Source organism: Sphingomonas hankookensis, from assembly GCF_028551275.1.
Classification (GTDB): domain Bacteria; phylum Pseudomonadota; class Alphaproteobacteria; order Sphingomonadales; family Sphingomonadaceae; genus Sphingomonas; species Sphingomonas hankookensis_A.
Window position 1 is genome coordinate 789,475 of sequence record NZ_CP117025.1, and the last position, 57,671, is coordinate 847,145.

Genomic DNA, 57,671 nt, shown 5'->3' on the forward strand with positions numbered 1-57,671 from the left:
GCTTCACCGAGCTGCGGCGCGGGCAGCGATGGCGTTTCGATTTGGTCGAGCGTCCCAAGGGAGGTTTCGAAGCCGACAACCTGGAAATCCTGTTAGACGACCCGCTACCGCCGGGACGATAGCCCACCGGCAAAGCCGGTAGCTCATCGATCGCCGTCTTGATGCTTCTTCCAATTCACGGGGATACGCAGGTAGGTGACGCCGTTCGCCTCGGCCTCGTCAAAATGGCCCGCGCGGATGTTGACTTGGATCGAGGGCAACAGGAGCTTGGGCACGGACAGTCCGGCGTCGCGCTTCTCGCGCATGGCGACGAACGCGTCTTCGCTTACGCCGTCATGGACGTGAACGTTCGACCAGCGCTGCTCGCCCACGGTCGTCTCCCAGCGATAGTCGTCGCGACCCGGCGCCTTGTAGTCGTGGCAGAGGAACAGCCGCGTCGCGTCGGGCAGCGCCAGCAACCGCCGGATCGAACGATAGAGCGTACGCGCGTGGCCACCGGGAAAGTCGGCACGGGCAGTGCCATAGTCGGGCATGAACAGCGTATCGCCGACGAACGCCGCATCACCGATCCGATAGGCGACATCGGCGGGGGTGTGGCCGGGGACGTGCAGCACCTCGACCTCCAGCGCGCCGATCGTGAACCGATCGCCGTCCTCGAACAGGCGGTCGAAGTCCGATCCGTCCGCCTTCAGGCCATCCATCGCGAACACGGGGCGGAAGATTTTTTGCACGTCGCGGATATGCGTGCCGATCCCGATCCATGCGCTGGTATGCGCCTTGATGAAGGGGGCGGCCGACAAATGATCGGCATGGGCGTGGGTCTCCAGCACCATAGCGATCCGCCAGTCCTGCTCGCGGGCGAAGGCGACGATGCGCTCGGCCGAGCGCGTATCGGCGACGCCACTCGCCATGTCGAAGTCGAGCACTGGATCGATCACTGCCGCTGTTCGCGTCGCAGGATCGCCGACAAGGTAGCTGATCGTGTTCGTCGGCTCGTCGAAAAATGCCTCGATGAAGGGCCGGGTCATGATTTCCTCCGTTAGCTCTTGCTAATATATTAGAGGGATCTACATAAGCAACACCTAATGGAGTGGCGGTGATGCTCAAACCCCCGATGGATCTGGCAACGTTCGAGGCGAAGGCCGGCCAGGTCGCCGACACGCTGAAGGCGATCGGTAATGCGCGACGGTTGATGCTGCTGTGCAAGCTGGTCGAGCATGGCGAGGTGACGGTCGGCGATCTGGCGCGCGATGTGGGGCTGTCGCAATCGGCCTGCTCGCAGCATCTGGCCAAGATGCGTGACGAAGGCCTCGTCACCTATCGGCGCGAGAGCCAGACGCTCTGGTACGCCATTGCCGACCCGCGCGTCGAAACGCTGCTCGCCACCCTCTATCAGCTCTATTGCAAGGATTGATGCGATGACGCTTGCGACCCTTTCCCCCGCCGACACTCGCACCGCGATCGATGCCGGTGCGCGCCTGATCGACATTCGCGGTGCCGACGAACATGCGCGGGAGCGCATCCCCGGTGCGATCAACGTGCCGCTCGATCGGATCGGCGATCTGCCGCGCGACGGCCGTCCGGTCGTCTTCCACTGCAAGTCGGGGATGCGCACCGCCGCTAATGCCGCGAAACTCGGCGCGGCAATGGGTAGCGCACCGGCCTATATCCTCGAAGGCGGCATCGATGCGTGGCGGCAGGCGGGACAGCCTACGCTTGCCGATCGATCGCAACCGCTGGAGATCATGCGGCAGGTGCAGATCACTGCCGGCGCGCTGGTGCTGACCGGCGTGCTGCTCGGCACGTTCGTCGCCCCCGGCTTCTTCGGGCTGTCGGCGTTCGTGGGGGGCAGGGCTGATGTTCGCCGGCGTGACGGGATGGTGCGGCATGGCAAACCTGCTGCGCGTTATGCCGTGGAACCGGCGCGCGGCCGCCTGAGGCAATCATGGACACCGCCACCATCCTTGCCGCGCTCGCATCGGGCGGCGTGATTGGCTTGATCCTCGGTCTTGTCGGCGGGGGCGGGTCGATCCTCGCCGTGCCGCTGCTGATCTATGTCGTCGGCGTGGGATCGCCGCATGCCGCGATCGGGACGGCCGCTGTCGCCGTCACGGTGAATGCGCTCGCCAGCCTGATCGGCCATGCGCGGGCGGGCCGGGTGAAGTGGCGGTGCGCCGGTGTCTTCGCCATCTCGGGGATGATAGGCGCGGCGCTGGGTGCCGAACTGGGCAAGGCGTTCGACGGCAAGCGGCTGCTCGTCCTGTTCGGGCTGGTGATGATCGGGGTCGGCCTGTCGATGCTGCGCAAGCGCCGCACGGCGGACGCGCCTGCCGTGCGCCTGACCCGCGACAGTGCGGCGACGTTGCTACCGCGTCTGGTGCCGATCGGGCTGGGCGTCGGGCTTGCCGCCGGCTTCTTCGGGATCGGGGGAGGGTTCCTGATCGTGCCAGGGCTGATCCTGGCGACGGCGATGCCGCTGCCCTTCGCCATCGGCACGTCGCTGGTCGTCGTCAGCGCGCTGGGGCTGACCACCGCCACCTCCTACGCCCTGTCGGGTTTGGTCGACTGGGGCGTGACGGCATTGCTGGTCATGGGTGGCGTCGTTGGAACGGTCGGCGGCATCGCGACGGGTCGCTTGCTCGCCGCGCGCAAGGGCCTGCTCGAGCGGTCGTTCGGCATCGTCGTGGCCAGCATCGGTTTCTACGTGACCGCTTCGCCGATCTGAACGCCGCCGGCTGCCCCGCCACGTATCAGTAATGGGCAACATATCCACGCCTTCTGCGGTCGCGGATTTCCAGCGGCGGCCAGGGTGGATTTCCCAAGGCGTCCGCTATGCCCCCGCCGTTTCATTGCCGGATGGACATGCACTAACGTATGAAAGCCCGAGCGTGCGATGGAACAGGCAGTGACCCGTCTCATTTTGTGAGGATGATCTCTTCGCTAGCGTCCGTCCGCAGTCTGCTGTTTGCGATTTTCGTTCTGATGCTCGGCTCTGGATTCCTGACCACCTTGATAAGCATACGCTTGCAGGTGAATGGAACGGTCCCGATTGTTATCGGCTTGATCGCAACAAGCTACTTTGCAGGCTTGGCCACCGGGGCGATGCACGTTGGCAAATTGGTGGAGCGGGTCGGGCATATCCGGACGTTCGCGGTCGTAGTGGCGGTGTTGTCCGCCAGTACTTTGTCGTACACATTCTCAGAACATGCTTTGCTATGGATGCTGCTGCGTTTTATCGACGGCTTCTGTGTCGCCGGTGTTTATGTCTGCCTCGAGAGCTGGCTCAACGATCGGGCCGAAGGTCCGTCACGCGGAGGCGTTCTCGCCGGATACATGATTGCCTTGTATTTAGGCCAAGGCATCGGCCAGCAGATACTGAATGTGACCGGATCTACGCCGACAACACCATTCATACTGGCTTCTCTTCTCATCTCGCTTGCCGTTCTTCCGGTGGCTTTGACCCGAATGAACGGCCCGACCTTGCCCAGCACGGTATCACTGTCGATCTGGCGCCTGTACGCCACCTCGCCGCTGGCGATCGTCGGGGTTGCGGCCACTGGCGTCATACTTGGTGCATTTTACGGCCTTGGTCCGGTGTATGCAGGGGCGTCGGGCCTGTCCGTATCGGATACCGCCGGATTCATGACCGCGGTGATCCTGGGAGGCGTTGCCTTGCAGTGGCCGCTGGGACGCCTGTCCGACCGCTTCGATCGACGTACGGTGATTGTTGCGACCACGGCGGGAGCTGCCATCAGCGCCCTTGTTTTATCCCTGACAGTCCCGACAGGCCTCGGCCTTGCGTTGGGCACATTGTTCGGTGGTGCAAGCTTTGCACTATATCCGCTCTGTGTAGCGCATGCCAACGATCAGCTTGCGCCAGCAGAGCGCGTCAGCGCCACTGGCGGACTGGTCTTGGTCTATTCCCTTGGCGCGGCGGTTGGCCCGCTGGTGGTGTCGGCCGCGATGACTGTTCTCGGGCCGCAGGGGTTGTTTCAGGTCGTCGCCATTCTGGCGGTAAGCGTATTCGGCTTCGGCATGTGGCGCCGCTGGGTGGGAGACGCGGTGCCTGCTGAGATGCAGCAAGCTTATCAACCACTGCCCCGAACCACAGCAGTTGCGACGAAGTTGGTAACAATCGTCCCTGCTGAAGACGATACCGGCCAAGACTGACGATCCCCTTGCTCATAGCCGCAAGGATTTTGTCGGTGCGGCGGTGCCATTTGCCCCTGCCATAAGTTATTAGTGACATGTCTCCTCCGGTTTCCACCGCCACTTCGGCGTGTCCCATAGCTCGCTTCGCTAACGATGGAGCCGTGGCGTAATGCGGGGATGGCAATGGGCCGTTCGTCTCCTCACGCGTCAGATGTGGTTTCGTGCCGGACTGTTCTGCGTTTTCGCGGTGCTGCTCGCGCTGGCCAGCGCATTCCTCGGTCATACCATTTCGTACGACTTTGCCGCCAAGGTGGGGTCGAAGTCGGTCGACGGCATCCTGAATCTGCTCGCGTCCTCGATGCTCGCGGTAACCACCTTTTCATTGACCGCGATGGTTCAGGCCTATGCGGGAGCGACCAGCAGCATCACACCGCGCGCCGTCCAACTGTTGATCGATGACAGCACGTCGCAGAACGCGCTGGCGACCTTCCTCGGCAGTTTCCTGTTCGCGATCGTCGGCATCATCGCGCTGTCGACCGGCATCTACGGCAATACCGGGCGCGTCATTCTCTACGCCGGCACAATTCTGGTCATCCTGTTCATCGTCGTGACGTTCCTGCGCTGGATTCAGCACATCGCCCGCTTCGGCCGGGTGTCCGATACGATCGACCGGGTCGAGCGCGCGGCAACCGATGCCGTACGCATGATGATGCAGCCGCCCCGCTTCGGCGCTGAGGACAACGCCTCGGTCCCGAGCGACGCCCATGTCGTCCATCATGAAAAGATCGGGCGGATCACGCACGTTGACCTTGCCCAGATCGGTGAGGTCGCCGATGCGATCGGCGCGGATATCCACCTCGTCAGCATTCCCGGTCATCTGGTGGACCCGGCCAAACCGCTCGCCTGGGTCAGGGCGACGATCGACGACGATCAGGCCTGCCTGATCCGGGATGCATTCACGATCGAACATCATCGGACGTTCGATCATGACCCGCGCTTCGGTCTGGTCGTGTTGGGGGAGATCGCGGCGCGCGCCTTATCGCCCGCCGTCAACGATCCCGGAACCGCCATCGCCGTGGTCGAGGCGGCAACGCGCGTCCTGGCAGCGGCCCTGCGCCATCGGCCAGACGAGGAGCGGTCGCCGCCCGCGCGCGTGACGGTGCCGCCCTTTGCCTTTTCCGATATGCTCGAAGACGTGTTTCGCCCCATTGCCCGGGATGGGGCGGGGACGATCGAAGTCGGATTGCGCCTTCAAAAGGCCCTGGCGGCCTTGGTCGTAATCGACGACCGCTCCACGATCGATTGTCGGAACGAAGCGCAGGATGCCGTTGATAGAGGACGGACTCGGCTGTCCAGTGATCGAGATATCGCCGAACTGTCGCGCCTTCATCACACGCTGTGGGGCAACCACGGCGTTGCGGCATCATAGCATGGAAACCAGAGCAACCCGTCCGCTCAGCAGATTCCTAGTCCAACCGTTTTTCAACAATCCATCCCAACCGGTGCTACCCTGCTAATATGATCAAGAGTGAAATCAATTCCCGGGTTTTCTGGGGCGCATCCGCGATCATCGCCCTGTTGTTGGTGACGACGCTCGCCATGCCGGGGACGGCCGACGCCGCGTTCAAGGCGGCGCAGAACTGGGCGATCGACACGTTCGGCTGGTTCTATATCTCGGCGGTCGCAGTATTTCTGGTGGTGGTATTGACGCTCGGTTTCGGACCTGCGGGCAAGCTGAAGCTCGGTCCCGACGATGCGGAACCCGACTTTCCCTATTTATCGTGGCTGGCGATGCTGTTCGCTGCGGGCATGGGGATCGGGCTGATGTATTTCGCTGTCGCCGAGCCGATCCAGCATTACATCTCGCCGCCCGAGGCACCGAGCGGCACGATCCTCGCCGCGCGGGAGGCGATGGCGATCACCTTCCACCATTACGGCGTCCACGCTTGGGCGATCTATGCGCTGGTTGGCCTGAGTCTCGCCTATTTCACCTATCGCAAAGACATGCCGCTAACATTGCGGTCCGGCCTTTCGCCGATCCTAGGCAAACGGATCGACGGACCGCTGGGCGACGCGATCGACATCTTCGCGGTGTGCGGAACCGTGTTCGGCGTATCGACCTCGCTGGGCTTCGGCGTGTCGCAGATGACGGCGGGGTTGGCCTATGAATATGGCGTGCCGGACACGACGACGATGAAGATCGCGGTGATCGTGGTGGTCATGGGGGCGGCCACCCTATCGGTGTTGAGTGGAGCGGACCGCGGCATCCGCCGATTGTCGGAACTGAACCTGACCGTCGCCGTGCTGCTGATGCTGTTCGTGATGGCGGTCGGGCCGACGCTGTTCCTGCTGCGGGCGTTGGTGCAGAATTTTGGGCTGTATCTCGATCATTTCGTGATGCGGACCTTTACCCTCTATGCCTATGAACCGCGGGCGTGGATGGCGGACTGGACGTTGTTTTATTGGGCGTGGTGGATCGCCTGGTCGCCGTTCGTCGGCATGTTCATCGCCCGCATCTCGCGCGGGCGGACGATCCGCGAGTTCGTCATCGGCGTGTTGTTCGTGCCGACCGCCTTTACGTTCCTGTGGATGACGGTGTTCGGGAACACGGCGATCTCGCTCGACCTGGGGGTCGCGCAGGGTGGCATCGCCGATGCGGTGCAGGCGAACCTGTCCACGGCGCTGTTCAAGTTCCTCGAATATCTTCCCGCCGCCGGCGTCACGTCGACTTTGGCGATCGCGCTGGTCGCTATCTTCTTCGTCACGTCCGCCGATTCCGGCGCGCTGGTGATCGATACGCTGGCGTCCGGCGGGGCAGAGGAAACGCCCCGTTGGCAGCGCATGTACTGGTGCGTGCTGCTGGGGGTCACCGCCACCCTGCTGCTGATCGCTGGCGGTCTTGGCGCGTTGCAGTCGGCGACCCTGCTGGCGGCCTTGCCGTTTTGCTTCATCATGCTGCTGCTGGCGGTCGGCCTAATTCGCCAGACCAACGCCGATCTGTCGGGCGTAATACTGCCGGGCGATACGCCGTCGATCAGCGAGCGGATCAAGCGCCTGCTGGTCCCGGCACGCCGTGCCGACATCCTGCGACAAATGGCAGACAGCGGCGAACCCGCGCTTCGATCGGTGCAGGAGGCGATAGAGAAGGAAGGCTGGAACGCGAGTGAAGTGGAACAGCACGCGGACTCGGTCGAACTCACCATCACCGCAGCGGATGGTCGTCCGTTCGTCTATCGCCTGACGCCACGATCGCGTCCGCTTGCCGCCTATACTGCGCTGGATGCACCTGAAAGTCGTCGCAGCCTGACGTGGATACTTGCCGCACAGACCAATGGTGAAACCGGCTTTCGCGATCTGTCCGGATTTACGGCCGACCAGATCGCGAGCGACGTCCTGACGCAGATGGAGCGGTGGCGCCTTGCCGATACCAAGGTCCAGCGGACTTGAGCGGTCCCCGACGATCGAGTGGGTTGTGAATCGTTTGCCCATCGTGCAATATCGACCCAGGGTGTTCGCCGATCGCTGGTGCGGGCAGGTTCTAACGTTGGTCGGGCCGCCAACGCGGAACCTTTGCGCCCGGAGTATCGGCTTGCCCGAACGAACCTTCCTGCCTGCCGCCTTGCACATCGTCACATAGCGGGGAATTGCAGGTGGCTTTGCTGACCCTCATTTCCATGCCGTTCCTCGCGGTCATTCTGTTGATGGTGACCCGGCGAGCATCGCGGCAGGTCCATATGCTAATCGCTGGGACCGCCAGCGCGGGCGGATTGGCCATTCTGTTGTCGCAAGCGAACGCGGTGCTTTCCGGCCGGACGCCGATGGCAGGCATGGCGTGGCTACTGACGCTCGGTCTCGATTTCCGCCTGTGGCTTGACCCGCTGGCGTTGCTGTTCGCGGGGTTGATCCTCGGCATCGGGCTGCTGGTGATCGTGTATGCGCAAGGGTATCTGGCAAAGAACGAGCCGACGGCGCGGTTCCTGTCGTTCCTGATGTTGTTCCAGGGTGCGATGGTCGGGATCGCCCTGTCCGGCAATGTGCTGCTGATGCTGGTGTTCTGGGAGCTGACCAGCCTGGCGTCCTTCCTCTTGATCGGTTTCTGGCGCGACCGTGCCGACGCGCGACAGGGCGCACGGATGGCGCTGACCATCACCGGCGGGGGCGGTCTCGCCTTGATCGCGGGCATGATGCTGCTGGGCAAGGCGGCGGGCAGCTATGATCTGGCGACGATCCTGGCACGCGCCGATCTGGTGCAGGCCTCGCCGCTCTATCCCGCGATCCTGGTCCTGATCCTGGCGGGGGCGTTCACCAAGTCGGCGCAGTTTCCGTTCCACTTTTGGCTGCCGCACGCGATGGCCGCGCCCACCCCGGTCAGCGCCTATCTCCATTCCGCGACGATGGTGAAGGCGGGGGTGTTCCTGCTCGCGCGGCTGTGGCCGGTACTGGCAGGAACCGATCTGTGGTTCGGTATCGTCGCGTCGATCGGCCTGGTCACCATGGTGTTCGGCGCGGGCGTCGCACTGTTTCGCCACGATCTGAAGGCCATCCTCGCCTATTCGACGATCAGCCAATTGGGGCTGATGGTGATGCTGCTCGGCTTCGGGACGGGCGCGGCGGTGACGGCGGCGGTCTTTCACATCCTCAACCATGCGGCCTTCAAGGCGACGCTGTTCATGCATGCGGGTATCGTGGACCATGAGACGGGCACGCGCGACATGCGGCGGCTGGGCGGCCTGGCGGCGGTCATGCCGCTGACCGCGACGCTGGGCGTGCTGGCCGCCGCCGCGATGGCGGGTCTGCCGCCGCTCGGCGGGTTCATTTCCAAGGAGATGATGCTGGAGCAGAGTGCCCATACCGCGTGGGCGGGACAGGCCTTGCTGGTGCCCGTGCTGGCGACCATCGCGGCGATGCTGTCGGCGGCCTATTCGCTGCGCTATGCGGTGGCGCTGCATTTCGGCGCGCGGCGTACCGGCGATGTCGCTGCGCCGCACGATCCGGGGGCCATGCTGCTGGGGCCGCCCGCGATATTGGGAGCCGCCGCGCTGGCGCTCGGACTGTTGCCGATGACGCTGGCGGGGCCGTTGGTGGCCGCTGCCAGTGCCGCGGTGACGGGCGGCGCAGCGCCCGAACTGCATCTCGCGCTATGGCATGGCGTCAATCCGGCGCTGCTGATGAGCGTGGGCGCGGTCGCGATCGCGATCCTGGTCCTGTGGTGGTATCCGGCCGTGGCCAGAACCGTTGCCCGCATCCCGTCACCCGACGCCAAGCATCTGTTCGACCGAAGCCTGACGGCGATCGTCGAGGGGCTGCGTCGCGTGTCGGGCATGATCCATGTCGCGTCGCTGCAACGCTATCTGGTGATCTTGTTCGTCGTCGCGCTCGCGCTTGGCAGCGACGCCGCCTTCCGGTCCGGCATCGCCGCCGGGGATCGGCCGACCACGCCTGCGTCGCTGGCGGCCATCGTCGCCTGGGCCGCGCTCGTCGTCGCGACGGTCGCCGTGGTGGCGGTCGACCGGCGGCGGTATCTCGCGCTGATATTCATCAGCGTCATCGGCCTCGTCATGGCGCTGGCGTTGATCCACCTCTCCGCCCCCGATCTCGCGCTCACCCAGATTTCGGTCGAGGTGGTGACGATCCTGCTGATGCTGCTGGCGCTGCACCTGTTGCCGGGCAACCCGCCTCGCCTGTCGAAGATGCCGCGAAGGGTGCGTGACGGCGTGATTGCCATGGCGGGCGGGCTGGGCACCGGCTGGCTTGCCTGGGCCATCATGACGCGGCCGGTGCGCGCGGGGGTTTCGCGCTTTCACTGGGACAACAGCTATTCCGGCGGGGGCGGGACCAACGTCGTCAACGTCACGCTGGTCGACTTTCGCGCGTTCGACACCCTGGGGGAGATCACGGTGCTGGGCATTGCGGGCCTGGCCATCTTCGCCCTGCTCGAACCCGCGGTGCACGGTGTTGCCGGTCGACGACTGCGCGAATGGCGGTCGGGGGATCGTTTCTCGCCCGAGCGCCACCCGATGATGTTCGTCATGGCGACCCGGCTGCTGCTGCCGCTGGCATTGCTGGTCGGCATCTACATCTTCCTGCGCGGGCACAATCAACCGGGCGGCGGCTTTATCGCGGCGCTGATCTTCTCCATCGCGATCCTGCTGCAATATCTCGCGTCCGGCTTCGACTGGACCAATGTCCGGCGACGGATCGGTGAGCATCAGCTGATCGGGTTCGGCGTGCTGATCGCGGTCGCGACGGGGCTGGGCTCGCTGGTGTTCGGCGCGCCGTTCCTGACGAGCAGCTTCGGGTATTTCCACCTTCCGTTGATCGGCGAGTTCGAACTGGCGACGGCGATGCTGTTCGATCTGGGCGTCGCCTGCGTCGTCGTGGGTGCGGTGATGATGGCGCTGGAACAGCTCGCCCATGTCGCGCAGCGCGCGGCAAGCCAGGACGGCGAGGACGCGGCATGAGCCTGGAGTTTCTGGTCGCGTCCGCCATCGGCGTGCTGGTCGCCGGCGGCATCTACCTCGCCCTGCGCGGACGGACGTTTCAGGTCGTGCTGGGGCTGACGTTGCTGTCCTATGCGGTCAACCTGTTCCTGTTCGCGATCGGGCGGCTGATCGTCGATCGCCCGCCGCTTTATGCCAAGGGGGTGGCCGACCATGCCGATCCCCTGCCGCAGGCGCTGGTCCTGACCGCGATCGTCATCACCTTCGGCATGACCGCGCTGACCGTCATCCTGTCGCTGCGCAGCTTCCTGGAAAGCGGATCGGATCAGGTCGACGGCTTGACCGAACCGGACAAGGAGGGGGAGGCATGATGCTTGCCGACCATCTGCTCGTGGCCCCGGTCCTCCTGCCGGCGGTGACTGCGCCGGTCGCCATGCTGCTGATGCGGCGTCATCGCTCACTCGCGCTGGCCGTGTCGCTGGGCGGGGGCATCGCGATGCTGGTCGCAAGCATCGCGCTGTTCGTGATGGCGCAGGACGATGCGATCCGCAGCTATGCGCTGGGTGCATGGCCTGCGCCGTTCGGCATCGTCCTGATGCTCGACCGGCTGGCCGCGACGATGCTGGTGCTGGCGGCGGTGCTGGGGATCGTCGTGCTGGTCCATGCCGTCGTCACCGGCGCAGACCAGCGGGGCTGGCATTTCCATCCGCTGTTCCATTTCCAGCTAATGGGACTGAACGGCGCGTTCCTGACCGGCGACCTGTTCAACCTGTTCGTCTTCTTCGAAGTGCTGCTGATCGCGTCCTATGGCTTGATGTTGCACGGGCAGGGCGCGCTGCGGCTGAAGGCGGGCGTGGCCTATGTCGTGGTCAATATCGTCGGGTCGGCGCTGTTCCTGATCGCGCTCGGGCTGCTCTACGGCCTGACGGGCACGCTCAACATGGCGGACCTGGCAGTGAAGGTCGCGGCACTGGGGGCGGGGGATCAGGGGCTGCTGCGCGTTGCCGGGCTGTTGTTGCTGACGGTGTTCGCGCTGAAGGCGGCGGTGGTGCCCATCCATCTCTGGCTGCCACGCACCTATGCCGCGACGATGCCGGTGGTCGCGGCGCTGTTCGCGATCATGACCAAGGTCGGCGTCTATGCGATGATCCGTACCGTGCCGCTGATCTTCGGGGCCAAGGCTGGTGCGGCGGCGTGGGTGCCCGCGCCCTATCTGCTCCCGGCGGCGCTGCTCGGGGCGATCCTTGGCTTTGTCGGGGTGTTGGTGGCGCGCGGCATGCGCGAACAGGCGGCGTTCGCGGTGCTCGCGTCGACCGGCACGCTGTTGATGGCGGTATCCTTCTGGCAGGAGGCGACATTGGCCGCCGCGCTCTATTATCTCGTGCAGGCGACGCTGGCCGGGGCAGCCCTGTTTCTCGTCGCCGATGTCACGATGCGGCGGCGCGGCCAATATGCCGATGCGATCGTCCCCAGCCCGCGCTTCGCCGGGCAGGATGGCGCGGGGCTGCTATACCTGATCGCGGCGATCGCGGCGGTCGGGCTGCCGCCGCTGGCGGGCTTTGTCGGCAAGCTGCTGATCCTCGATGCCAGCTTTGCCCTGCCGGGTTGGCAATCGGTTTGGACGACGATCCTTGTGACGACCCTGGTCGGCGTCATCGGTTTTTCGCGCAGCGGGTCGACCCTGTTCTGGAAGGAAGCTCCACCGGCCACCGCCGCCATTGCAGGCGCAAGCCGGTCGCGCGCCGAGTTCGTGGCCCCGGTTGTTCTTCTTGCCCTGCTGGCGGTGCTGACTGTCACGGCCGGTTGGGTGACCGCGCAGACGCGTGCGACGGCGGCGCAGGTCATGGCGCCCGAACGCTATGTCGCGGCGATATTGGGGGCGACGCGATGAAGCGGCTGCTGCCCCATCCCGCGCTGTCGGCGATGCTGCTGATCGTCTGGCTGCTGATGGCGAACACCATCACCATGGGCGGCATCGTGCTGGGCGGAATCTTCGCGCTGATCCTGCCGAAATTCACCCAGCCCTTCTGGCCCGACCGCCCCCGGATGCGTTTCGGTCGCGCCTTTCTGGCCTATCTGGCGATCGTGGTGTTCGACATCGTCGTCGCCAATTTCCAGGTCGCGCGGCTGATCCTGTTCCGGCGCAATCGCGATCTTCGCGCCCGCTGGTTGATCGTGCCGATCGAGCTGACCACGCCGGAGGCGATCACGATGCTGGCAGGCACGATCAGCCTGACGCCGGGCACCGTGTCATCCGACGTGTCGGCAGATGGCCGTTACCTGCTGGTCCACGCGCTTGACGTCGCCGACGATGCTGCGGAGGTGGCCCGGATCAAGACGCGCTATCAGGCGCGCTTGCAACGGATTTTCGTATGATCGCCATCGCGCTCCACATCGCCGCGGGCTGCATCGCACTGGCGCTGTTGCTGAACCTCTGGCGGCTGCTGCGCGGGCCCGCGCTCGGCGACCGGATCGTCGCGCTCGACACGATGGTCATCAACGCCATCGCCCTGATTGTGCTGATCGGCATGATCGGCGGCAACGACACCTATTTCGAGGCTGCGCTGCTGCTCGCCATGGTCGGGTTCGTCAGCACCATCGCCTATTGCAAATTCATCCTGCGCGGGGACATCGTGGAATGAGCCTCATCGCCGATATCGTCATCGTCACCCTTCTGCTGTTGGGGGCGGGGTTCGCGCTGATCGGCAGTTGGGGGCTGGTCCGCCTGCCTACGACCATGGAGCGGCTGCACGGGCCGACCAAGGCGACAACCCTGGGCCTCGGTGCGCTGCTGATCGCTTCCGTGGTCTATTTCCAGACGCGGCTCGGCATCTGGACCGCGCACGAATTGCTGATCTCGCTGTTCCTCTTCATCACCGCGCCGATCTCGGCCAACATGATCGCCAAGGTCCATCTCCATCGGGCGCGAACGGGTGCCGCCAACGAACCGATCGGTATCGCCGGTCCGCCACCGCGGCCAGGTGAGGAGGGCGACTGGGCGACGTTCGAAGCGCCGAAGCGGGAAACCCCCGCATCGACCGCGAACAGCTGACGCTCGCCCCGTGGAAATCGGCCATCAGACACCGGATTACCACCTGTACCGCCGCAGCCGTACGCCGGTCTGGTTGGCGCTGTCGTGGCGGGCGCTGCTGGCGCTGGCGCTGATCGGCGTCGCACTGGCCGTCCACTGGTTCGACCGTGAAGGACTGCGTCAATCGTCCGGTGAGCCGGTCACCTTCGCGGACATTCTCTACTTCACCATGATCACGGTCACGACCGTCGGTTACGGCGATATCGTGCCGGTCACCCAGCAGTCGCGGATGTTCGACACTTTTGTCGTTACGCCGATCCGGTTGTTCGTGTGGCTCATCTTCCTGGGGACCGCCTATGACTTTCTGCTCAAGCGCGTGTGGGGACGATGGCGCATGTCGGTGATCCAGCGCCAGTTGCGTGACCATGTCGTGATCGCCGGCTTCGGCAACAGCGGATCGGAAGCGGCCAGCGAACTGATCCGTCGGGGCGCACACCCGGACACGATCGTCGTCATCGACGAAAGCCCCGCCGCCCTGCGCCTGGCTGAAGCGCTCGACGTCGCTGTCATGGAAGGCAATGCCACGCGCGACGCCGCGTTACAGGCGGTTCGGGTCGGTACGGCCCGCGCGCTGATCGTGGCCGCTGGGCGCGACGACACGTCGATCCTGATCGTCCTGACGGCGCGTCGCATCGCGCCGACCTTGCCGATCAGCGTGGTGATCCGGTCGCTCGATAACGAGGCCATCGCCCGGCAGGCCGGCGCCGATACCGTCATCAACCCTGCTAGCTTTGCTGGATTGCTCCTCGCCGGATCGACGCACGGCGTCCACCTCGCTGATTACATGGCTGATCTGGCGGCGACCGATGGCCGCGTCGCACTGCGTGAGCGGTGCGTCACGGCGGAGGAGATCGGAATCCCCCTGCGGGCGATCACGTCAGGGCTTGGCCATCGAATCTATCGGGGCGGAACGATGATCGGTTTCTGGGAACCGGGGGCGAACCGTCTCGTAGCGGGCGACGTGATCCTTGAGGTCGTGCCTGCAGCGGGCCAGGACTCGGATGGCCCGGCATGACCGACTGGTTGGTGGCCATCGACGCCCATCGCGCCGTGTTGGGGCTGGTATTCGTCGTCGCCCTGTTCGTCGCCTTTGCGCTCGAACGCTTTCCGCCTGTCACGATTGCGGTGGCGGGGGCCGCGATCATGATCGCGCTGGGTTGGCTGACGCCGCCCCTTGTCACCGCCGCGTTCGCCAATTCGGCACCGATCACCATCGCGGCGTTCTTCATCCTGTCGGGCGCATTGGTGCGGACCGGCACGATCGAGGCTCTGGCCAGCCTGATCGTTCGGCGAGCAGGCCGCGCGCCCCGGCGAACCGTGGCCGAAATGTTGACCGGTGCGGCCATCGCGCCGGCCTTCATCAACAATACGCCGGTCGTCATGGTGCTGATCCCGCTGGTCCGGCGGCTAGGCCGAACCGTCGGTATTCCGGCCACCCGGCTGCTGATCCCGCTCTCGTATCTCTCGATCCTGGGGGGCACACTGACCTTGGTCGGCACCTCGACCAACCTGCTGGTCGACGGCGTGGCACAGGCGAACGGACAGCCGGGGTTCGGCATTTTCGAGATCACCACGGTTGGGCTGGTGACCATGGCGGCGGGGGTGGCGACGATGCTGATTCTCGGTCCCCGATTGCTGCCCGCCCGACCCGACAATGCCATCGCCGACCGGCACCAGCTCCCCTATCTCACTGAGATCGCCCTGCTGCCGGAGGCGTCATCCCAAAGCCCGCGCATCGCCGACCTGTCGTTCCTGCGGCGTGATGCAGTACGTCTGATCGCCGTCCGGCGCGGATCGCGGGTTGATCGCAACCCGGATCCCGACATGGTGCTGCTGCCCAGCGACCGGTTGATCGTCAGCGCCACGGCCGACGAACTCGACGATCTGGCGCGAAGCGAAACGTATATGGTCGGTCTTCAGAATGTGGGGCGTCCGATCCGCCTGTCCGATGGGGCGCGTTCGGACGATGTGCAACTCATCGGCCTGACGATCAGCCCGACGCATCCGGCACTGGGCCGCGAGTTGCGCGATATTCCCTTTCTGTCGAACCTGCCGGCACGCGTTCTAGGAATCGGTCGGGCGCGGCATTTGCCGGGACCCGACCTCGCTAGCGTAAGGCTGCGGGCCGCCGACAGTCTGCTGGTCGCGGCGGATGCTACCGCCATGGCCGAACTGCGCGCCAACACCAATTTGATCGCGGAGGATACCAGCCATATCCGCCGCTTCCGTCGGCAGCGCGCACCGATCGCGATCGGTGTGCTGGTCGGCGTGATCGCGCTGGCTGCGCTCGGCATCCTGCCTACCGCGCTGCTGGGCATGATCGGCGTCGGTATCGTCCTCGTGACCCGGTGCGTCGATGCCGAAGAAGCATGGCGATCGATCGACGGCAGCGTGTTGGTACTTATCTTCGCCATGCTCGGCATCGGCAGCGCGCTGGAGGCAATCGGGACCGTCGACCTGATTGTCGGTGCAATCTCTCCATGGCTGGCGACCCTGTCGCCGCTAGGAGTAATCCTCGTCCTGTATTTCTTGACCTCCGCCCTGACCGAAACCGTCACGAACAACGCGGTTGCCGTCATTATGACGCCGGTCGCCATCGGGCTGGCACAGGCGACCGGGCAAGATCCCCGCGCGCTCATCATCGCCGTGATGTTTGCGGCGTCGGCTAGTTTCGCGACGCCCGTCGGGTATCAGACCAATACGATGGTCTATGCGGCAGCCGATTACCGCTTTTCCGATTTTGTCAGGATCGGATTGCCGATGAACGTCTTTGTTGGCCTGTCCACCTGCCTGGCTATCAGTTGGCTTGTATAGCTTCGGTGGGTCCGAACTGGCTTTGCAAGCTGCTCGACTGATAAGAATAGGCCGTTTGCCGCACCATCATCGTTTATCAGAACGAACTGCCATGGCTGAACCACGTAAAGGATGTGGTAACGGCTCGGGAAAAATGAAAAGATGGCGCATATCTCCGCACAATGGCATTGTTATCAATCGACTTGAGGCATTCTACCTTAGCCGATGAAGAAGCGGTGCTCAGGGATGACGTCGAGCAAATATAACGATTGGTTAGGTGCAGTGGCATTGCCATGATGATCATTCAATTCGCGACTTCTTCGTTCGGTAAGGAAATCGAGCGATGCCTTGGCGGCTTTCCATGGCCGGCTTGACGCGTCCGGCTTGCCCCCCGCGTAATCGAAAATCGCCTCACGATAGAATGCGAGTAATCCTTCCAGTCGGCTGACGTATCCGTGATATTGCTGGCAGTGTTCATACGGCGCCAACGGCGTCGCGAGCACTTTGCCCGCAATCAGGGCGTCGACCATTACCGGCAATTGTTGCTCTGCCTGCATGAGACGGCGGATGGCCACGGCCAAGGCCGCGAGCGGCGGCAACCCGTACCACTCGGTTGCGAACACCCTGGCCCCAACGCCGCGCGTCTGCGGCGTCGCGGTTCGCGCCATCAGCGCATCGTCTTCGCGAAGGCGTCCTGCGACGTGCTGCATCAGGCGGGGCAGATCGAGTTGTTTGCCGCCATGTTCCAGCATATCGGGATGCTTGCGAATCCGCTTTGCGATCATGCGGATGAGTGGATCGGCATGCTTCGTCAGCGGCAGGTTCACGCCGCTCGGCACGCATGCGCTTTCGCCAAAGCGCCAGTCGCCCGAGCCGAAGTACAAGTCGAGCGCGGTCTCTAGCGCGGTACGACGCGCCCGCATCTGGTTGAGCGCCCGTTCTGGTGCAATCGATTGGCTGGACCCGGGTACCAAGTAACCGAACGACGGGGTCTTCGTCAGCCTCGCTCCAACCATTTGCACGTCATGTGCGCACCAGATCAATGCCTGTGCGACGAGCAGATTGCGCAGCTTCGACATGGAGGTAGGATCGTTGCTTGCCAAGTTCCGCAAGCGACGGATTACCAGCCCGAACCTTCCGCCGACCAAGGCTGTATAAAGTTCCTGGTCGCAATCGCGCAGCGTTACCAAGGCGTGAATATGGAAGTCGAACGCCGTTTTCGGTGCAAGCTTTCCTGCCCAGCCACCGACGATGACGTCGATATTGTTGTCCGCACCATTGCGCATCATCAGCCCGCGCAGGAATGTCTCAAGCGCCCCGCGATCGGTCGGGATCAGATCGAGCGGGGGCAGTTCTTCCTTGGCGTCAAGGATCGCTGCGGGCAATGACCGGATGTCGCCGAGGGTGGGCGAGAAGAGACGTCGGCCGTAATCTGCCTCAGCGATGCCTTCGGCATAGATACGGCCATGCATGTCGCTGACCAGCGTGGTGAAGTCCCCACCACTGGCGATCGCACCTGCGAGCAGTGTATCGATGTCGGTCTTGCGCCCGGAGGTGTCGAGAAATTGATGATAGCTGCCTTCGTAACGCTGCTGGCCGAAGGCCGCCTGCTGCTTGCGCCGCTCCTTGCGGCTGACCCGGACCTGCGTCACAGCTTGCCGACTATGTCGTCGATCCGCGCCTGCAGCGCCCCGGCGCTTTCCGCCAGTCGCCTGCACAGTCCCTCGGCGTGACGATAGGCGTCATGGCCGGTCCGCTTTGCGGCGATCTCCGCATCGAACGCGGCCATCGCGTCCTTGAATCGTCGTTCGAGGCGCAGGTGGGCAGCATATGCCTCATCTATCGATGGGTGGTCATCATTCATCGTCTTCCTCCAGATGGGGCGGGAGCGAAGGCTCACGCCAGAAAGCGGGATTGCCGCCGCGCGCGCGGAGCCATTCGAAGGCAGCGCCACGGGTTGCGAGATCGGGGGCGGGTTCGCCGAGCAGGCCGACCAGCGCATCGATGAGCGCGGCCTGCCCGATGGTGATCGGCTTGCGCCGCCACGACGCGCGCGGGTCGAGTGGCCCGGTCTCGATAAAGCGCCGCACTTCCTGTTCGTAGAGCGCGGTGCGCCTGCGCCATTGCAGGATCACGCCCCACTGTTGGCACCAGGTCAGGCGTGCGGGATCGCTGAAGATCCAGCGGACGATATCGCCGAACAATGGCCCGGCGCTGGCCGCCGTGGCGGACTGCATCCAGCGCGCCATCCGTTCCGGATGCGCCATCAGCCCGAGCAAGGCGGTGTCGTCGCTGCCGTCGATCCCGACCAGCACGAGGGCCGAGCCGAGCGCGTACTTCCGGGCATCGGTCGATCCCGGTCCGCCACGCCGCTTGTCAGCCGCGCGGTACTGGCGCCGCAGTTCGGCAGCGCTGGTGGCCGCGATCGCGACTTTGCTCGCAACGCGATCTTCGCTCGCGGCAAGATTGGTAGCCAGATCGCGAAGGCGATCAGCAGTGATTTGGGCGGTGCTCATGCCCATCGCGGTACCCACGACCGTCGCCGCCAAGCGTCAACCTAGTGGCACAAAGTTGATCGACGCCGCGCGCATCTTTCCGGGGCTGAGTTGACGAGACACCAGTAGGAGTAAGGCAGAAGGTGACAGGTGAGAGGGGGTGGTGCGCGATAAAGGTTTGTCTTGCCAGAAGCAGACAAACGGCGCGCCCACCCCCTCATCCGACACGAAGGGCAAGGCAGGTGACGATCGACTATGCGGTGTTGAAGGCGCGATCGGCGGAAGTTTCCGCCGCGCTTGCCGATGCGCGTAGCGCGCGGAACCTGTCGAGTCGTCGCAAGCGTGCGGACGAGCGTGACGAGCAGATCGCGGAAGGCGCGCGACGTCGACGCAAGGCGATCACGGACCAAGAGGCAGACGCGTTCCTGAAGCGACGCCTGCGGATCAGGGTGGCTGATGCCGATCGCCCGCGGACAGGATCACGCACGCCGCGCCGGTTGTTTACGCGTGGCGTCGAGCAGATGCTGAAGGGGACGACGGGACTCACCGACGCGCGTGGCCCAGATGGTCGCCACTCGATCCACTATTCCTTCACTGCGCGCGGCCTCGGGTCGAAGAAGGGACGGCGCTGGCGTGCTGGCGAGGCGGAGCGCGCCGCACTCTATTCGGTGCGTGAAGATGCGTTGGAGAATGGGGAGCTGGGCTGGTGGTCAAACGTCGCCGCCGACCGTAGCGAGCTCGTTGCCCATTATCGTGCGTCGGAGGCGCTGGAAAAGCACGACCGTGCCAACGCCACCGTCTATATCGTCGAGGTCATCGCATTGCCGGCTGAGCTCACTGCCATGCAACGGCGGCAGGCGGCCGAGCGCATCTGTCGCCGGCTGGAAACGCTGGGGCTGGCCTATACCATCGGAATCCACTTGCCCGACGCGGCAGGCGACCAGCGCAATTTCCACCTGCACTTGGTTTACTCGATGCGGCCGTGCCAGCGGATCGCGCCCTATGAATGGGATTTCGCCACCGCCAAGCGGACCGAGATCAATACGCCGGCCGGGATTTTGCAGCGCCGTTGCGCCGTGGTGGTCGCAATCAACCAGACGTTGCGGGAAGCCGGTATTGCCAAGCGCTACACGCCATTGTCCAACCGCGAGCGCGGTATGGCCCCGCCGGAACGCGGCAAGGTCGGGCAGCAGGAAACCGCGTTGGCGCGCCGGTTGGCCGCGCTTGAGGATCGTCACGCACGCTTGGCGGCATTGCAGGCCCATACGCGATGGGTGAGGCAGACGCTGCTTAATGCCGCGGACCGGCTGGACGTGGCACGGCGGAAGGTGACACGCTGCCTTGCCGCGACGTCCATCGCGCTTGGCCACGACGTCGCCGATAGCATCATGCCCGCAGAACATCGCGGCAAGGTCAGGGAGGCGCTCGATCGCGCTTATGACATGGTGGGTCGTTCAACAGCGGCTGCTGATCTCCGCCTGGAGTCGGCGCGGCGCGCAGTGCAAGCTCGTCGCGCCTTGGGGGCGACACATATCCCGGTGTCGATGAACGGGATTGCTCGTGTCGATGACCGTGCGGGCGACATCAAGCGCCTCGACAACATCGCTATCCACGCGGACGAGACTATCCGGCAGATCCAAACCGACGTCACACAACCCCGCCAGCGAATGCCGTCGACGGAGGAACTGATGTCCGACACGGCAACCGAGAATAACAATACAGTCACGCCCGCCGGCGAATCTGACCCCGCGGCTGCTATCCGTAGTGCTGCAACGGCATATGCCGAGTTGGTGAAGGCCGAACAGGCTGCGCAGACGCTCGCGCGGGCTATGGTCGACAAGGCTCTGGCTTCACTGAAACGCAAAGCCAAGGCGATACGGCGCGACGCCAACGGACTGTTCGTCGCCGACATCGCGGGTCTGCCCATCACCGAAAGAAAGGTACTGGCCCAGCACATGGCCGATCCACGCGTGCAGGAAGCACTGGCTGACCTGTTCGCCCGCGAGATTGCGAATGCATCGATTAGCTTGGGTGAGTTGACGACCGCAGCAGTGGGCCTCGGCCAAAACGGTCGCCTCAGCAACGAGCCCGGACGTAAACGACATGACAGAACCCATGATCAAGCGCTTCCTCACCGACGCGCCGGTATCCGATCCCCCGCAGGGCTGGCCGGCTTGCGCGACCTGCGCGCAGTCGGTGTGGATGATCGACCGCGAGACGCCGCGGGCGTTCTGCCAGACCTTCGGCGGGATGACATTCGGCGAGGAAGCGCGGTTCATCTCGAAGTGCGAGGCGCACCAGCCGATCGCCTGACCGACGCCACAGGCGTCGCAGTCGCCGCAACGTCCGGGCAGGCCCCGGGTCACCGTGACCCAGGGACTAGCCGAGGATTGCGGGAGCAAGCGGAGGATGCTGCCCGGGATGGGGCGCATCAGCCAGCTTGGCCAAAGGGGCGCGATGACCCCAGTGATGGAATAGTGTCCGGCCAAGGCCGTGACGATCACGGGCGGTAAGACGCCTGAAAAGGCGGGGTCACAGCGCGATCCTGTTTCGCTAAAGAAAGTACGGGCAGCATGATCCCACCCGACCGGGCGGTGATCCTGCTGCCGAAAGCCTTGCGATGCCCTTCTTTTTCAATCGGTCCGCGCCACAACCGCGTTCGACTGCTCGCCATTATGCTTTGGCGGATCGAATAGTGGCTGCGCTACGACAGTAACGCTATCCGCTGCACCTTCGATCTGCCCTTTGATGCGCTGCGAGCCGGATACAGCGGGCATATACCTGCTCGACTAAAGGGGAGCGATGAGGACACGACCTTGGTGGTCTTAAAGAAGGGCGAGTACGACCGATGAGGTTGATGGAGCATTTTGCCCGCGATCGTCGCTTGAGATTGTTAACCTCCTCGGCGTAGAGTCGGCCTGTTCGCCAGCAGGCGGACCGAGGCGTGAGAACCTTGCGATTAGTAGCCGAATGCCCGGCCCGAACCAGTTTCGGCCGGGAGGCGTACGCGGATGTCCAGGGCTCTTTCGAGGGCCTAAAGGCGTGCGCGCTCGTCTAATCGCGGGTTCTCAACTTCCGGCTTTCGGGTCGGCATCGCCTCGTCAATCTGGGGCGGTGCCGTCGGCTGGAAGGCCATGTCGGCACCGACGCGAACGGGGGTTCGGTCGTGGGTGCGTTCAGAAAGGGTCGTGTCAGACGGCTCATAACTATCAGAAATACGGCGGTGGTGACCGCGACGATGCTGCTGGCTGCATGCGGCGGCGGCGGCGGTGGCGGCGTCAATTCGTCCGGGTCGATCCCGGCACCCAGTCCATCACCGCCGCCGACACCCACTCCACCGCCGACGGCAGCCGACAGTGCGGAATACAAGGCGTCGGGTGCCGTGGTCGGCATGAAGGCGGCTTATGCCTATGATCGCGGCATCACTGGCAAGGGCGTCACCATCGCCGTCATCGACACCGGCATCAATGTCGACGAGCCGGAGTTCAAGGGCCGCATCTCGGCGGACAGCACCTCGTTCGACCAGAAGATCGCCCGCTGCGCCACCTGCGCCACCGAGATCGTCCGCTACGACCTCAAGGACAACAACGGTCACGGCAGCGGGACCGCATCGGTCGCCTTGGCGGCCCGTGACGCCAAGGGCATGCAGGGCGTAGCGCCGGAGGCGACTCTGCTCGCGCTCAAGATCGCAGGCCCAGACATGTCGAACGTCAGTCCGACGTCCGGCCCGGTGCCCGAGGGCGGTGGTCCGAACTCGGCGCTGATCGCGCCCGCGATCACCTACGCGGTCGAGAAGGGCGCGTTCGTCATCAGTATGAGCCTGAACGGCTTCGCCGGCGGCAAGATCGCCGGCGAGCAGCGCAAGGCGATGGATCTGGTGCGGACCAGCGACCGTCTGTTCGTTCAATCCGTGTCGAACGACGTCGGCCAGGACAGCTTCGCGGGTCAGGTCACCGAGAACATGGTCGGCACCGACATGACCAACAAGGACTGGTTCCTGTTCGGCATCCGTGTCGACCGGAACCTGCAGGCTCCGAGCGGCAACGGCACCCCCGGCGCGCTGGCGGATCGTACCCTCGCGGTGGTCGCATCGAACATCGACGTCGTGGGCAAGGATGGTACCATCACGACCGTCACCGGCAACAGCTTCGCCGCGCCGGCGATCGCCGGCGCGGCGGCCCTGCTCAAGCAGTACTGGCCGCAGCTCGGCGGCAAGGCGATCAGTCGCATCCTGCTCGACACGGCCACCGATCTCGGAACCCCCGGCGTCGACCAACTCTACGGCGTGGGACTGCTCGACGTCGGGACGGCGATGCAGGCGCAAGCGCCGGCCAGTTCCTTCGTCGCTGCGCAGACGGCGCTGGCGAAGTTCTCCTCGGTGACCATGTCGGCACCGTTCGGTGGCGCGTCCGTGATCGGCCGTAGCATCGGCGGCATGACCGTGTTCGACCGCTACGGCCGCGACTACCGGATGACGGCGGCGACCGGCGTTCGCACGCGCGGCACCGGGCTGCTGGCCGGCGGCATGCTCGCGCCGGTCGACCCGCCGTGGCTGACGTCCGCCTCCACGAGCACCGATGCCCGTCTCGGCTTCACCTCCACCGTTCCCGACTATTGGCGGCAGGCCCGTCCGAGCCGACCGTCGATGGTCTCGTTCTCGCCCGCCCCCGGCCAGTCGGTGACGCTCGGTGCGAACGTCGTCGTCGGCGGGAGCGGCGGCGTCGCCGGATCCCCGTTGCGCGCGGTCGTCGCGACCCCGGTCGGCATGTCCTCGGCATGGTCCGGAAATGGCTGGGCCGCCGGCTTCTCGTCCGGTTCGTCGCGCGACGGACGTGCATCGTTGCGCTCCGCCTCCTTCTCCATGCCGTCTGGCTTCGGCTTTGCACTCTCCGATCTCGCCGAACGGGGTCGCGTGCTGGGCATGAGCCAGGACGTCGGTGTTGGACAGCGTGGGGCGAGGACGACCATGGCTTCGCTTACGATGCGACGAATGGTCGTCGGCATCCCCGTCTCCGCACGCGTCACCGCCGCCACCACCAGGGTGGAGGGCGGATCCGACACGATGCACTTCACCGGTCCGGTCATCGGCACCGCCTTCGCGGTCGAGGGCGCACACGGCCTGTTCGGGGGTACGGGGACTTTCGGCCTGTCCTCGCCGCTCCGCGTCGAACGCGCCCGCGTCATGATGCTGATGCCGGTGTCGTACGACCTCGTCTCCGGCACGCTGACGACCAGGACCGGCACCATCGATCTGACCCCGGACGCGAGGGAGCTTGACCTTGAGTTCGGGTGGTCCCGTGCGCTGACGCCGACCTCCTCGGTGCGGTTCGGTGTCGCCCATGCCTTCGATGCCGGACATGTCGCGGGTGCGACCGACACGGCGGGATACGTGACGCTGGTGCTGCGATGACCCGGCACCTCGCCGCACGCGCACCGCCTTCGGGCTGACGCGCCCACTCGCGCATAAGCCGAACACCATCAGGACTTGCGACGCCGGGAAGGCTTCCCGGCGATCGACGTCGCGTGTCCATCGCAGAAGGAAGACGAAAATGATCAGAACGATGACGATCGCCACGATGCTGCTGCTGGCGGTACCCGCATCCGCCAAGCCCGCACCGGCCGGCATGAGCCCGTTGCGGATGGACGTTGCCGGGGTTCGGCTGGCTATGCCGATCGAGCAGGTTCGCACTGCGCTCGCCGCCGCATCTTATAGTTGCAAGCCGTTCGGCAACGAGTCCGATTTTGCCGCGCGGGTGGCGGCCGAGGTGAAGGACCGCACCGGTGCCCGCGGCCCTGTTCCCTACACCACCGGGACGATGCAGTTCGACTGCCATGGGCTGAACGGCGAAGGCCTGACGATCCGTTTTGCGCAAGTACAGGCAGGAAGCATCGTCGACAATTTCTCACTTCGCATCGACGGCAGGACGGTCGATCTGCCCGCGTTGCGCAAGCAGTTGGCGGCGAAGTACGGACGACCGACCGTAGGTACCGACTTGCGGGGGTCTTGGTGTGACGCGGGCTACCGCTGCGGCGATGGCATGGTCTTCAGCGAGGGGCCGACGATCATCATCGATACCTCGAACGCCGTCACCATCAACGCAACCCGTGGCACCCGCGCCAGCAAGGCCGACGATGCCGCCATCATGGCTGCAGCTGACCGGCTGGTGCCGAAGAAATCCCGTGCGGCATTCTGAGCGGAGGCGGAGATGCCCTATCTGATCGGCATGATTCTCGGCGACACCCTCGCCAGGATCGGCTTCTTTCGTGCCGCGGGGGCGGCCATCGTGCTGGCCGCTACCGGCTTTCTCGCCCATCGCCTGGTCGCAGCCAACTTGGATCCCGACCATGCCTATATCGCCGCTGCCGCAGCACCGATGGCATTATTCGGCTGGGCGATCTGGCATCCGGCGGCGTCGCGCTTCCGACTGTGGATCGTGGACGGCGTCTATCTTGCCGCGCGGCTGGCGATGTGGTGGGCCGCAGCCGCATTCGCCATCGGCCTTGTCGCAGCCCAGTTCCGCATCGACCGCTGGTTGGCCGGGGAATGGCCGCAAGCAGCGACCGCCGCCTTTTTCTGGCTGGTGCAGCGGGCACTGGGCGCGCAGGTCGCCCGCTCGCACCGGATCATGGGCGAGCGCAGCGTCATCAAGGTTGACGCATGAGGGGCGCGCTGACGCTGCGGATCGTTGCGGCGCTCGTGCCGGTGCTGACGTCCACCGCCACAGTGGATGCGGCACCTCGACCCGCAGTGCTGGAGGCAACGACGAGGGCGGATTGGCGGGCGGCTGGCCTTGACGGTACCGGCTGCTACTGGTCGCCCCGCCGGGGCGGACCGATCCACTTCGTCGCTGCCGGTAACACGGCGATGACCAAAGTCGGCGGTCGCATCGTCATCCTAAAACCACGACGCGATGCAAAGCCCCTTTTCCCGTTCATCCATGACGCTTGGCGGGCCGATGACCTGACCATCCGGGTCGTGGACACCGCCCGGATTCGGGCGATGGGTTACGAAACGGTCACTACCGACGCGGTGCTGATCGTCACCCGTCGCAACGTGACGATCCGGCTGCGCGGATCGATGATCTGCGGCTCGTAATCCTGATGATCACGAAGGTTTGACCAACCTTTTCCTGCATTCGGTCGAATGACGATGCGCCTTCATCGCGAAGGCGAAGGTAGACCGGCCGGCCCGGCCGGGGATGATTTGGGAAGTGCCTGCGGCTGTGCCGTAGAGGCGAAATGATGGTGCGGGGCCGGCGAGCAGCCCGCCGCTCCCGCACAATATCTAGGACTTCCATGTACATCGTAAATCGAGAGCGCGAGCTCGCAAAGGCGCGCGCGCTGTCCGGGGCACTGGCCATCGCCGAGCGCGCCGGTTGGCGGATCGACCGGTCGGTGCCGATCATTCCGCCGCCTTTTCGCAATTATCTGCACATCGCCGCCGCCGAGCTGCTGCTAGTGCCGTCGATTGAGCCGTCACGCGGGGATCTCGACACGGTCGAGCGCGGCACCCGCATCGCCCGGTGCGACGCGCTGGTGGTGAAAGCGTCGAGCATTGGCCACCGGACGCTGTATTGCGCGGTCGGCGAGTGGCAGCGCCATGGCACCGTCTGGCATCATGCCCGCCGGTTGTGGCTGTCGCGCAGCAACGAGGGGTGGCTGGTGCCCGATCCCGCGGAACCGGACGAGAGCGGGGCCGTCTTCCGCCTTTCCCCCGGTCGTCTGCGCGCGATGATGCCGGCACGGCTGTCCGCCGCCGATGGCGGCTGCGATCTGACGCCGGGGCTGGCGAGGGCCGACGCTTTCCTTGCCGCCGTCTGGGGGGATTGCTGATGAGCAAGCCGCTACCGTGGATCAGCCCGTCAGATGCCGACGACATGCTCTACGATGATCCGATGGGATCGCTGCCCGATTTCGGCTACGCGCTGCTGCGCAAGAGCGCAAAGAGAAAGCAGAACCGCGTCGCCGATCTCGCTCGCGCAAAACTCCAACCCAGCAAACCGAACGACCGCGACTGGCTCGCGGATGGCCTGTGGCCGATCACCTGCGCATCACACCGCATCTTCACGGCGCCCGGTGTCGCGGTCGAACCCGGCGTGTTGGAGGGCATCTTCCACGACTACGACACCAAAGCGAAAGCGCATCAGAAATTGCTGGCGGTCGTGCTGACGTACCGTTTCCCGCATAGCTGGCAACCCGCCGACATCCTGTCGCTGGTCGGCAAGTACGCGCTGGAAAAACTGGCGCTGCAGCGGCGGCTGACCAGCATGACGGTCGTCCATATGCCGGGCGACGAACTGTCCGCCCGCCGGCCCCACGCTCATGTCGTCTGCATGGCGCGCGTCCATCGCTCTTCTGGCTGGGGCGAGGTGCATCCTGATCTTGTCGCCAAAACCGCGCAGGCGCGGTTCCAGCAGGAATGGGAGGATTTCTACGATGTTTGGCTGCCGCTTTTCCGCGACGGCTGACCCCTGAAGGCGGGATACGCAGCGATCCCGCCCGCCTGCCGGGGGCAAGGCACGAAGGAAGGAGGACGGTCCCCGATCCGGGGGATGAAAATGGAGAAGACGATAATGACGACCGACAAGACCACGATCATCCGCCGCCACACCGAGGCAGTCGCCCAGATGCTGGTTGGCAGCCGCGCGATGAAGCCCGGCGCGGCGATCCTCGCCGGCGAAATGGGCGGAGCCGAAGGGCGGCTGCGTATCGGTGCCATCGCGCACAGCAGCGGCAATGATCTGGTATATCTGGATTTTGCCGATGCCGAAGACGGCTACCAGTTGACCGGCATCTCGCTGTGCGCGGTACGTGACAGCATCTGCCACCTGCAGACCGACTGCCGCCTGTATCTGAGCCGCAATGGATCGCGGGCGATCATCCTGCCGCAGTCCGGCATCCGTAAGGCGTACCGGCTGGCGCCGGGCGAACTGATCCAGGTGGCCAACCAGCCGGCTGACCGTGACGAAGGCATCGCCCGCGCCGAGGCATGGCTCGCTAAGCTGGTCGCTCGCGGTGCGGCCTTCGCCGATTACGCCGCCGTCCGGACCCGGCCGCTGGCAGCCTGATCCAACCGGCTGACACGGTCGGTCGATCATCGCCTCGACCGATCATGACGGCTCAACATCCCGGTGAAAGAACCTCTCTACCTATAAAGCGGACGACCTCACAAATTCGGACAGTGGCCAATAAATATTTCATGCTTCTGTCCGAGAATGCTGAGCCGTCCGCTTTATAGAGTAAGGGAGGCCGTCATCTCAGCCGTCACGCCGACACCAACACCGGTTCAGCCGCCCGCCGATGTCTATTCGACTGCCGAGGTCAACGCGATGCTGGAGGCACTGACGACAACCGACCATCAGCGTCTGCTGCGGCGGTCGCGCTATCTGGCGCAGGGACATTACATACTTTCCGGTGACCTGCGGCAGGAGGCGTTCGTCCGGGCGCTCGACGGTCGTCGCCAATGTCGGCGCGGCTACGACATCGTGAACTTCCTGATTGGGATCATGCGCAGCCTGACCTCGCAGGAACGCGAAGCCGAACGCGACGGCCTGCACCCGGTCCCGCTCGACCTCGACGACGATACGCTGGCGATGGCCTCATTGGCGCCCAGCCCGGAGCAGGTCGGGCATGATGCGCTGCATTACCGGCGGACCCTCGCCGCGATCCAGCAGTCGATCGGGAACGACCCGCAGTTGGTCACCTTGCTGGATGCGGTGCTCGACGGCGAGAAGGGGATCGCCTTGCAGAACCGGCTGGGGCTCGATGCCAAGGGCCTAGCATCGTTGCGCAAGCAATTGCAGCGCAAGCTGGCGGCCGCCGCCAAGGACAGGAGCATACCATGACCACCGACGCGGACGAACTGATGCAGCTGCGACTGTTGGACGACTTCCTCGACGGTGAGGATGTCGAACCTGATCTGGCCGACCTGCAGGCGGAGATCGCGCAGGCACAGCTGGCGGTAAAGAAGGCGAACTTGCGCGCGATCCGCGCCAAACTCGATGCCGGAGCCGACGCTCGGGTCGTCCCGATCGATCGAGCGCGTCTGCGGGCACAATTGCAGCTAGCCATGTCGGGCGATGCCGACTTGCGCATGACGCTGGCTGCCCGCGGCAACGACGACCATGATATCGACGACCTGATTGACGACCTGGCCGAACTCGACCACGAAACAGGCGACCGCCCTGCGTGACGGACGCGGTTGATCCGCCCGCCGAGCGCCTGCTGCATGACCTCGGCATCACCGAACCGGGCGAGATCGATGTCGAGGTCATCGCCTGTGCCGTCGGTGCGGCCGTGCGCTATTGTCGCTTGGCCGTTGGCGATGCGCGGATCGTCGGCCTGGGCGACAGGGCGATCATCACGGTCGATGATCGGGCCAGCCGTGTCCGGCAGCGATTCTCCGTCGCGCATGAACTCGGTCATTGGCATCATCATCGCGGCCAACAGCTGATCTGCCGTGGCGCCGCCGAGCAACAAGACGGAGCGGCGGGCTGTGAACGTGAGGCGGACGGGTATGCTGCCGGCCTGCTCATGCCCCGCTTCATGCTGGAACCGCTCGTCGCTGGCGTCCCGATGTCATTCGATCTGATGCATCAGATCGCCGCCACGTTTGGCGTCAGCACAATGGCGGCTGCCTTGCGACTGGCCGACCTTCATCCTGCGGCATTCGCCCTTATCGTCGAGGAAGCGGACGGGCGTAGATGGTTCAGACGATCATCAAGCCTGAACCCTCGTTGGTTCGTCCGGTCTGCAGCATCAGACATGAGCGCAACGGCTGATCGATGTCGATTGCCCCGCGCGAATGTCGCGTTCGCTGCGCCAGCGCAGCAATGGTTCTTGGGCCAAGGTGTTAGAGACGCGGAAGCGATGTACGCCATCGACCGGGTGGCATGCGGCCGGGCAGTACACCTTGTTGTAGTGAAATAGTTTGACGGTGAGCTACGGAAGATACCTGGTGGAGAGCCGCCCGTCCGCTTTAGGGCGACGAGTCTAGCTAATCGCCCGTTCGTTCAAGCTGTGGCGGGCAGGGCCTAAGGCTGGGTCAGGCTGATTTTGAGCGTTCCGCCGATCGCCGGCCGATCGCGTCCCAGAAGGAGCTATTCATGACATTGGAATAATCGATCGGCAGCAGCTCCATCCAGCCGATGACCTGGAGGAGGGTAAGGAGGCCGAGCCCGATCGCGGAGCCGGCGAGTTGCTCGCCGAGCAGGTTCGTCTCGAACGCCGAGCTAAAGTAAAGCGCGGACTTGATGCCGTCGGCGCCCAGAACGGCGCTGGGCGTGAACAGGAGGTCGGGGCCAAGGATTAGCAGGTCGGGTGAGCAGCCCCCATCGGGTGGTCCGGGTTATTAGTTAGTGCATTGTCGTCTCCGCCGCCATTGCCGGTCGTAGGTGGAGCGAAGCGGAACCGGAGGCCGGCAATGGCGGTGTCGCCGCTTGTGGTGCGGGCGGCCGATAGCCCAGGCTGCTGTGCGGCCGGACGGTGTTGTAGTGACGGCGCCACGCCTCGATCAGTACCCTTGCTTCAGCGAGGCTGTAGAAGATCTCGCCGTTGAGCAGCTCATCGCGCAGCGAGCCGTTGAAGCTCTCGTTGTAGCCATTCTCCCACGGCGAACCCGGCACGATGTACAGCGTCTTCACGCCAACCTGCCCGAGCCATTTCTGAACCGCGGTAGCGATGAACTCGCTGCCGTAGCACATTGGGAAGCGCTGGTTCGGGAGCCGCTATGGCCCTGATGAAGACAAGGCCGCGTAGCGGCCGCAGACTTCATCAGGGCAAGCCATGGCCGGTCAGCAGGTATCTAAAGTGAGGTTGTCGAGACAACACTTTGGAGGCCGACCGACCATGACCAAGCTCACCTCTACGCCTGCCGGCGCCGTGCTGGTAGCCATCGACATGTCCAAGAGCCGACAGGAGGTTCTCATCGAGCGACCGGAAGGCGGCCGGCGCCGGCGGATGACCGTCATGGCGACCAGGCAGGACTATGACGGCTTTGCCGAGCAACTCGCTGCTATCGGGCGCCCTATCATCGTCGGGTTCGAGGCGACGGGTAATTACCATCGTACGCTGGCGCACCGGCTGCTGACGGCAGGGTTCGAGCTGCGCCTCATCTCGTCGGTCGCGCTCGCCAGAACGCGCGAGGCGCTGCACAACGGCTGGGACAAGAACGACTCCAAGGACGCGCAGGTCATCCTGCACATGCTGCGGATCGGTGCGACGCAGCGCTACGTCGACCCGCTGGTGGCCGGAATCAACGACCTGCAGGAGCTCTCGAAGACTCACGAGACGATCTCAAGGATGAAGACGCAGACCTGGCATCGGATCCTGACCCACTACCTGCCGCTGTACTTCCCCGAGATCGCCCGCTTCGCAGGCAACAGCCGGTCCGACTGGTTCCTGGCGCTCATCGAGCGGTTTCCGACGCCGGCCACCATCACGGCGCTGGACCGCGAGGCGTTCTCGGCCGCGGCATGGCCGCTCATCGGCCGCAAGGTCTCCAAGGCACGCCTCATCAACGACATCTACGAGACGGCGTCCGCCTCGACGGCACTGCCGGTGCCGGAGAACTCAGCCGCCATCACCATGTTCCGCATGGTCATCGCGCAGGGCCGCAGCCTCATCCACCAGCGAGACGAGATCGAGCGGCTGGCCCATGCGCGGCTCGCCGATGACGTCGACTACCAGCTGCTGCGCAACATTCCGGGCATCGGTCCGATCAACGCGCTGACCATCCTGGCCGAGGCCGGTGATCTGCGGCGCTTCAACCATCATCGTCAGTTCCTGAAGTTCTGCGGTCTCGATCTCGCAACGTGTCAGTCAGGCACGTTCCGTGGCCGCACGAAGCTGTCCAAGTACGGCAATGCGCGCCTGCGCCGGACCTTCTGGATGGCTGCCCAGGTCGCCGCGCGTCAGCGCGACAACAGCTTCCGCGACAAGCTCGGACGATATGTCGCCGGGCACGCGGACGATGCCGACCGTCGCCGCAAGGCGATGACGGCGCTCACCGCCAAGATGGCGCGCGTGGCTCACGCCGTCATCAAGACGGGGACAGAGTACCGGCCGTTCCTCGAACGGTCGGATGCCAGGTGGAAGGACCCCTCTCTGCAAGTGCCGTGAGGGCGCTCGTCGAGCGACCCTGTAGATAATGTTCGGGCCTTCCACCTGGGTGCGTATCTCGTTTTAAGGATGGTGAGGACCACGGCCGCCTCGGCGCTGCTGGATCCTGTGTTTGCTATGGCAGGGAGCGATCCCGTTGACGGTGGGAGCCATCTGGCTCAGATTGCATGCCGCGCCGACGGTTGTCGGCGCATGGATATCTGCTGGCCAAAACCCGCCGCTGCTTCCCGACATAGGACGTTATCTGATCTGATATGCGCGGGCGGACCCCTCGCGATGAACAGGTCGGCAAGCGCTGCCAGCACGTCTTCGTGTCGAAGCTGGCGCGCGACGACCAGTGCCAGGCATTCCCTGCTGGCCTCATCGATGATGGTCAGTATCCGGAACTTGCGCCCGTCATGCGTCCGCGCTTCGACGAAGTCATACGCCCACACATGCCCCGGATACTCCGGTCGCAGCCGGATGCACGAGCCGTCGTTCAACCATAGCCGGCCACGTTTAGGTTGCTTCTGCGGCACCTTGAGGCCTTCGCGCCGCCAGATCCGCTCCACCCGTTTATGGTTCACCGACCAGCCCGCCGCATGCAGCAGTGCGGTTACCCGGCGGTAGCCGTAGCGCCCGTACTGCCTGGCCAGCGCGACGATGTCGTCGGTCAGCACCTCTTCGTCATCTGCCCCGCACGGCACCTTGCGCTGTGTCGACCGGTGCTGCCCCAGCACGCGGCACACGCGCCGCTCGGATACGTACAGCACCTCTCGCACCTGGTCGATGCAGCGTCGGCGTCGCGCGGGGCTCAGAAGTTTCCCCGCGCCGCCTCCTGTAGAATCAACTTGTCCAGTGTCAGGTCGGAGATCGCACGCCGCAGCCGCAGGTTCTCCTTCTCCAGATCTTTCATCCGACGCGCCTGATCCGTCTTCAAGCCGCCGTACTCCTTGCGCCAGCGGTAGTAAGTCTGCTCGCTGACCGCGATCCGCCGGCATGCCTCAGCGGTCGTCCCGCCCTGGCCCAGCATGATCTCGACCTCACGCAGCTTCCCGATGATCTCCTCAGGCTTGTGCTTCTTGGCAGGCATGCGTCGTCCCTTCCTTGATCCAGACTGTCATAGTCGATGGACCACTCAGAAGGGGGCAGCTCACGGGCGCGTGATCGCCGCCTATCTGCAGACGGGTCGGATCGAATGCGGGATTGGCGAGAGTGGCGTTGCGCGCGAAGACGACGCCGAACAACTCGTTCTTGAGCTCTGGATAATAAGCCGGCCAGTCTCGACGCTTGGGTTCGGTGAAACGCAGCTGCTTGCGATACTCGAGGTTGGGATTGGCCGTGCGCTTCGCACCGAGCCGCTTGGCGGCGCGTACCTGCTCCACCGCCTTGGCCAGCGTCTGCGATGCGCCTAATGTGGCGCCCAGCGACAGGCCGTGCTTGCACTCGATATAGGCATAGGCGGCCTCCACCGGGACCTGCTCCTTAATCGCATAATTGGGCGCGATCGAGGAGCGAAGCGTCGGATATGACAGGCGATCGTAGATGACTAGATCATCGCCCGCCTCTTGTCCGTCGAAGGTGACGATCGAACCTCGGCAGACACCATAGCGCGCGGGCAGGATATCTGTAAGCACCTCGCAGAGGGCGACCTCATATTCGTCGCCGAGATCGAAATTATACTGGGCTTCGATGAGCGAGAGGCGGGCAGCGACACGCCGGCTAAGCTTTCCGGCAAAGTCCTTGTAGGGTTGAGCGACGGATAGCGACATGGAGGGGACGGGTCCTTGAGGAGCGTCAGACGCGCGAGGTGATGCGCGCTGCGGTGCGGATGTCGGCGATCGTGGTGCCGAGCGCCTGAAGGTTCTGGCGCATGTCGTTAAAGACTGGCTTCTCGCCCTCGGGATCGCTGATCGTGAGGATGGCGGTGAAGGGCACGCCGCCCTCCGGCATCACCTCACCGGCGCGGGTGAGATAATCAACGAACAACCGCCAGTTCGACGAGGGTCCGACGCCGCGCGGGAAAGTCTTCTCATGTACCTTTACCGGGCTCCATTTAAGGTCATGCTCGATGAGTTCGGCCTCGACCGAAGGCGCGCGTGACGAGGGCAGGTAGAGCGGCTCAAGGCGGCCCTTCCACTTGCCGTCTTTCTGTTCTTGCTGGAGCGTCGCGTTGACGTTGATCCGGACGAATTCGGCGCCGAAGCGCGGATCAAGGGGCGGCGTCGAGACGAGGGTGAGGCGCGCGCGGCCGCGGCAGGTGCCGCCGTCGCCGACCAGCGAGGCGGGCCAGGGGAAGCGGAAATTGATCTGCTGCCCCTGCTGGATGCGCGATGCGAAGACGAGCGTGATCGCATGATCGCCGCTCTCCATGATGCGGTCGGCGGACGGCGGCATGCCGAAGCCGACGAGATGACGCGCGACCGGTGCCAGCACTTTGTGGCGCAGCGGCTCGGGCAGTTGCGCGTGATGGACGAGGAGCCCGATTAAGGTCTCGCGCGACACCTCGCCTTCGATTGCATGGTCGAGCGCGGCCGCGGTCTTAGCGATGAGCGGCGCGGCGTAGCTCGTACCGCAATCATCGACGACGGTGCCATCGGGAAGGATGGAGAACAGTCCGTGGCCTACGGTGGGATGGACGGTGCCCGACCCACCAACATGGGCGAGGTCGGGCTTGACCCCGGCCCGCAGGCCCGGACCACGGCGGCTGTAGCGGGCTGGTGCATGCGCAACGCAGCCGTCATGGCCGATCGGGTTAAGCGCGGCGACCGCGACGTTGCGCGCGCTTTCCGCCGGCATCAGCAGCCCGTCATTGCGGGCGACCGCGAGGCCCGAGAGCGCGGTCGCCGGGTCGCTCACCCATTCGGCACGCGCGTCCTGCGGGCGGGTGTTGCCCGCCGACATGAAGATCACCGCATTGTTGTCTTCGGCGATGCGATCAAGCCGTACCGCATAGGGGCTGTAGGCCTCAGGCGCCGCCGGCTGCATGATGTTGAGGCTCATGTTGAAGACGCGCACGCCGTGCCGCGCACGGGCGTCGGCGACCGCCGCGTCCATCTCGTCAAAAAATTGGGTGAGGCCGCCCGAATAATAAGTCTCGAAGACGCCCTCGGTCTCTTCCGGGTAGATCGCGATGTCGACCAGCTCTGCGCCATCGGCCTCGGGGCAGTTCTGGACGCCGTTGAGGCTGCCGCCGGCAACCGCGAGACCGCCGATGAAGGTGCCATGCTCCTGGTCGACATTCTCGTCGGCAAGAACGCCCCAGCGGTCGATGATCCAGTCGCCGAGAGCGTCGCTGACACCGCCGTCGATGATGCCGATGCGGGGATGGGTGCGCGCGGTGTCGCGTACCGGCAGGGTTAGCGTGCGAGGCCGGGCCTGGCCTCGCTCGTTGCTCGGCGCGGAGCGGGTGACGATGCCAGGCAAGCCGATCCGGCGAACTAGGGGATGTCTTTCGAGGAAAGAGAGGAGGCGAAAATGGCGCTCGCGATCCGGGCTGAACGGCGCCAAGTCCTTGCGGCGTTCTGCCGCGCCACCATCGACCATCAGCAGCACCGCGCCGTCCGCGCCTTCGTCGACTCGTACCGAGACCAAAGGCTGGTGGCGGCGCAGATGGGCGACGCGTTCAACCGAGACGCCGAAGCCCAGTGCATTGAAGCCGGCGAGGAAGGATTCGACGAGCTGGCGATGGGCGGCGTCGAGGCGATCCCAGTCACCGCGCGGCGGCACCCCGTCGAAGAGTTCAACCTGATAGCCGCTGCCCGTCATCGGATTGGACAACCAACTGATCGCTTCGTCGATCGAGAAGGACCGGCGGTCGGCCGGGCCATAGAGTTCGATGCGCTCGATCGCGCCGGTCTCGCTCTTGCGCCCGGACGGGTTGGGTACGTCCTTTTCCTTCTCCTTGTCCCACTTCATCTCGGTGATGGTCTCGGCGCGGCCGATTTCGGCGGCGATCTGGGCGAGCGCGGTCGGGCGGGCCTCGACGATCATGACGCCGAGATCGCCACCGCCGACCACCGGTGCCCGGTCTTCGCGGAACAGCGATTGCATCGGGCGGTGGCTCTTAGCCCAGGCTTCGCGTCGCAGGATCACCTTGACGAAGCCGACTGGACCCGCCGCCTGGGCTGCGAGCGTCGCCGAGATGGTGCCGAGCTGGCCGATCAGCGCGGTGCGGTGGGCCAGAAACTCGCGATCGCGGTGAGCAAAGAAGTCCTTCCGCCCGCCGCCGCCAGCCTTTTCACGCGCTTCCTCATAATTCTCAGTATTGAGGACGATCTGAACCGGACCCGCCATGGCTTAGCTCTCTTCCTCGGCCTTGACCGCCTTGCCGAGCTGGCGGCTGACGGTCGATTTATCCTTGCCGGTAATCTCGGCGATGTCGGTCATCGAGAAGCCAAGCTCGGCATCGTCGCGCATCGCGCGGAACAGCCGGCTAGGCTCGGAGAAGAGCAATGCGCGCCGCTCGCTTTGCACGCGCGCGGCATTGAGCGTGGCGAACTGGCGCAGGGTGTTCAGCAGGTCGAGCCGCTCGGTCGTGCGCACCGCCATCGCCTTCTTGTATGTGCGCACCAATGATTCAATTTCGGCGCCGGTCGCGCCCTCGGTAAACCAGGCGATCAGCTGGAGATGGCTGTCGGGAGCCTCAATTGGCGGCATGAACTGCGTCGCGATCGCCTTGCGCATCGCAAAGTCAGGGCGCGGGATCTCGAGCTGCACCTCAAAGCGCCGCCAGACGGCGGGGTCGAGCAACTTGGGATGATTTGTGATCCCAATGGTGAAACCGACATCTCGGCGCGAGTCGAGGTTTTGAAGGAGGGCGTTCACCACCCTCTTAATCTCACCAACCTCCTGCGGGTCGTCGCGCACCTTGGCGATCGCATCGAACTCGTCGAGCAGCAGCACGCAGCGGTAGCGATTAGCGAAGGTAAACAGGTTGCCAATGTTGCGCGCTGTGGTGCCGAGGAACGAGGAGACGAGGCCGTCAAGGCGGACGAGCACCACCGGCAGGTCGAGCTTGTGCGCCATCCACTGGGCGAGGCGGGTCTTGCCGGTCCCTGGCGCGCCATAGATCAGGCAGGTCTTCGCCGGCGCGATCTCCAGTTCGCTTAAGGCCTCGAAATGCGCCCATTCGTCGACGATCGTGGCCACGGCTTGAGTGACGATCGGGTTGAACAGGGGCGGACGCCCCTGGATTTGCGCCGGAAAGATGATCTCGGCAAGCGCGGCTGCGGTCTCGCGATCGACCGGGACTGGCGTATTCGGCCCAAGCGTCTCTCCGGCGAACTGCGCCTTCGATCGCTCGATCCGGCTCGGCGCAACCTCGGTCGCGCGCTGTGAGGTCGCGAGGATGCCAGCAAGGGACGACGCCTGCTTGTCTTCACCTCCCTTCGCAAGCGCATCTCGCAGGCGCTCGACCTGCTTGCGCACGGCGGGTGATGGGTCCGCCATCGCGGATCGACACAAAGCTTGAATTATCGAAAAATGCTCCACCGCACCTAAATCCCGAATGATGCATCGCACCTGTTATTTGTTGCATATGTCACGAGGAGATGTGCAGCGCAAGGCCGTCATGGTGCACTTATTAGCCAATCCGTTGCACAGTAGCGGTTCGTTGGTGCATTGGGCTAGCCTGATGATGTAAGGCCTCGCCCGACAGCGCGTGTCCGTCAGAAGCGTGTCATACGTCGGGTCGTTCTGGACGCACGGGGGCTGCTGGAGCGATTTCGCGTAGCCAAAAAATGTGCGCGAGAGCTGATCCGCGCGAATGACGAGTTGCGCCGTCTGCTCATCTGCTCTCGATTCGCGGCAAAGGGAGGGCATAGCCGTGCCAGCCGCCACGGGTGTGTGCAGTCGCCGCCAAACGGTTCACTTCAACCTGCTTCGCAGCGTCGCTGGCCCCAGGCCCGCCACAGCGCAGGTAACTAGACGTGAGGGCATCTTGGCCTAATCCCGGCCCGCATTAAGAGCAGCTCTTTGCGGTTAGCTACAGAAGCCGGTCAGTCGCCTAACGAGCAATGCCAGCCGTGGGGCAAAACCTGAATCAACGGCCCATTTCGGGATGCGCTCGGGCCGTCGTGAACGTCGCGTTCTGGGTCGCCAAGACGGAAGTTAGAGTGGCAGCTCCCGACCAACATACGCCGTTTGTCGATCGGGCGTAGAACGGCAGCTTCCGCCACAACCTTCCATTCGCCCAGTGGAAAGCCGTCCAGCAGTTAAGCGCCCAAATCTCGGTCGTTCACGCTAGCCTTGTCGGCGGCCGGAACGCTGCCACTCGCCCAAACCTCGCAGCAATCAATCGGGGATGCACTTACGGGCCGGGGATATGTTGAAGCCTTCGGGTGTCGGCTTGTATGCGTCCGTAGCGCGAGACCAGTTCTTTTCGCGGCTCTGTTGCCGGCGTAACCGGGTCGGCTCAATCTCAACTACGACCAATTGGTCATTTTCCCCTCCCCGGACGCGGCACACGTCACGATGGAACGATTTCTTGGCCGGCCGGCGCAGCCGGCTATCGCCGTAGCGCCGGTTGTTAACCAACGCCATATAGGCATGAACATCGAGCGCAGCTGCATCGATCAATGCGGAGAAGCTTTCCAGGTCTTTGTTCCACGAGAGTGTTATCAGGCAATCAACCTGGCCTTGGAATTCCATCCGATACTTTATGTTCTGAAGTTCACTACACACAAGGACGCCAAAAAAGAGACCGTTGTGCTGGTACACCCGCTTTAGATCATTTTCATCGGCCCAGCTCAGCCCGTAACTGGTATGCAGCAACTCGTCCTCTCCCGGTGCCGGCTTACACTTGCGTTGTCGAACTTGGATCGACGACGCGTAGCCTAAGCGATCATCGGTCAGCACAAGCACAGCTGAGCTGTAGATCTGTTTTTTGTCGGGGTGACGCGTGTAATCGACCCCAGCGATCAGGCTGATTCCACTGGCACGCAATCTTCCAGCAATGGTGTTGATCCAGCGCTCGGGCACCGACAGTTCTGGGAGGAGTAGATAATCTGGTTTCGGTTTAGCGTGGATCGCAGCGTTCACGATGTCCGCTAGCTGCCAATATCGACGCGGCGACAAGTCGGGGTTTCCCGCCGCTCCTTCTTCCCAGCTTTTGTCTTTCACTTCGAAGCTGCTCAGCCCTAGCCTTACGGCTCGGCCCAGTCCTGAGCGCCTCACAACGATCGGCGGGGGACGATCGTTGCTGTTGGCTACAACTGCGGACGGGCGCGTCCTCTCGTCGTCATCCTTGTCTCCGACGTCAGGCGTCTCGGGTTCCAGCTCTTCCGCTAGATCGCCGCGCACCCAAATTCCGCGAACCGCGCGCGTGTAATCAGCCCACGTATGGGCGGCAGCGACAGGTTCGTCGAATACGCACTCATCGGGCAAGTAGAGCGCAATCTCCTCCGGCGTGTATGGCCGTGTTGGGAATAGGAATGGCAAGATCGACCGCCGCACGAGATCGCCCGCCGCCGGAATGGCGAGCAGCGCCACACGACGCGGCGGTGGTCCGCTGGCGTTCAGTTCAGTGCGTTCCAGAAACTGGCGAAGGCAATCAACGTGCTGGTAGCGACCCGCCAACAGCGCCTCGTTAGGTTGCTCTGCCGGCTGCGCCACCGCGTCGGTGCGCAGGTGCTCGCGATAGGGTGTCCTAGCCCAGTCCGCCTCGCGCGCCTGTCGCGCCAACTTCGTCAGCTCGACCACGGTAAGCCCTAAGTCCTTAATTAGACCTGCGAATGCTCGCGCTCGTGACGGCGTGGAGGAGATTGGATACGCGCGGATCAACGCTTCCCGGAAAAAACGCCTGACCTGCTCGCGAGTGTCGTTCCAGACTTCCGGTGGGACGGAGCCGGCATAGATCCCGTTGATCTGCATCCGTGTTGTCCGAGTCGAATCCTCCAGCTTGAAGATGGCGGAAATAGTCTCCCGATACACCCGTCTCGCAGGTATCCAGTCGCCAAGCGACACCGCAAACGACAACAAGCGTGGTAAGTGGTCGATCTGCTCCAAGACCTTGTCAGCGCGGATGACGTGTTCGTGAGCGAACTCATAGAAATCGTCGCGTTGCGGTCTCCAGTCCTGCGGTCGAAGGTCTCGCGCCAGCGTGTTTACTGCGCGTAACAACACTGACCATCCGAGTCGGCGCAGCGTTAACCCGTCCGCCCGCCGCAGACTGTCGGCGTCATCAGCCGAGTCGGTTGCGGCCAGCGCCCGCGCAGCATGCGATTTCTCGATATGCTCAGGCTGCGGCATCGTCCTCCGCTCGCTCGACACCTCTCGGATTTGCGAGGCGATATGATCGAGCAAATCGGCACCCGACCGACCGCTTAGGAAGAACGTCTTTTGTTTTGCAGCCTGTAATGTCAGCTGGGTTCTGCCACCCCATTCCGGCAGCGTCAGGCTGACGTTTCCGGAAGAGTCGCGGCGAAACGCGGGGACCCGCTGCGTAATAAAGGTCCAGAGGTCGCTTGGCGAGTTGATGTCATCGCTATCGTGGAGAACTAGGAACAAGTCATCGACGTAGCGAGCATAGTAGATTGGGCTTAACTGTCGCTCGACCTGCCGATCCAAAAACGCGAGCAGCACATTCGAAATCACCCGGACGACCGACAGGCCGATAGGAATGCCGCCGTGTTGCCTGGCATCGATGGGGCATCCAAGTGCGGACAGTCTCTCGCGGCAGCGCGCCGACCATTCGCTCAGCGCCGCGCTAATGAGCTGGCTGAACGCCAATTCAAACGGGGTTAGCTCAACACCCAAATACTCTAGAAATCGCGCATCGACGAGGAAGCTGGGGTCTATGCTGTGATAAAAATTGCCAACGTCGAGAGTCATCGCGATAATCGGCTGCTCCCGCTTGATAGCGTCGCGCATGGCATCAAGGCCGTCGTCGCGCCATTTGCGGTAAGGCTCGAAATAGGGCTCGAATGAACCTAAAGACTCTAGGTGATAGTCGCCGACCCACTTGCGGTCCTTGTCCGCTCGATAGCGCCGGACACGCGAAGCGAGCGCGCGAGATGACAGGCACGCGTCGAACTTATGGCCGACCAAGTTGACCCACAGCGCCGATAAAACATGGGCCTCTACGCTGAAATCGCCGATTAGCCGGAATTCAGGGATCGGTGTTCGCTGGTCGGTAGACCGCCGGAAGGCCCGTTCCGCGTCCGAGAAAAAGGCGTGCGCCATCGACGCGCCGCCGTCTTGCTTCTCGGGCGGCTGCTGTTCGAAATTTAGCCGCTTGGGGAAGATGATTGGCTGCTTGATGCCTTCGGTCAGTATGGCGGCGGCTTCGCCTGCTTGTAGTCGCACCAGCAATGCCGCGAGCTTATCAGGCAGCGACTGTTCGTAAGCGATGAACGGCTCTGCTACTCTGATGGAGGACTCATAAAAGCAGTCGACCTTGGCCTTTCGATACGCGAAGAACAGATCGGTGAGTGACAGGTCGCTCCAATCACTAAAATCTATCCCTGCCACGTCGCCTCCGCTTCACTGACGATCACGTCAACAACGTTGATGTCATCTATTAGGCCTTACCGTATCCGAAAATCTCGCGTTCGGACAAGCTCTGCGAGAGCTCGACGTAATGTGTCCGCATTCGCCCCAGCAATGCCGAGAGCAGACGGGTCGCTAACGGCCCAGCCTCTGTCGCTCTCCGATAGCTGGTCGGCGCAGTGCTGGACGTCGGCTTCTGGCAGGACCTGCCATTCGGCACATCATGTCGGAACGGCAGAAAAGTCCCACATGTCACCGTTTAGCCAGGACCAGCCGGAGCTGACGGGTGCGTTCTGCTAAGATGAATGAACGGCCGAAGTTGGGAAGCGGGAAAGGCGGTCTGAATGACCGGTTGTGGATCATTCTCACCTAGATAAAGTCGTGCCGTTGAGACGTCGTACGCGGGTGCGAGCGGAACCAATTTTTTGGCTGGCTGAGTTGACGCTTGGAATCTTCGGATTCGCCATCGCTAGCGGATGGCAGGCGAAAGCGATCACGAACAACGAGAGGTAGCGAACGTCGAAGCGCAGCTTCGATGCTGCCTCGACATGCCGCCTTCGTCTGGGCAACCCGCCGTCACCCGGCGGGAATGCATGCTCGTGCTCGACGCGCTCGCCGGCGAGTTCGATTCACTATTCGAACACAGATAGGGACAGGAAAATTGGCAAAAGCCAACCGCAGCCGGACCAGGGCTTTCACGTATATGCGCTTGTCGGTCGACAAGGAGGGCGGTGCGCCTCAGAGCATCGATGCCCAGCGCAGTGCCATTCTCGCCTACGCGGCCAAGCATGGACATTATGATCGTTGAGGAGTTTGCCGACGCCGGCTTCAGCGGTCAGACCGACAAGCGCCCCGAATTTCAGCGGCTGGTGCAAAAAGCTACCGCGGCCGATCATCCGGTCGATCTGGTCCTGATGTTCATGTTCAGCCGTATGGCCAGAAACATGCGACTGTTCTTCGACGTGGTGGGCAAGCTGGACGACGCAGGCGTCGAGGTTCGGTCGATCACCGAAGATTTCGGCCAAGGCCGTGGCCAGCGGATCGGGCGGACGATCACGGCGATGATGAACGAGGAGCAGGCGCGCGATGCGGCAATCCTCACCCGGAAGAGCCGCAGGGAGAATGCGCGGCAGGGCTTCTACAATGGGGGACCGGTGCCGTTTGGCTACCAAACCTATGTCGCCCGGCAGGACGGCGAGAAGGAACGGCGAAAGCTGGCGATCGTCGAAGCCGAAGCGGCGATCGTACGCCAAATCTTCGACTGGGCCGACATCGGACGCGGCGGACGCTGGATCGTCAAGCAGTTGAACGACGCGGGGCGCACTCTCCGCGGTGCGAGGTTCGCCAACAGCAACGTCGCCGGCATTCTAGCTCGCGAGGTCTATACCGGCGTCTATCACGATCGTACCGCCGACGACGATGGTGTTACCCCGGATATGGAAGACGCCATCGCGATTACCTGTCCATCGATCATTGCTCGGGATCAGTTCGATCGCGTGGCCGCCATGCGGGCAACGCGCAATCCTAGGCGGATGGCACCGCATGTCGCCGCCGGTACCACGCTACTGACCGGGGTCGTCCGCTGCGGTATGCCCGGCTGTTCGAGCGGCATGACGATCCGCACGGGGAAAGGTGGTCGCTATACCTACTACGTCTGCAACGACCGGGTGAACCGTAGCGGCACCTGCGCCTGTCCGAGCATCCGGCGCGAAAAGCTGGACAGCTTGGTTCTGGATGCGATCGAGGCAAGGTTGCTGGCGCGAGATCGGTTGCGCACATTGCTCGCTGGCGTTCTCGATGTCTCACAAAGTCGACAGGCGGAACGTGAGGCGGACCTTACCCGAAGCCGTTCGGAGCGGACCCGGCTCAACACTGCGATCAGTAATCTGCTGATCCTGATCGAAGAAGGGACGATGAGCGCGAGAGACCCGGCGTTTGTCGACCGCATGGCGACCAACCGGGCGGCACTGGCGGCGGTATCAAGCCGGATCGATGTGCTGGAAGCGCAACTGGCGAAGGGCAAGCGCAGGATTGACGAGCAAACGATCGACCGTTTCGGCGACATGCTTCGCAAGAAAATGCGAAGCGACGACAGCACGCTCCGTTCGTCCTACCTCAAAATGTTCGTCTCGAACGTCAGCGTGTCGGATCACGAGGTCGTTATCTCGGGCCCCGTGTCGAACTTGGAAAATGGCGTTTCTGTCGGACTTCCCGTCAAAGAGGGCGCGGTGCCCATCTTTGACCGGGAGTGGTGCCGCTTACAGGACTCGAACCTGTGACCCCCGCATTACGAATGCGATGCTCTACCAACTGAGCTAAAGCGGCCCGGGACGCAATGCCGTCCGGAGGCGGGCGCTTACCAGCGGGTGGGGCGGGTGGCAAGGGGAATTGCGTTTCGCGGCATTAGCTGCGGATTTTACCGGACGTTTACCCTGTAGCGTCCACAACCCGCGCTCATCGGGCAGAGCGCCCATGGGGACGGATTATGGACATCGTGCGCGGACCGAACGAGCAGCCGGGCGACGACGATCGCGAAGGCGTGGGCGGCGACGTCCTGGTCGTGGGCACCGACGAGCGCCGGATGCATGTCCGCGCCTATAACCACTGGGTGTCGCTGCTGGGCGGGCGGCCCTGTCCGTTGATCGACGCGCTCGATCCGGCGGGAATCGCCGATTTCGGGCCGAACAGCGTGCTGCTCGACTTTACCGATGGCCATGACGACGGCGTCATCCGGTTCCTGGGCCATGCGTTGCGTGACGAAAGCGGTACCGATTCGTCGATCGTCCGGCTGAGCCAGGTGCCGCCGCGCTCGCTGCTGTCGCGGCTGACCGATCATTACATGCAGATCATCGCGAATCGCGCGCCGATCGGGTTCGAGGCCGAGTTCGTCGGCCATCGCGGCTTTCCGATGCTCTATCGCGGTATTCTGATGCCGTTTTCGTCGGACGGCGACACGATCGACTATCTCTATGGCGTCATCAACTGGAAGGAAGTGGTCGACACCGCCACCCAGTCGGCGCTGGCCGCCGAACTGGCCGAATCGCGCCGCGCCGCGCCCCGCCGTCCGATCCCGGCGGCGGCATGGGCCGATGGGCCGAGCGCTGCGCTCGGCGAACCGGCGGCCACCCCTTCGCTGACCGAACGGCTGGTCGAGGCGCGCCGCCTGGCCGACGCCGCTCGCGGCACGGCGGAAACCTCGGCGGCATCGATCGCCGCCTTGGCCGGTGCCTATGATTTCCTGCTGGCGACCGAACGCGATTCGGTGGGTTATGCCGCGATGCTGGTGGGGGCCGGCCTGACCGTCGATCCGCGCGCGCCGGTCGAGGCGCTGGTGCGGCTGGTGTTCGGCGATACGGCGGAAGCGCATGCCCGTACGCTCGCCCGCGCGCACCGCGCCGGGGTGGGCGAGGGCGAACTGGGCGACTGGATCGAACGGACCGCCGGGCGGCCGGCAGCGGCAACCCCGGCGATGGTGGTGCCGATGGCGCCGGGCGACGACGCCTATGTGCTGCTGCTGGGCCGCGCGGTCGATGCCGGATCGGTCGAAATCCTGGGGCGCGTCGATGCCGGTCCGGGGGAGATCGATGCGGCGCGACGGCAGTTGGGCGCCTGATATCGACCGGGCATGCTCGTAATATAATTACCGCACTGCGACATTTTGTTCGCAACTGCCACAAGGGTTGAGCCTGTCGGCGAGGCAGCGCATAGCCCGCGCATGACACCGCAAAGCAAGCTCGCCCGCCCCCTGGAAACGCTGCTGGTCGACAGCGCCCTTCCCGGTGAAATCGAAGGTCTGGACGCCGCGGCCCGTGCCGACGCGGCGCAGTTCGTGGCGGCGACCGCCGCCCACCGTTCGCCCGGCACGGTCAGCGTCGCGCTGGAAACGCTGACCCGGGGCGAGGCGCGGCGGATGCGCCTTGCGGTCATCAACGACGACATGCCGTTCCTGGTCGATTCGATCGCCAGCACGATCGTCGCCCACGACATCGCGATCGACCGCATCCTGCATCCGGTGATCGCCGTCACCCGCGACGCGGCGGGTACGCTGACCGGTCTGGACGGCGAAGGTCGCCGCGAATCGATGATCTATATCGAGATGGAACGGGCCGAGGCGCGCGTCCGGCACGCGCTGGTCGCCGAGATCGAGCGCAATCTGGAGCATGTCCGCGCCGCCGTGGCCGATTGGCGCGCGATGCAGGCGGCGATGCAGGCCGATGCCGCGCGGCTGACCGCGAATGCCGATACTGCCGAGGATGCCGCGCTGCTGGGCTGGTTCGTCGCGGGCAACCTGACGCAGCTGGCGCATGAACGCTGGTCGCGCGACGGGGTGGTGAGCGACCGGCTGGGCCTGTCGCGTGCCCGGCTGGAGGTGCCGCTGCTCGCCGATGCGTCGCGTCAGCGCGCGATCGAATGGTTCGATGCCGGCAATGTCCAGCCGCTGCTGCTGAAGTCCAACTGCATCTCGACCGTCCATCGCCGCGCGCCGATCGACCTCGTGCTGGTGCCGATCCGCGAGGGCGACCAGGTGACCGGCGTGTCGATCCATGGGGGGCTGTGGACCAGCGCCGCGTTGCAGGCCGATCCCGCCGAGGTGCCGGTGCTGCGCCGTAATCTGGCCGAGCTGCGGGCCAAGTTCGGCTTCGACCCGTCGGGCCATGCCGGCAAGGCGCTGAACCACGCCATTTCGACGCTGCCCCACGACCTGACCACCGCGTTCAATCCCGAATCGCTCGAACAGCTGGCGCTGACCGCCATGTCGGTTGCGGATCGTCCGCGTTCGCGGCTGGTGCTGATCAAGTCGGCGCTGGGGCGGCATCTGTTCGCCTTTGTCTGGCTGGGTCGCGACGACGTGACGACACAGCGTCGCCTGTCGATCGGCGACATGCTGGCGCAGGCGGCGAACGCGTCGATCCTCAACTGGTCGATCGCGATGGAGGATGGCGAGGCGGCGCTGATCCGCTACGTCCTCGACCTCAGGCAGGACGGGCGGATGCCCGATACCGCCGATCTCGACCGGCGGATCGAACGCATGGTACGCGGCTGGCGCCCGGCGGTCGAGGGGGCGCTGAGCGAAATGGTGCCCGAAGGAGCGACCCGGATGGCGCTGCGCTTCGCCAATGCCTTTCCGGCCAATTATCGCAATTCGAACCTGCCCGACGAAGCGGCCCGCGATATCGTGCGCGTCGCGGCGCTGACCGACGCCACGTCGCGCTCGGTTCGCATCCTGTCGGCGCCGGGCGAGCGGATGCGGATCAAGGTGTATCGCCGCGGCGGCGCGCTGCCGTTGTCGGATGCGGTGCCGGTGTTCGAAAATTTTGGCTTCCGCGTGATCGAGGAATTGCCGACCCGGCTGGAGGATGAGGAGAAGAGCTTCATCCATGACTTCGAGGTCGAGGTGGCGTCGGGCGCCGCGCCGAAATTCGACGTGGCGGTGGTCGAGCGAGCGATCGAGGCGGTGCTGGAAAACCGTGCCGAAAACGACGCGTTCAACCGGCTGACGGTCGAGGCAGGAATCGCGCCGGCCGCCGTCGTCCTGCTGCGCGCCTGGTTCCGCTATCTGCGCCAGACCGGGGTCAGCTACAGCCTTGCCACCGTGGTCGACGCGCTGCGCCGGGCGCCGGGTGTCGCCACCGCGCTGATCGAACGGTTCAATGCCGCGCACGACCCGTCGCGCAGCGACCGCGAGGCGGGCGTGACCGCTGCCGATACCGCGATCGAGGCGGGGCTGGACGCGGTCTCGGCGATCGACGACGACCGCATCCTGCGCAGCTATCGCGGGGTCGTCGCCGCGACGCTGCGCACCAACGCCTTTGCGCCCGCCGCCAACGAGGCGCTGGTGTTCAAGCTGGACAGCGCGAAGGTGCCGAATCTGCCCAAGCCGCTGCCGTGGCGCGAGGTGTTCGTCTATTCGCCTCGGGTCGAGGGCATCCATCTGCGCGCCGGTCCGGTGGCGCGCGGCGGCCTGCGCTGGTCGGACCGGCGCGACGATTTCCGCACCGAAATCCTGGGGCTGATGAAGGCGCAGCGCGTCAAGAATGCGGTGATCGTGCCGACCGGGGCCAAGGGCGGCTTCTACCCCAAGCAGCTGCCCGCGCCGTCGAACCGCGATGCGTGGATCGCGGAAGGGACGGAGAGCTACCGCATCTTCATCCGGTCGCTGCTGTCGATCACCGACAATATCGTCGAGGGCAAGGTCGTCCATCCCGATAGCGTCGTCATCCATGACGGCGAAGACCCCTATTTCGTGGTCGCCGCCGACAAGGGAACCGCGACGTTCAGCGACGTCGCCAATGCCCTCGCGCTGGAGCGGAAGTTCTGGCTGGGCGATGCGTTCGCAAGCGGTGGCAGCGTCGGGTACGACCACAAGGCGATGGGCATCACCGCCAAGGGCGCGTGGATTTCGGTGCAGCGCCACTTCCTCGAACTGGGCGTCGACGTGCAGACGCAGCCGATCGACGTGATCGGGTGCGGCGACATGTCGGGCGACGTGTTCGGCAACGGCATGCTGCTGTCGAAGGCGATCCGGCTGAAGGCGGCGTTCGACCATCGCCACATCTTCCTCGACCCCGCGCCCGACGCGGCGGCGAGCTGGACCGAGCGCGACCGGCTGTTCCAGCTGCCGCGCTCCAGCTGGGCCGATTACGACCCGACGCTGATTTCGGAGGGCGGCGGCGTATTCCCGCGTACCGCCAAGACGATCCCGCTGAGCGATGCGGTCCGCGCGATGCTCGGCGTCGCTGAGCGCGAAATGGAGCCGACCGCGCTCATTTCCGCGATCCTGCGCGCGCCCGTCGACCTGATCTGGTTCGGCGGCATCGGCACCTATGTGAAGGACCGCAGCGAGAGCCATCTCGACGTCGGCGATCCGGCCAACGACCGTATCCGCGTCGATGCCCAGACGCTGCGCGCCAAGGCAATCGGCGAGGGCGCGAACCTGGGCGTCACCCAGGCCGCGCGCATCGCGTTCAGCGCCCATGGCGGGCGGATCAACACCGACTTCATCGACAATTCGGCCGGCGTCGATTGTTCGGACAACGAGGTGAACATCAAGATCGCGCTGAACCGCGAAGTGATCGAAGGGCGCCTTGCGCAGGACGATCGCAACGCGCTGCTGGCGCGGATGACCGATGACGTCGCGCATCTGGTGCTGGAGGACAACCGGCTCCAGACGCTGGCGCTGTCGGTCATGGAGAATGACGGCCCCGTCGCGGTCCCGAGCTATGTCCGCGTGATCGAGATGCTGGAGGCCGCCGGCAAGCTCGACCGCGTGGTCGAGGGCCTGAGCGCCAACGACGATTATGTCCGCCGTGCGCAGGACGGGCGGGGCCTCACCCGCCCCGAACTGGCGGTACTGCTCGCCAGCGTGAAGCTGGCCCTGCAGGAGGCGATCGAGCACGCTCCCCTAGCGACCGATCCGGATATGGCAGGCGATCTGCTCGCCGCCTTCCCGAAGGAAATGCAGGAAACCCGCAAACAGGCGATCCTCGACCACCGTCTGCGCGGGGAAATCGTCGCGACCAAGCTCGCCAACCGCATCGTCAACCGGCTGGGTGTGCTGCACGTCTTCGAACTGGCGGAGGAAGAGGGCGAGGCGCTGGCCGATATCGCGGCGATGTTCGTCGCCGCCGAACGACTGTTCGACATCGACGCGCTCTACGACCGGATCGAGGGTGCCGATATTTCGGAGCGGGCGCGCATCGCGCTGCTCGACGAGGTGGCGGTCGGCGTGCGTTCGCAGATCGCCGACCTGCTGCGCGCCTTCCCGGCGGGCACCACCCCGGCCCATGCCGTCGCGCACCTGCAAAAGGGCGTGGCGAGCCTTGCCGGACAGACCAGCTCGCTGCTCCGCGCCGAGGCGGCACAACAGCGCGACCGGATCGCCGGCGTGTTGCAGGATGCCGGCGCGCCGCAGGAACTGGCCGGACAGGTCGTGCGGCTGTTCGAACTGGACGGGGCGGTCGGCCTTGCCGATCTCGGCCGCCGGTTGAAGCTGGACGAGACGCGGCTGACGCTGGCCTTCACCCATCTCGGCTTCGCGCTGGGGCTGGACTGGGCTCAGGCGGTGGCGGCACGTATCCAGACCGGTGACCCGTGGGAGCGGCTGCTGATCGCCGGCCTGGCGCGCGATTTCCAGCAGCTGCGCTTCGACTTCCTCAATCGCAATGCCGGCAAGGACCCGCAGGCGGCGGTCGAGAAGTGGCTCGAGGCCAATCGCGACCGCGTCGCGCAATTCGCGGCACTGGTGCATCGTGCGCGGCAGGCCCCGGTGGCAGGTGCGGCGATGCTCGCACAGATCGCGGGACAGGCGCGGGTGTTGCTGGCGCGGTAGTCGCTCCCCGCTCACGCGACGTATCCCCGCGCAGGCGGGGACCCAGGGTGAGTGTCGCTGACGTCGGCCATTGGCGCCCTGGACCCCCGCCTGCGCGGGGGTACGGATTGGGCGGCAGGCAAAGCCCCTACGTCACCCCAGCGCAGGCTGGGGTCTCCTGCGGCGAGGTGCGCGCTTCGTTACCGGGAGATCCCAGCCTGCGCTGGGATGACGTTTGTGGTGAGCAGGCAGGGGCGGCGCTACACCAACCCCGCCCCCTCCAGCCGCACCACCGGCAGCATCGCGCCCGCCGGTGCCGGTGGCAGGGTCAGCGTCAGCCCCTCAACCGTCCGCTGCATCGTCACGCTCCCCCCGCCGAGCAACGTCGCCCGCTCGATCCGCCCCGCCGCGCGCGTGCCCAGCGCCGCGATCGTCGCCGGCCCCTCCGGCCAGCCCAGAAAGATCGCGTTCAGCCCGCCGCCGCCCGCTGTAAACCGCACGTCGCGCGCGCCCAGCTTGTCGACCTGCCCTTCGTTGAACATCCCGCCGGCCAGGTCGGTCGGCCCCTGGCCGAACGTCCGCCACGGCCGCGTGCCATAGATCGCCGACCCGTTGACGCGCAGCCAAGCGCCGATCTGGTCGACGATGCGCTCCTCTTCGCTATCGATCGATCCGTCGCCGCGTACCGGCACCGACAGCAGCAGATTGCCGTTCTTCGACACGATATCGGCCAGCCGCTGCAGCACCGCCCGCGCGGGCACATAGGATTTCTCGTCGAAGCGGCGGCGGTTGTAATGCCATTCGCCGATGCAGGTGCAGGTCTGCCACGGCTCTGCGCGCAACCGGTCGGAAAAGCCGCGCTCGATATCCTCGACCAGTGCCTGGCGCTGGAACGCGGTCAGTTGCTTGGCGGTGAGCACCACGTCGGCACGCCCGGACCGCTTGGCGGCGTGGTTGTAGAAATGGGCGATCGCCTCCAACCCGACCGGGCCGAACGGCACCCCGAAATCGTCGAAATAGACGAGATCGGGGTCGTAGCGCTCGACCAGCGCCTTCTGCCGCGCCAGCCAGTTGGCAACGAAGCGTGGATTGGCGGCGGGTGCGAATTCCATCCACCGCCCGCTGGTCGCGCCGGCCCATGCGTCCATCTGCGCCCTGGTGGTAAAGCCGTCGGGCGCGGCCAGCGTTTCGCCGGTGTACAGCTCCTGCGGGTCCAGCCCGTCCCACCATTTGCCGGCACCGTCCGCCTTGGTCAGCCGCGCGGCGTCATAACGCTGCCCGGCACGCGGCCCTTCGGGATCGTAATTATACGCGACCTGATACCAGTGCCACGCATGGCTCGCATGGTTGCTCACCCCGAAGCGCAGCCCTTCCGCCCGCGCCGCGTCGCGCCAGCCGGCGATGATGTCGCGCTTCGGGCCGACGCGGGTGCTGTTCCACGCATGCGGGCTGTCGAACAGGTCGAAATTGTCGTGGTGGACTGCCATGCCGACGAAATATTTCGCCCCCGCCGCCTTGTAGCGTTTGACCAGCGCCGCCGGGTCCCAACGCTCGGCACGCCACCTGCCGATAATGTCCATGAAGCCGGTATCGGCGGGATGGCCATAGCGCTGGACATGCAGGTCGTACGGCCCACGCCCCTGTTCGTACATCTGCCGCGCATACCAGTCGCCGGCCTCGGGCACGCATTGCGGCCCCCAATGCGCCCAGATGCCGAACTTCGCATCGCGGAACCAGTCGGGCACCGCATAGCCATCGGCGAGCGACGACCAGTTGGGTGCCAGCGGCGCAGCCCGTGCCGCGACCGGCCCGGCGGCGGCAAGGGCGGCGGTGCCGCGCAGGAATTGGCGTCGTTCCATGGACATCCCTCCCGAATGGCGGCCGGTCGTTCCGGTCCGCGGTCGCCACGCATGATAGTGCTAAGAACCAATTGTATGACATAGATATCGTGGGTAAAGAGACGTGACAACGCTGTCGGATATCGGGTCGACCGATCCTCGAAACGGCGACGGGACCAGCGGGAGAGGGCGGTATGGCGGCGTGGCGCAGTTGGGCGATGGCGGGGGCGGCGCTGGCGATGCTCGCGACGCCGGTCGCCACCGCGAAGCCGGGCGACGCGCCGGTCTTGGTCCGCAAGGACGGCCGCCACGCGCTGCTGGTCGATGGCAAGCCGTTCCTGATGCTGGGCGTACAGGCCAACAACTCCAGCAACTATCCCGACATGCTGCCGCAGGTGTGGCCGATGGTCGAACGGCTCCACGCCAATACGCTGGAGATTCCGGTCGCGTGGGAACAGATCGAACCGGTCGAGGGCCGGTTCGACTTCAGCTATCTCGACGCGCTGCTGCCGCAGGCGCGTGCACATGGCGTCAAGCTGGTGCTGCTATGGTTCGGCACGTGGAAGAACACCTCGCCGGGCTATGTCCCCGCGTGGGTCAAGACGAACAACGCCCGTTTTCCGCGGATGCGGACGAAGGAAGGCAAGACCCATTACGCGCTGTCGCCGCATGGGCAGGCGACGTTCGAGGCGGACCGTAAGGCATTCGTCGCGCTGATGCGCTACCTGCGGGACCACGACCCCGACCATAATGTCATCATGGTCCAGCCGGAGAACGAGACCGGCGTGTACCAGCAGGCGCGCGACTATTCGCCCGAGGCGAACCGCCTGTTCGCCGGCAACGTGCCGCCCGAACTGGCAAAGGCGACCGGCAAGTCCGGCAGCTGGACCGCGGTCTATGGCGACAATGCCGAACCCGCGTTTAACGCCTGGTACACCGCGCGTTACATCGACCGCATCGCCGCGGCGGGGAAGGCGGTGTGGCCGCTGCCGATGTACGTCAACGCCGCGGTCGGCGGTCCCTTCGCGCCGCAGGGCAAGTCGGGCGGCGCCAGCGGTGGCCCCGATTGGCAGGTGATCGATGTGTGGAAGGCGGCGGCACCGAGCATCGATGCGGTCGCGCCCGACCTCTATACCCGCAGTGCCAAGGACTATCTGAAGTTCCTTGAGCACTACGCGCGGCCCGACAATGCGCTGCTGGTGCCCGAAACCGGCAACGCCGCCGACTTCGCGCGCTTCCTGTGGCCGACCATCGGGCGGGGCGGCATCGGCTGGGCGCCGTTCGGCATGGATGCGACCGGCTATTCCAACTATCCGCTGGGCGCGGTGACGCTGGACGATGCGACGATCGAGGCGTTCGCCAGCAAATACCGGTTCCTGAAACCCATGGCGCGCGGCTGGGCGACGCTGGCGTTCCGGCATCCCGGCTGGGGAACGGCCAAGGGCGCGCCGGATGCCGAACAGACCAGGGTCATGGGCCGGTGGAGCGTATCGGCCAAATATGGCGAATGGCAGTTCGGGTCGATGGATTCGCCGTGGCTGAAGGCCGAACCGCCGGCCGCCGCCGCGCAACCGGTCGGCGGCGCGGCCGTGTTGCAACTGGCGCCCGACCAGTTCCTCGTCACCGGCACCGATGTCCGCGTGTCGTTCGACGTGGCGGACAAGGCGAAGGGCGACACCGCCATGCTTATCAAGGTCGAGGAAGGGACGCTCGCCGACGACGGCAGCTTCCGCGCCCGCCGGGTGATGAACGGCGACCAGACCGATTACGGATTGAACTTCACCGCCCAGCCGATGCTGCTGCGCGTGACCATGGGAACGTACCGCTGATGAAGACGCTTCGCTGGACCCTGTTGTCGCTGGCCCTGTCGGCCTCGCTCCCGGCGCTGGCCGCCGATGTGGCGAAGGTGCCGGGCGGGGTGGTCGTCACCCCCGATGCCGGCCCCGCCAAGCGGGTGCGGGTGCTGGTCTATGGTCCCGACCGGTTCCGCGTGACGGCGGTGCCCGATGCCAGCCTCGACACGCCCGACAGCCTGATGGTGACCGCGAAGCCGGCGGGCGACTTCACCGTGACCCAGACGCGTGGGCTGGTAGTGGTGAAGGCGGCGGGCGGATCGGCCGAGATCGACCTCGACGATGGGCAGGTGCGCTTCCGCGATGCGGCGGGCAAACTGACGCTGGAGGAAGCACCACGTGCCGGGTTCACCCCGGTCACCGCCGGTGGCGAAACATTTGTCGCCGTCCGCCAGCAGTTCAATCGCGGCACCGACGAAGGATTCTACGGTCTGGGCCAGCACCAGAACCGGCAGATGAATTACAATGGCGAGGACGTCGAACTCGCCCAGCATAACATGGACATCGGCATCCCGTTCGTCGTGTCGACGAAGAATTACGGCGTGCTGTGGGACAATAACGGCATCACCCGCTTCGGCAATCCGCAGGCATATCGGCTGGTCGGCGACGGCATGAAGGTCATGTCGGGCGGCAAGCCCGGCTGGCAGGCGCAATATTATCTGGGCGACCGGCTGGCGGTGACGCGGACCGAGGCCACGATCAACTATCAGTTCATCAAGGATCAGGCGAACTGGCCGGCGGCGGCCAAGGCGCAGACGGTCGCCGCGACCACCGGACAGAATACCGCCGGCAATGCGGTGCAGACACAGAAGGTCGTGTGGACCGGCACCGTCATGCCTTCGGTCACCGGCGTCCAGAAATTCCGTCTCTATTCGTCGAGCTATGTGAAGGTCTTCGTCGACGGCAAGGAGGTGCTGAACCGCTGGCGGCAGAACTGGAACCCGTGGTTCCACAATTTCGACCTGCCGATGACCGCGGGCAAGGCGGCCGAGGTCCGGATCGAGTGGGAGCCGAATGCCGGCTATATCGCGCTGTTCCAGAACGATCCGCTGCCCGCACCCGACCGCCATTCGCTGTGGTGGTCGTCGGACGTCGCCCATGCGCTCGATTATTATTATGTCGGCGGCAAGGACATGGACGGCGTCATCGCCGGCTATCGCGCGCTGACCGGCAAGGCGGCGCTGATGCCGCGCTGGGCTTACGGCTTCTGGCAGAGCCGCCAGCGCTACAACACGCAGGACGAACTGCTGAACGTCGTGCGCGAATATCGCAAGCGCCGCCTGCCGATCGACAACATCGTGCAGGACTGGTTCTACTGGCCCGAGGACCAGTGGGGCTGCCACTGCTTCGACGGAGAACGTTTTCCCAACCCGCAGCAGATGGTCGACGAAATCCATGCTTCGGACGCGCGGATCATGATTTCGGTGTGGCCCAAATTCTACCCGAACACGAAGAACGCGCAGGAACTGAACGCCAAGGGCTATTTGTATCAGGGTAACCTGATCGCGAAAGAACGCGACTGGGTCGGCAAGGGTTATTTCAACACCTTCTACGATCCCTATGCCCCCGAAGCGCGCGCGATCTATTTCCGGCAGATGAAGGAGGCTTTGGTCGACAAGGGCTTCGATGCATGGTGGATGGACGCGACCGAGCCGGACATTCATTCGAACCTGTCGATCGAGGAACGCAAGGACCGGATGGGTCCGACCGCGCAGGGGCCGGCCGAGGAGTTCTTCAACAGCTATCCTTTGGTTCATGCCGAGGGCGTCGCGGATGGCCTGCGTCAGGCGAAGCCCGACGTGCGCCCGTTCATCCTGACCCGGTCGGGCTATGGCGGTATCCAGCGCGCCAGTGCCGCGCTCTGGTCGGGCGACGTCGCGTCGCGCTGGGACGATCTGCGCGACCAGATTTCGGCGGGCGTCAACCTGTCGATGTCGGGCGTGCCCAACTGGACGCACGATATCGGCGGCTTCGCGGTCGAGGATCGCTATGCCAAGAAGGACCCGGCGCATCTGGCCGAATGGAAGGAACTGAACCTGCGCTGGTTCCAGTTCGGCGCGTTCAGCCCGCTGTTCCGCAGCCATGGCGAGACGCCGTTCCGCGAAATCTATGAGCTCGGCGCCAGCGATCCGGCGCTCTATCAGGCGCTGGGCACCTATGATCGCCTGCGCTACCGGCTGCTGCCCTACATTCTGTCGCTGGCAGCCGAGAATTGGCACCGCGACGGCACGATGATGCGCGGGCTGGTGATGGACTTCGCCGCCGATCGCAAGACCTGGGGGATCGACGACCAGTATATGTTCGGGTCGGCGTTCCTGGTAGCACCGGTGACGCAGTTCGGCGCGCGCAGCCGGCAGGTGTACCTGCCCGCCGGGGCCGACTGGTATGATTTCTCGACCGGCGCGTATCTGAAGGGCGGACGGACGATCACCGCCGCCGCGCCGCTTTCCACCATGCCGCTCTATGTCCGCGCCGGATCGATCGTGCCGACCGGTGCCGAGGTGCAGTCGACCGCCGAACAGCCCGATGGGCCGTATGTGCTGCACGTCTTCACCGGCAAGGATGGCAGCTACACGTTGTTCGAGGATGATGGCCTCAGCGAAGGCTATCGCAAGGGCCAGTCGGCGCAGATCCCGGTGACGTGGAGCGAGGCGACGAAGACGCTGACCATCGGCGCGCGGCAGGGCAGCTTCCCCGGCATGGTCGCCCAGCGCGCGATGTCGGTGCGGTTCCACACGCCGGGCAAGGCGGTCGCGCCGGACTTTGCCGACAACAAGGCGACGGCGTTCGTCTATGACGGGCGGGCAGTGCGCATGCCTCTCAAGTAACGCGACGGTATCCCCGCGCAGGCGGGGATCCAGGGTTCCACGCGGACAGCCTGGTTGGCTTGGCTCTGGACCCCCGCCTGCGCGGGGGTACGGTAGCGGCGAAACGGCGGAGAAATTACATGACGAGCGCACAACGGATCGCCTTCGGCACCCTCGACGGCCAACCGGCCGAAGCGATCGAATTGACCGCCGCCACCCTCTCCGCGCGCATTCTGCCGCTGGGCGCCACGCTCCAGTCGCTGTGCGTCCCCGACCGCGACGGCACGGTAGCCGACATCGTCCTCGGCTTCGACGACGTCCAATCCTATCGCGACCGTCCATCGTGGTTCGGAGTGACGGTCGGCCGCTATGCCAACCGCATCGCGCACGGGCGCTTCAGCCTCGACGGGCGGACCTACACACTCGAAACCAACAACACGCCGAACCACCTGCACGGCGGATCGGACGGCTTCGACCAGCGATTATGGGACGTGGCCGAGGTCGGGCAGGACGATGGCGCAGCATGGGTCCGCCTGACGCTGACCAGCCCGGACGGCGACGCCGGCTATCCCGGTACGCTCCACGCCAGCGCAACCTACACGCTGACACCTGAGGCGCTGACCATCGCCTATGCCGCGACGACCGACGCACCCACGGTAGTCAATCTCACCAACCACGCCTTTTTCGATCTGGGCGGGCAGGGGGAGGCGATGCGCCACCTGCTGACCATTGAGGCGGTTCAGTTCCTGCCGGTCGACGCGACCTCGATCCCTACCGGCGAGCGGCGGGCGGTGGCGGGCACGCCGTTCGACTTCCGCTCGCCCCACGTCATTGGCGATCGGGTGCGGGACGGCCGCGACGAACAGATCGCGATCGGGCGCGGCTATGACCATAACTTCATCGTGCGGGGGAAAGTGGGCGTGCTGCGTCCGGCGGCGGTGCTGGCCGATCCCACCTCCGGGCGGGTGATGGACGTGGCAGTGACCGCGCCCGGCCTACAACTTTACGCCGGCAATTTCCTGAACGGGGCGCAGGCCGGCAAGGGCGGGCGGCTGTATCGGCAGGGCGATGCCGTCTGCCTCGAACCGCAGGCGTGGCCCGATACGCCCAACCGCAGCGACTTTCCGTCTGCCCGGCTGGACCCCGGTCAGCGCTACGAAAGCGTCATGCGCTTCGCCTTTTCGGTGCGATAACGGTGTCGGCTGCACCGCCGCAACGATGTTGCGCGGCGCACAACGCGCCTTGACGAAATCGGTTGCGTTTGCGAACGACCGCTCATGAAGACCCCCCTTCTCCTCGCCGCGACT

41 protein-coding genes, 1 tRNA gene and 4 pseudogenes (2 of these 46 only partly in view) are annotated in these 57,671 nt (G+C 64.8%); 34 read left to right on the top strand and 12 right to left on the bottom strand.

All coding sequences use genetic code 11. The annotated features are described in order from the left end of the window. Positions 1-122, top strand: the 3' portion of a protein-coding gene (locus tag PPZ50_RS03870) for a cold-shock protein (protein ID WP_066689537.1). Its footprint begins 112 nt before the window's first position; only the last 122 of its 234 coding nucleotides appear in the window; its start codon lies off the left edge, out of view; its stop codon occupies positions 120-122. Positions 123-143: 21 nt separating this feature from the next. Here PPZ50_RS03870 and PPZ50_RS03875 read toward each other — a convergent pair whose 3' ends face one another. Next, a complete protein-coding gene (locus PPZ50_RS03875) occupies positions 144-1,028 on the bottom strand; it encodes an MBL fold metallo-hydrolase (protein WP_066689536.1) in 885 nt (294 codons plus the stop codon). A gap of 71 nt (positions 1,029-1,099) precedes the next feature. On the opposite strand from PPZ50_RS03875, the gene PPZ50_RS03880 reads away from it, so the two are divergent. From PPZ50_RS03880 to PPZ50_RS03945, 14 genes and pseudogenes are all read left to right on the top strand, one after another. Beyond that, complete coding sequence (locus tag PPZ50_RS03880; RefSeq protein WP_066689549.1) at positions 1,100-1,414, top strand: ArsR/SmtB family transcription factor; 315 nt, start codon at positions 1,100-1,102, stop codon at positions 1,412-1,414. Between the two features lie 4 nt (positions 1,415-1,418). Continuing rightward, positions 1,419-1,938, top strand: a pseudogene (locus PPZ50_RS03885) (rhodanese family protein). Between the two features lie 7 nt (positions 1,939-1,945). Continuing rightward, positions 1,946-2,725: a sulfite exporter TauE/SafE family protein gene (locus tag PPZ50_RS03890; protein WP_066689534.1), complete on the top strand. Its 780-nt coding sequence runs from the start codon at positions 1,946-1,948 to the stop codon at positions 2,723-2,725. 203 nt (positions 2,726-2,928) lie between these two features. After that, the gene (locus PPZ50_RS03895) at positions 2,929-4,170 is read left to right on the top strand and encodes an MFS transporter (RefSeq protein WP_066689533.1); all 1,242 of its coding nucleotides are present in this window, start codon (positions 2,929-2,931) and stop codon (positions 4,168-4,170) included. A 151-nt stretch (positions 4,171-4,321) separates the two neighbouring features. Further along, a complete protein-coding gene (locus PPZ50_RS03900) occupies positions 4,322-5,581 on the top strand; it encodes a DUF2254 domain-containing protein (protein WP_232307906.1) in 1,260 nt (419 codons plus the stop codon). An 89-nt stretch (positions 5,582-5,670) separates the two neighbouring features. Continuing rightward, the gene (locus PPZ50_RS03905) at positions 5,671-7,599 is read left to right on the top strand and encodes a BCCT family transporter (RefSeq protein WP_066689531.1); all 1,929 of its coding nucleotides are present in this window, start codon (positions 5,671-5,673) and stop codon (positions 7,597-7,599) included. A gap of 203 nt (positions 7,600-7,802) precedes the next feature. Further along, positions 7,803-10,613, top strand: coding sequence for a monovalent cation/H+ antiporter subunit A (locus tag PPZ50_RS03910; RefSeq protein WP_232307905.1), 2,811 nt, complete (start codon positions 7,803-7,805; stop codon positions 10,611-10,613). Continuing rightward, on the top strand, positions 10,610-10,963 hold the full coding sequence (locus PPZ50_RS03915) for a Na+/H+ antiporter subunit C (RefSeq protein WP_198158513.1): 354 nt from the start codon (positions 10,610-10,612) through the stop codon (positions 10,961-10,963). The genes PPZ50_RS03910 and PPZ50_RS03915 overlap by 4 nt, the downstream gene beginning before the upstream one ends. Further along, a complete protein-coding gene (locus tag PPZ50_RS03920; protein WP_066689529.1) occupies positions 10,960-12,483 on the top strand; it encodes a monovalent cation/H+ antiporter subunit D in 1,524 nt (507 codons plus the stop codon). Before PPZ50_RS03915 ends, PPZ50_RS03920 begins: the two co-directional genes overlap by 4 nt. Then, positions 12,480-12,968, top strand: coding sequence for a Na+/H+ antiporter subunit E (locus PPZ50_RS03925; protein ID WP_066689528.1), 489 nt, complete (start codon positions 12,480-12,482; stop codon positions 12,966-12,968). Before PPZ50_RS03920 ends, PPZ50_RS03925 begins: the two co-directional genes overlap by 4 nt. Beyond that, on the top strand, positions 12,965-13,234 hold the full coding sequence (locus tag PPZ50_RS03930) for a K+/H+ antiporter subunit F (RefSeq protein ID WP_066689527.1): 270 nt from the start codon (positions 12,965-12,967) through the stop codon (positions 13,232-13,234). Before PPZ50_RS03925 ends, PPZ50_RS03930 begins: the two co-directional genes overlap by 4 nt. Next, on the top strand, positions 13,231-13,644 hold the full coding sequence (locus PPZ50_RS03935; RefSeq protein WP_066689526.1) for a Na+/H+ antiporter subunit G: 414 nt from the start codon (positions 13,231-13,233) through the stop codon (positions 13,642-13,644). The genes PPZ50_RS03930 and PPZ50_RS03935 overlap by 4 nt, the downstream gene beginning before the upstream one ends. A gap of 10 nt (positions 13,645-13,654) precedes the next feature. Then, positions 13,655-14,698: a potassium channel family protein gene (locus PPZ50_RS03940; protein ID WP_066689525.1), complete on the top strand. Its 1,044-nt coding sequence runs from the start codon at positions 13,655-13,657 to the stop codon at positions 14,696-14,698. Continuing rightward, complete coding sequence (locus tag PPZ50_RS03945; RefSeq protein ID WP_066689524.1) at positions 14,695-16,497, top strand: SLC13 family permease; 1,803 nt, start codon at positions 14,695-14,697, stop codon at positions 16,495-16,497. The genes PPZ50_RS03940 and PPZ50_RS03945 overlap by 4 nt, the downstream gene beginning before the upstream one ends. A 197-nt stretch (positions 16,498-16,694) precedes the next feature. Here PPZ50_RS03945 and PPZ50_RS03950 read toward each other — a convergent pair whose 3' ends face one another. The 3 genes from PPZ50_RS03950 to PPZ50_RS03960 are packed head-to-tail and all read right to left on the bottom strand — an operon-like array spanning position 16,695 to position 19,025. Further along, positions 16,695-18,128, bottom strand: coding sequence for a hypothetical protein (locus PPZ50_RS03950; protein ID WP_066689523.1), 1,434 nt, complete (start codon positions 18,126-18,128; stop codon positions 16,695-16,697). Further along, the gene (locus PPZ50_RS03955) at positions 18,125-18,340 is read right to left on the bottom strand and encodes a hypothetical protein (RefSeq protein ID WP_058744807.1); all 216 of its coding nucleotides are present in this window, start codon (positions 18,338-18,340) and stop codon (positions 18,125-18,127) included. The genes PPZ50_RS03950 and PPZ50_RS03955 overlap by 4 nt, the downstream gene beginning before the upstream one ends. Next, a complete protein-coding gene (locus tag PPZ50_RS03960; RefSeq protein WP_066689522.1) occupies positions 18,333-19,025 on the bottom strand; it encodes a hypothetical protein in 693 nt (230 codons plus the stop codon). The genes PPZ50_RS03955 and PPZ50_RS03960 overlap by 8 nt, the downstream gene beginning before the upstream one ends. 188 nt (positions 19,026-19,213) lie before the next feature. Here PPZ50_RS03960 and PPZ50_RS03965 point away from each other — a divergent pair, with 188 nt between their 5' ends. The 11 genes from PPZ50_RS03965 (at position 19,214) to PPZ50_RS04015 (ending at position 29,900) form a co-directional block, all read left to right on the top strand. Then, positions 19,214-21,484 (top strand): MobA/MobL family protein, encoded by a 2,271-nt coding sequence (locus tag PPZ50_RS03965; protein WP_066689521.1) that lies wholly within the window; start codon positions 19,214-19,216, stop codon positions 21,482-21,484. 713 nt (positions 21,485-22,197) lie between these two features. Further along, complete coding sequence (locus PPZ50_RS03970; protein ID WP_232307904.1) at positions 22,198-24,381, top strand: S8 family serine peptidase; 2,184 nt, start codon at positions 22,198-22,200, stop codon at positions 24,379-24,381. A gap of 151 nt (positions 24,382-24,532) precedes the next feature. Continuing rightward, positions 24,533-25,165, top strand: coding sequence for a hypothetical protein (locus tag PPZ50_RS03975; RefSeq protein WP_157092704.1), 633 nt, complete (start codon positions 24,533-24,535; stop codon positions 25,163-25,165). A 12-nt stretch (positions 25,166-25,177) separates the two neighbouring features. Beyond that, positions 25,178-25,633, top strand: a complete 456-nt coding sequence (locus PPZ50_RS03980) for a hypothetical protein (RefSeq protein ID WP_066689519.1) — start codon at positions 25,178-25,180, stop codon at positions 25,631-25,633. Beyond that, positions 25,630-26,067: a hypothetical protein gene (locus PPZ50_RS03985; RefSeq protein WP_157092703.1), complete on the top strand. Its 438-nt coding sequence runs from the start codon at positions 25,630-25,632 to the stop codon at positions 26,065-26,067. Before PPZ50_RS03980 ends, PPZ50_RS03985 begins: the two co-directional genes overlap by 4 nt. Before the next feature lie 200 nt (positions 26,068-26,267). Next, positions 26,268-26,804: a hypothetical protein gene (locus PPZ50_RS03990; protein WP_066689517.1), complete on the top strand. Its 537-nt coding sequence runs from the start codon at positions 26,268-26,270 to the stop codon at positions 26,802-26,804. After that, a complete protein-coding gene (locus tag PPZ50_RS03995) occupies positions 26,804-27,439 on the top strand; it encodes a hypothetical protein (protein WP_066689516.1) in 636 nt (211 codons plus the stop codon). The genes PPZ50_RS03990 and PPZ50_RS03995 overlap by 1 nt, the downstream gene beginning before the upstream one ends. Before the next feature lie 105 nt (positions 27,440-27,544). Next, entirely contained in the window at positions 27,545-28,039 is a 495-nt protein-coding gene (locus tag PPZ50_RS04000) for a hypothetical protein (RefSeq protein ID WP_066689515.1), read from the top strand. A gap of 147 nt (positions 28,040-28,186) precedes the next feature. Further along, complete coding sequence (locus tag PPZ50_RS04005) at positions 28,187-28,816, top strand: hypothetical protein (protein ID WP_157092702.1); 630 nt, start codon at positions 28,187-28,189, stop codon at positions 28,814-28,816. Further along, positions 28,813-29,163, top strand: a complete 351-nt coding sequence (locus PPZ50_RS04010; RefSeq protein WP_066689513.1) for a hypothetical protein — start codon at positions 28,813-28,815, stop codon at positions 29,161-29,163. The genes PPZ50_RS04005 and PPZ50_RS04010 overlap by 4 nt, the downstream gene beginning before the upstream one ends. Then, positions 29,160-29,900, top strand: coding sequence for an ImmA/IrrE family metallo-endopeptidase (locus tag PPZ50_RS04015; protein ID WP_066689512.1), 741 nt, complete (start codon positions 29,160-29,162; stop codon positions 29,898-29,900). Before PPZ50_RS04010 ends, PPZ50_RS04015 begins: the two co-directional genes overlap by 4 nt. Positions 29,901-30,325: 425 nt before the next feature. Here the strand turns inward: PPZ50_RS04015 and PPZ50_RS04020 are convergent. Further along, a pseudogene (locus tag PPZ50_RS04020) lies at positions 30,326-30,664 on the bottom strand (integrase core domain-containing protein); the annotation flags it as partial. Positions 30,665-30,818: 154 nt separating this feature from the next. Here PPZ50_RS04020 and PPZ50_RS04025 point away from each other — a divergent pair. Continuing rightward, positions 30,819-32,115 (top strand): annotated as a pseudogene (locus tag PPZ50_RS04025) (IS110 family transposase). A gap of 214 nt (positions 32,116-32,329) precedes the next feature. Here the strand turns inward: PPZ50_RS04025 and PPZ50_RS04030 are convergent. The 5 genes and pseudogenes from PPZ50_RS04030 to PPZ50_RS04050 form a co-directional block, all read right to left on the bottom strand. Then, positions 32,330-33,162 (bottom strand): annotated as a pseudogene (locus PPZ50_RS04030) (IS3-like element ISGbe1 family transposase); the annotation flags it as partial. Then, entirely contained in the window at positions 33,137-33,841 is a 705-nt protein-coding gene (locus PPZ50_RS04035; protein WP_272815715.1) for a DUF6602 domain-containing protein, read from the bottom strand. The gene PPZ50_RS04035 and the pseudogene PPZ50_RS04030, both read right to left, overlap by 26 nt. 25 nt (positions 33,842-33,866) lie before the next feature. Next, positions 33,867-36,365 carry a S8 family peptidase gene (locus PPZ50_RS04040; protein WP_066688970.1) on the bottom strand — a complete coding sequence of 833 codons (2,499 nt, stop codon included), beginning with the start codon at positions 36,363-36,365 and terminating at the stop codon, positions 33,867-33,869. 3 nt (positions 36,366-36,368) lie between these two features. Beyond that, positions 36,369-37,499 (bottom strand): AAA family ATPase, encoded by a 1,131-nt coding sequence (locus tag PPZ50_RS04045; RefSeq protein ID WP_232307878.1) that lies wholly within the window; start codon positions 37,497-37,499, stop codon positions 36,369-36,371. Between the two features lie 864 nt (positions 37,500-38,363). Then, entirely contained in the window at positions 38,364-41,540 is a 3,177-nt protein-coding gene (locus PPZ50_RS04050) for a hypothetical protein (protein ID WP_066688963.1), read from the bottom strand. A gap of 806 nt (positions 41,541-42,346) precedes the next feature. On the opposite strand from PPZ50_RS04050, the gene PPZ50_RS04055 reads away from it, so the two are divergent. Continuing rightward, positions 42,347-43,837 (top strand): recombinase family protein, encoded by a 1,491-nt coding sequence (locus PPZ50_RS04055; protein ID WP_272815716.1) that lies wholly within the window; start codon positions 42,347-42,349, stop codon positions 43,835-43,837. On the opposite strand, the gene PPZ50_RS04060 is transcribed toward PPZ50_RS04055, so the two are convergent. Beyond that, positions 43,808-43,883 (bottom strand) — tRNA-Thr (locus PPZ50_RS04060). The two genes, PPZ50_RS04055 and PPZ50_RS04060, sit on opposite strands and share 30 nt — an antisense overlap. A 160-nt stretch (positions 43,884-44,043) precedes the next feature. Here PPZ50_RS04060 and PPZ50_RS04065 point away from each other — a divergent pair. Continuing rightward, complete coding sequence (locus tag PPZ50_RS04065; protein ID WP_066688959.1) at positions 44,044-45,171, top strand: PAS domain-containing protein; 1,128 nt, start codon at positions 44,044-44,046, stop codon at positions 45,169-45,171. 102 nt (positions 45,172-45,273) lie between these two features. Continuing rightward, on the top strand, positions 45,274-49,887 hold the full coding sequence (locus tag PPZ50_RS04070; protein WP_272815717.1) for an NAD-glutamate dehydrogenase: 4,614 nt from the start codon (positions 45,274-45,276) through the stop codon (positions 49,885-49,887). Between the two features lie 239 nt (positions 49,888-50,126). Here the strand turns inward: PPZ50_RS04070 and PPZ50_RS04075 are convergent, their stop codons facing one another. After that, positions 50,127-51,731 carry an alpha-L-fucosidase gene (locus tag PPZ50_RS04075; protein ID WP_066688957.1) on the bottom strand — a complete coding sequence of 535 codons (1,605 nt, stop codon included), beginning with the start codon at positions 51,729-51,731 and terminating at the stop codon, positions 50,127-50,129. A 167-nt stretch (positions 51,732-51,898) separates the two neighbouring features. On the opposite strand from PPZ50_RS04075, the gene PPZ50_RS04080 reads away from it, so the two are divergent. The 4 genes from PPZ50_RS04080 to PPZ50_RS04095 form a co-directional block, all read left to right on the top strand. Next, on the top strand, positions 51,899-53,533 hold the full coding sequence (locus PPZ50_RS04080) for a DUF5597 domain-containing protein (RefSeq protein WP_232307876.1): 1,635 nt from the start codon (positions 51,899-51,901) through the stop codon (positions 53,531-53,533). After that, positions 53,533-56,385, top strand: coding sequence for a glycoside hydrolase family 31 protein (locus PPZ50_RS04085; protein ID WP_066688952.1), 2,853 nt, complete (start codon positions 53,533-53,535; stop codon positions 56,383-56,385). The genes PPZ50_RS04080 and PPZ50_RS04085 overlap by 1 nt, the downstream gene beginning before the upstream one ends. Positions 56,386-56,504: 119 nt before the next feature. Next, positions 56,505-57,557 (top strand): aldose epimerase family protein, encoded by a 1,053-nt coding sequence (locus tag PPZ50_RS04090; RefSeq protein WP_066688950.1) that lies wholly within the window; start codon positions 56,505-56,507, stop codon positions 57,555-57,557. 84 nt (positions 57,558-57,641) lie between these two features. Further along, a protein-coding gene (locus tag PPZ50_RS04095; protein ID WP_066688948.1) for a hypothetical protein crosses the window boundary here: on the top strand, positions 57,642-57,671 show its 5' end (the start). Its footprint extends 354 nt past the window's final position; the window shows 30 of its 384 coding nt (coding positions 1-30); its start codon is at positions 57,642-57,644; its stop codon lies off the right edge, out of view.

Bases quoted from the DNA above. Each gene is read 5' to 3' on its own strand.
- PPZ50_RS03890 (WP_066689534.1), top strand. From the start codon at position 1,946: ATGGACACCGCCACCATCCTTGCCGCGCTCGCATCGGGCGGCGTGATT.
- PPZ50_RS04035 (WP_272815715.1), bottom strand. From the start codon at position 33,841: ATGTCGCTATCCGTCGCTCAACCCTACAAGGACTTTGCCGGAAAGCTT.
- PPZ50_RS03930 (WP_066689527.1), top strand. From the start codon at position 12,965: ATGATCGCCATCGCGCTCCACATCGCCGCGGGCTGCATCGCACTGGCG.
- PPZ50_RS04070 (WP_272815717.1), top strand. From the start codon at position 45,274: ATGACACCGCAAAGCAAGCTCGCCCGCCCCCTGGAAACGCTGCTGGTC.
- PPZ50_RS04065 (WP_066688959.1), top strand. From the start codon at position 44,044: ATGGACATCGTGCGCGGACCGAACGAGCAGCCGGGCGACGACGATCGC.
- PPZ50_RS03995 (WP_066689516.1), top strand. From the start codon at position 26,804: ATGAGCAAGCCGCTACCGTGGATCAGCCCGTCAGATGCCGACGACATG.
- PPZ50_RS03945 (WP_066689524.1), top strand. From the start codon at position 14,695: ATGACCGACTGGTTGGTGGCCATCGACGCCCATCGCGCCGTGTTGGGG.
- PPZ50_RS03915 (WP_198158513.1), top strand. From the start codon at position 10,610: ATGAGCCTGGAGTTTCTGGTCGCGTCCGCCATCGGCGTGCTGGTCGCC.
- PPZ50_RS04010 (WP_066689513.1), top strand. From the start codon at position 28,813: ATGACCACCGACGCGGACGAACTGATGCAGCTGCGACTGTTGGACGAC.
- PPZ50_RS04005 (WP_157092702.1), top strand. From the start codon at position 28,187: ATGCTGAGCCGTCCGCTTTATAGAGTAAGGGAGGCCGTCATCTCAGCC.
- PPZ50_RS04055 (WP_272815716.1), top strand. From the start codon at position 42,347: ATGGACATTATGATCGTTGAGGAGTTTGCCGACGCCGGCTTCAGCGGT.
- PPZ50_RS03955 (WP_058744807.1), bottom strand. From the start codon at position 18,340: ATGAATGATGACCACCCATCGATAGATGAGGCATATGCTGCCCACCTG.
- PPZ50_RS03905 (WP_066689531.1), top strand. From the start codon at position 5,671: ATGATCAAGAGTGAAATCAATTCCCGGGTTTTCTGGGGCGCATCCGCG.
- PPZ50_RS03975 (WP_157092704.1), top strand. From the start codon at position 24,533: ATGACGATCGCCACGATGCTGCTGCTGGCGGTACCCGCATCCGCCAAG.
- PPZ50_RS03880 (WP_066689549.1), top strand. From the start codon at position 1,100: ATGCTCAAACCCCCGATGGATCTGGCAACGTTCGAGGCGAAGGCCGGC.
- PPZ50_RS03900 (WP_232307906.1), top strand. From the start codon at position 4,322: ATGCGGGGATGGCAATGGGCCGTTCGTCTCCTCACGCGTCAGATGTGG.
- PPZ50_RS03895 (WP_066689533.1), top strand. From the start codon at position 2,929: ATGATCTCTTCGCTAGCGTCCGTCCGCAGTCTGCTGTTTGCGATTTTC.
- PPZ50_RS04090 (WP_066688950.1), top strand. From the start codon at position 56,505: ATGACGAGCGCACAACGGATCGCCTTCGGCACCCTCGACGGCCAACCG.
- PPZ50_RS04085 (WP_066688952.1), top strand. From the start codon at position 53,533: ATGAAGACGCTTCGCTGGACCCTGTTGTCGCTGGCCCTGTCGGCCTCG.
- PPZ50_RS04075 (WP_066688957.1), bottom strand. From the start codon at position 51,731: ATGTCCATGGAACGACGCCAATTCCTGCGCGGCACCGCCGCCCTTGCC.
- PPZ50_RS03935 (WP_066689526.1), top strand. From the start codon at position 13,231: ATGAGCCTCATCGCCGATATCGTCATCGTCACCCTTCTGCTGTTGGGG.
- PPZ50_RS03990 (WP_066689517.1), top strand. From the start codon at position 26,268: ATGTACATCGTAAATCGAGAGCGCGAGCTCGCAAAGGCGCGCGCGCTG.
- PPZ50_RS03920 (WP_066689529.1), top strand. From the start codon at position 10,960: ATGATGCTTGCCGACCATCTGCTCGTGGCCCCGGTCCTCCTGCCGGCG.
- PPZ50_RS03925 (WP_066689528.1), top strand. From the start codon at position 12,480: ATGAAGCGGCTGCTGCCCCATCCCGCGCTGTCGGCGATGCTGCTGATC.
- PPZ50_RS03980 (WP_066689519.1), top strand. From the start codon at position 25,178: ATGCCCTATCTGATCGGCATGATTCTCGGCGACACCCTCGCCAGGATC.
- PPZ50_RS03875 (WP_066689536.1), bottom strand. From the start codon at position 1,028: ATGACCCGGCCCTTCATCGAGGCATTTTTCGACGAGCCGACGAACACG.
- PPZ50_RS04040 (WP_066688970.1), bottom strand. From the start codon at position 36,365: ATGGCGGGTCCGGTTCAGATCGTCCTCAATACTGAGAATTATGAGGAA.
- PPZ50_RS04080 (WP_232307876.1), top strand. From the start codon at position 51,899: ATGGCGGCGTGGCGCAGTTGGGCGATGGCGGGGGCGGCGCTGGCGATG.
- PPZ50_RS04000 (WP_066689515.1), top strand. From the start codon at position 27,545: ATGACGACCGACAAGACCACGATCATCCGCCGCCACACCGAGGCAGTC.
- PPZ50_RS03985 (WP_157092703.1), top strand. From the start codon at position 25,630: ATGAGGGGCGCGCTGACGCTGCGGATCGTTGCGGCGCTCGTGCCGGTG.